The organism is Escherichia sp. MOD1-EC6098 (assembly GCF_002965865.1).
Classification (GTDB): domain Bacteria; phylum Pseudomonadota; class Gammaproteobacteria; order Enterobacterales; family Enterobacteriaceae; genus Escherichia; species Escherichia marmotae.
The window spans coordinates 1-53,931 of sequence record NZ_PTSN01000027.1 but is presented as its reverse complement, the minus strand read 5'-3'; the positions used below and the strand labels follow the sequence as shown (position 1 = coordinate 53,931).

General features: G+C 48.8%; 48 protein-coding genes, 1 tRNA gene and 4 pseudogenes. 19 read left to right on the top strand and 34 right to left on the bottom strand.

Translation table 11 applies throughout. The features are described from left to right. From C0K55_RS22220 to rfaQ, 4 genes are all read right to left on the bottom strand, one after another. A partial coding sequence (locus C0K55_RS22220) for a lipopolysaccharide biosynthesis protein (RefSeq protein WP_105283439.1) occupies window positions 1–719 on the bottom strand: 719 nt, incomplete at its 3' end. A gap of 35 nt (window positions 720–754) precedes the next feature. Continuing rightward, window positions 755–1,552, bottom strand: a complete 798-nt coding sequence (gene rfaP, locus C0K55_RS22215; RefSeq protein WP_061090976.1) for a lipopolysaccharide core heptose(I) kinase RfaP — start codon at window positions 1,550–1,552, stop codon at window positions 755–757. Next, complete coding sequence (gene rfaG / locus C0K55_RS22210; protein ID WP_061090977.1) at window positions 1,545–2,669, bottom strand: lipopolysaccharide glucosyltransferase I; 1,125 nt, start codon at window positions 2,667–2,669, stop codon at window positions 1,545–1,547. Before rfaG ends, rfaP begins: the two co-directional genes overlap by 8 nt. Next, window positions 2,666–3,736, bottom strand: a complete 1,071-nt coding sequence (rfaQ, locus tag C0K55_RS22205; RefSeq protein WP_105266699.1) for a lipopolysaccharide core heptosyltransferase RfaQ — start codon at window positions 3,734–3,736, stop codon at window positions 2,666–2,668. Before rfaQ ends, rfaG begins: the two co-directional genes overlap by 4 nt. Before the next feature lie 406 nt (window positions 3,737–4,142). Between rfaQ and waaA the strand changes: the two genes are divergently transcribed. Both waaA and coaD read left to right on the top strand, forming a co-directional pair. Then, the gene (gene waaA / locus C0K55_RS22200) at window positions 4,143–5,420 is read left to right on the top strand and encodes a lipid IV(A) 3-deoxy-D-manno-octulosonic acid transferase (protein WP_000891578.1); all 1,278 of its coding nucleotides are present in this window, start codon (window positions 4,143–4,145) and stop codon (window positions 5,418–5,420) included. Between the two features lie 7 nt (window positions 5,421–5,427). Continuing rightward, window positions 5,428–5,907, top strand: a complete 480-nt coding sequence (gene coaD, locus C0K55_RS22195) for a pantetheine-phosphate adenylyltransferase (RefSeq protein ID WP_001171877.1) — start codon at window positions 5,428–5,430, stop codon at window positions 5,905–5,907. Window positions 5,908–5,945: 38 nt separating this feature from the next. On the opposite strand, the gene mutM is transcribed toward coaD, so the two are convergent. The 4 genes from mutM to radC all read right to left on the bottom strand — a co-directional run bounded on the left by mutM (window position 5,946) and on the right by radC (window position 8,161). Continuing rightward, a complete protein-coding gene (gene mutM / locus C0K55_RS22190) occupies window positions 5,946–6,755 on the bottom strand; it encodes a bifunctional DNA-formamidopyrimidine glycosylase/DNA-(apurinic or apyrimidinic site) lyase (RefSeq protein WP_001114550.1) in 810 nt (269 codons plus the stop codon). 96 nt (window positions 6,756–6,851) lie between these two features. After that, on the bottom strand, window positions 6,852–7,019 hold the full coding sequence (rpmG, locus tag C0K55_RS22185; protein ID WP_001051798.1) for a 50S ribosomal protein L33: 168 nt from the start codon (window positions 7,017–7,019) through the stop codon (window positions 6,852–6,854). A 20-nt stretch (window positions 7,020–7,039) separates the two neighbouring features. Further along, entirely contained in the window at window positions 7,040–7,276 is a 237-nt protein-coding gene (gene rpmB / locus C0K55_RS22180) for a 50S ribosomal protein L28 (protein ID WP_000091955.1), read from the bottom strand. Between the two features lie 216 nt (window positions 7,277–7,492). After that, a complete protein-coding gene (gene radC / locus C0K55_RS22175; RefSeq protein ID WP_001517452.1) occupies window positions 7,493–8,161 on the bottom strand; it encodes a RadC family protein in 669 nt (222 codons plus the stop codon). A 171-nt stretch (window positions 8,162–8,332) separates the two neighbouring features. Between radC and coaBC the strand changes: the two genes are divergently transcribed. From coaBC to slmA, 3 genes are all read left to right on the top strand, one after another. Next, window positions 8,333–9,553 carry a bifunctional phosphopantothenoylcysteine decarboxylase/phosphopantothenate--cysteine ligase CoaBC gene (coaBC, locus tag C0K55_RS22170; RefSeq protein WP_000050132.1) on the top strand — a complete coding sequence of 407 codons (1,221 nt, stop codon included), beginning with the start codon at window positions 8,333–8,335 and terminating at the stop codon, window positions 9,551–9,553. Then, window positions 9,531–9,989 (top strand): dUTP diphosphatase, encoded by a 459-nt coding sequence (dut, locus tag C0K55_RS22165; RefSeq protein WP_000976070.1) that lies wholly within the window; start codon window positions 9,531–9,533, stop codon window positions 9,987–9,989. The genes coaBC and dut overlap by 23 nt, the downstream gene beginning before the upstream one ends. Window positions 9,990–10,095: 106 nt before the next feature. Further along, complete coding sequence (gene slmA, locus C0K55_RS22160) at window positions 10,096–10,692, top strand: nucleoid occlusion factor SlmA (RefSeq protein WP_000818603.1); 597 nt, start codon at window positions 10,096–10,098, stop codon at window positions 10,690–10,692. Between the two features lie 36 nt (window positions 10,693–10,728). Here the strand turns inward: slmA and pyrE are convergent, their stop codons facing one another. Then, complete coding sequence (pyrE, locus tag C0K55_RS22155) at window positions 10,729–11,370, bottom strand: orotate phosphoribosyltransferase (protein ID WP_105266700.1); 642 nt, start codon at window positions 11,368–11,370, stop codon at window positions 10,729–10,731. A gap of 65 nt (window positions 11,371–11,435) precedes the next feature. Continuing rightward, complete coding sequence (rph, locus tag C0K55_RS22150; protein WP_001247086.1) at window positions 11,436–12,152, bottom strand: ribonuclease PH; 717 nt, start codon at window positions 12,150–12,152, stop codon at window positions 11,436–11,438. Between the two features lie 126 nt (window positions 12,153–12,278). On the opposite strand from rph, the gene C0K55_RS22145 reads away from it, so the two are divergent. Next, complete coding sequence (locus C0K55_RS22145; protein WP_000621334.1) at window positions 12,279–13,142, top strand: YicC/YloC family endoribonuclease; 864 nt, start codon at window positions 12,279–12,281, stop codon at window positions 13,140–13,142. 253 nt (window positions 13,143–13,395) lie between these two features. Further along, window positions 13,396–14,013: a trimeric intracellular cation channel family protein gene (locus C0K55_RS22140; RefSeq protein ID WP_001517449.1), complete on the top strand. Its 618-nt coding sequence runs from the start codon at window positions 13,396–13,398 to the stop codon at window positions 14,011–14,013. Here the strand turns inward: C0K55_RS22140 and ligB are convergent. After that, complete coding sequence (ligB, locus tag C0K55_RS22135; protein WP_038355031.1) at window positions 14,010–15,695, bottom strand: NAD-dependent DNA ligase LigB; 1,686 nt, start codon at window positions 15,693–15,695, stop codon at window positions 14,010–14,012. The genes C0K55_RS22140 and ligB overlap by 4 nt on opposite strands. Window positions 15,696–15,952: 257 nt before the next feature. Here ligB and gmk point away from each other — a divergent pair, with 257 nt between their 5' ends. From gmk to recG, 5 genes are read left to right on the top strand one after another with little or no spacing between them, the layout of a single operon-like run. Then, window positions 15,953–16,576 (top strand): guanylate kinase, encoded by a 624-nt coding sequence (gene gmk / locus C0K55_RS22125; protein ID WP_001517448.1) that lies wholly within the window; start codon window positions 15,953–15,955, stop codon window positions 16,574–16,576. A gap of 54 nt (window positions 16,577–16,630) precedes the next feature. Further along, window positions 16,631–16,906 (top strand): DNA-directed RNA polymerase subunit omega, encoded by a 276-nt coding sequence (gene rpoZ, locus C0K55_RS22120; protein ID WP_000135058.1) that lies wholly within the window; start codon window positions 16,631–16,633, stop codon window positions 16,904–16,906. A gap of 18 nt (window positions 16,907–16,924) precedes the next feature. After that, on the top strand, window positions 16,925–19,033 hold the full coding sequence (spoT, locus tag C0K55_RS22115; RefSeq protein ID WP_000280466.1) for a bifunctional GTP diphosphokinase/guanosine-3',5'-bis pyrophosphate 3'-pyrophosphohydrolase: 2,109 nt from the start codon (window positions 16,925–16,927) through the stop codon (window positions 19,031–19,033). A gap of 6 nt (window positions 19,034–19,039) precedes the next feature. After that, on the top strand, window positions 19,040–19,729 hold the full coding sequence (trmH, locus tag C0K55_RS22110; RefSeq protein ID WP_001070171.1) for a tRNA (guanosine(18)-2'-O)-methyltransferase TrmH: 690 nt from the start codon (window positions 19,040–19,042) through the stop codon (window positions 19,727–19,729). Between the two features lie 5 nt (window positions 19,730–19,734). Further along, a complete protein-coding gene (gene recG, locus C0K55_RS22105) occupies window positions 19,735–21,816 on the top strand; it encodes an ATP-dependent DNA helicase RecG (protein ID WP_001517447.1) in 2,082 nt (693 codons plus the stop codon). 33 nt (window positions 21,817–21,849) lie between these two features. Here recG and gltS read toward each other — a convergent pair whose 3' ends face one another. Continuing rightward, entirely contained in the window at window positions 21,850–23,055 is a 1,206-nt protein-coding gene (gltS, locus tag C0K55_RS22100; protein WP_000468834.1) for a sodium/glutamate symporter, read from the bottom strand. Between the two features lie 278 nt (window positions 23,056–23,333). On the opposite strand from gltS, the gene xanP reads away from it, so the two are divergent. Next, the gene (xanP, locus tag C0K55_RS22095) at window positions 23,334–24,725 is read left to right on the top strand and encodes a xanthine/proton symporter XanP (protein ID WP_001517446.1); all 1,392 of its coding nucleotides are present in this window, start codon (window positions 23,334–23,336) and stop codon (window positions 24,723–24,725) included. A gap of 120 nt (window positions 24,726–24,845) precedes the next feature. Continuing rightward, window positions 24,846–26,555, top strand: coding sequence for an AsmA family protein (locus C0K55_RS22090; protein ID WP_016262718.1), 1,710 nt, complete (start codon window positions 24,846–24,848; stop codon window positions 26,553–26,555). A gap of 51 nt (window positions 26,556–26,606) precedes the next feature. Here the strand turns inward: C0K55_RS22090 and yicI are convergent, their stop codons facing one another. Together yicI and C0K55_RS22080 are read right to left on the bottom strand one after the other, a co-directional pair. Then, window positions 26,607–28,925, bottom strand: a complete 2,319-nt coding sequence (yicI, locus tag C0K55_RS22085) for an alpha-xylosidase (RefSeq protein ID WP_105266702.1) — start codon at window positions 28,923–28,925, stop codon at window positions 26,607–26,609. A 9-nt stretch (window positions 28,926–28,934) separates the two neighbouring features. Next, window positions 28,935–30,317, bottom strand: coding sequence for a glycoside-pentoside-hexuronide family transporter (locus C0K55_RS22080; protein WP_000834449.1), 1,383 nt, complete (start codon window positions 30,315–30,317; stop codon window positions 28,935–28,937). A 291-nt stretch (window positions 30,318–30,608) separates the two neighbouring features. On the opposite strand from C0K55_RS22080, the gene C0K55_RS22075 reads away from it, so the two are divergent. From C0K55_RS22075 to C0K55_RS26750, 5 genes and pseudogenes are all read left to right on the top strand, one after another. Then, window positions 30,609–30,703 (top strand) — tRNA-Sec (locus tag C0K55_RS22075). 571 nt (window positions 30,704–31,274) lie between these two features. Then, the gene (locus C0K55_RS22070) at window positions 31,275–32,456 is read left to right on the top strand and encodes a tyrosine-type recombinase/integrase (RefSeq protein WP_105266703.1); all 1,182 of its coding nucleotides are present in this window, start codon (window positions 31,275–31,277) and stop codon (window positions 32,454–32,456) included. A gap of 114 nt (window positions 32,457–32,570) precedes the next feature. Continuing rightward, a pseudogene (locus tag C0K55_RS26760) lies at window positions 32,571–33,013 on the top strand (tyrosine-type recombinase/integrase); the annotation flags it as partial. A gap of 248 nt (window positions 33,014–33,261) precedes the next feature. After that, entirely contained in the window at window positions 33,262–33,558 is a 297-nt protein-coding gene (locus C0K55_RS26755) for a hypothetical protein (protein WP_236942244.1), read from the top strand. Window positions 33,559–33,581: 23 nt separating this feature from the next. After that, window positions 33,582–33,803: an ImmA/IrrE family metallo-endopeptidase gene (locus C0K55_RS26750; RefSeq protein WP_236942243.1), complete on the top strand. Its 222-nt coding sequence runs from the start codon at window positions 33,582–33,584 to the stop codon at window positions 33,801–33,803. Window positions 33,804–34,262: 459 nt separating this feature from the next. Here C0K55_RS26750 and C0K55_RS22055 read toward each other — a convergent pair. The 20 genes and pseudogenes from C0K55_RS22055 to C0K55_RS21950 form a co-directional block, all read right to left on the bottom strand. Next, window positions 34,263–35,303, bottom strand: a pseudogene (locus C0K55_RS22055) (IS481 family transposase). A 195-nt stretch (window positions 35,304–35,498) separates the two neighbouring features. Beyond that, window positions 35,499–37,289, bottom strand: a complete 1,791-nt coding sequence (locus C0K55_RS22050; protein ID WP_236942242.1) for a hypothetical protein — start codon at window positions 37,287–37,289, stop codon at window positions 35,499–35,501. 353 nt (window positions 37,290–37,642) lie between these two features. Beyond that, window positions 37,643–37,741, bottom strand: a pseudogene (locus tag C0K55_RS26745) (hypothetical protein); the annotation flags it as partial. A gap of 93 nt (window positions 37,742–37,834) precedes the next feature. After that, a pseudogene (locus tag C0K55_RS26380) lies at window positions 37,835–38,457 on the bottom strand (DNA-binding protein). Between the two features lie 459 nt (window positions 38,458–38,916). Next, a complete protein-coding gene (gspM, locus tag C0K55_RS22035; RefSeq protein WP_105266868.1) occupies window positions 38,917–39,453 on the bottom strand; it encodes a type II secretion system protein GspM in 537 nt (178 codons plus the stop codon). Window position 39,454: 1 nt separating this feature from the next. Beyond that, window positions 39,455–40,633, bottom strand: coding sequence for a type II secretion system protein GspL (gene gspL / locus C0K55_RS22030; RefSeq protein ID WP_105266869.1), 1,179 nt, complete (start codon window positions 40,631–40,633; stop codon window positions 39,455–39,457). Next, window positions 40,630–41,592: a type II secretion system minor pseudopilin GspK gene (gene gspK / locus C0K55_RS22025; RefSeq protein ID WP_105266870.1), complete on the bottom strand. Its 963-nt coding sequence runs from the start codon at window positions 41,590–41,592 to the stop codon at window positions 40,630–40,632. The genes gspL and gspK overlap by 4 nt, the downstream gene beginning before the upstream one ends. Continuing rightward, window positions 41,589–42,194 (bottom strand): type II secretion system minor pseudopilin GspJ, encoded by a 606-nt coding sequence (gspJ, locus tag C0K55_RS22020; RefSeq protein ID WP_105266871.1) that lies wholly within the window; start codon window positions 42,192–42,194, stop codon window positions 41,589–41,591. Before gspJ ends, gspK begins: the two co-directional genes overlap by 4 nt. Then, window positions 42,191–42,562: a type II secretion system minor pseudopilin GspI gene (gspI, locus tag C0K55_RS22015; RefSeq protein WP_105266872.1), complete on the bottom strand. Its 372-nt coding sequence runs from the start codon at window positions 42,560–42,562 to the stop codon at window positions 42,191–42,193. The genes gspJ and gspI overlap by 4 nt, the downstream gene beginning before the upstream one ends. Next, the gene (gene gspH, locus C0K55_RS22010) at window positions 42,559–43,122 is read right to left on the bottom strand and encodes a type II secretion system minor pseudopilin GspH (protein WP_105266873.1); all 564 of its coding nucleotides are present in this window, start codon (window positions 43,120–43,122) and stop codon (window positions 42,559–42,561) included. Before gspH ends, gspI begins: the two co-directional genes overlap by 4 nt. A gap of 3 nt (window positions 43,123–43,125) precedes the next feature. Next, window positions 43,126–43,581: a type II secretion system major pseudopilin GspG gene (gspG, locus tag C0K55_RS22005; protein WP_123058158.1), complete on the bottom strand. Its 456-nt coding sequence runs from the start codon at window positions 43,579–43,581 to the stop codon at window positions 43,126–43,128. Between the two features lie 16 nt (window positions 43,582–43,597). Beyond that, window positions 43,598–44,821: a type II secretion system inner membrane protein GspF gene (gene gspF, locus C0K55_RS22000; protein ID WP_105266875.1), complete on the bottom strand. Its 1,224-nt coding sequence runs from the start codon at window positions 44,819–44,821 to the stop codon at window positions 43,598–43,600. After that, the gene (gene gspE / locus C0K55_RS21995) at window positions 44,821–46,314 is read right to left on the bottom strand and encodes a type II secretion system ATPase GspE (protein WP_105266876.1); all 1,494 of its coding nucleotides are present in this window, start codon (window positions 46,312–46,314) and stop codon (window positions 44,821–44,823) included. The genes gspF and gspE overlap by 1 nt, the downstream gene beginning before the upstream one ends. Then, on the bottom strand, window positions 46,314–48,371 hold the full coding sequence (gspD, locus tag C0K55_RS21990; protein WP_105266881.1) for a type II secretion system secretin GspD: 2,058 nt from the start codon (window positions 48,369–48,371) through the stop codon (window positions 46,314–46,316). The genes gspE and gspD overlap by 1 nt, the downstream gene beginning before the upstream one ends. A gap of 59 nt (window positions 48,372–48,430) precedes the next feature. Next, window positions 48,431–49,294 (bottom strand): type II secretion system protein GspC, encoded by an 864-nt coding sequence (gene gspC / locus C0K55_RS21985; RefSeq protein ID WP_105266877.1) that lies wholly within the window; start codon window positions 49,292–49,294, stop codon window positions 48,431–48,433. A gap of 99 nt (window positions 49,295–49,393) precedes the next feature. Further along, the gene (gene gspS2, locus C0K55_RS21980; protein WP_105266878.1) at window positions 49,394–49,804 is read right to left on the bottom strand and encodes a type II secretion system pilot lipoprotein GspS-beta; all 411 of its coding nucleotides are present in this window, start codon (window positions 49,802–49,804) and stop codon (window positions 49,394–49,396) included. 40 nt (window positions 49,805–49,844) lie between these two features. Then, complete coding sequence (locus C0K55_RS21975) at window positions 49,845–50,627, bottom strand: prepilin peptidase (RefSeq protein ID WP_194309585.1); 783 nt, start codon at window positions 50,625–50,627, stop codon at window positions 49,845–49,847. 85 nt (window positions 50,628–50,712) lie between these two features. Beyond that, window positions 50,713–52,581, bottom strand: coding sequence for a ricin-type beta-trefoil lectin domain protein (locus C0K55_RS21970; RefSeq protein WP_105266879.1), 1,869 nt, complete (start codon window positions 52,579–52,581; stop codon window positions 50,713–50,715). Window positions 52,582–53,086: 505 nt separating this feature from the next. Further along, a complete protein-coding gene (locus C0K55_RS21960; protein ID WP_236942241.1) occupies window positions 53,087–53,293 on the bottom strand; it encodes a hypothetical protein in 207 nt (68 codons plus the stop codon). Window positions 53,294–53,699: 406 nt separating this feature from the next. Further along, on the bottom strand, window positions 53,700–53,931 hold a 232-nt coding region (locus C0K55_RS21950; RefSeq protein WP_236942616.1), incomplete at its 5' end, for an EAL domain-containing protein.

The following is a 53,931-nucleotide window of genomic DNA, read 5'->3' as shown; positions in this document are numbered from 1 at the left end:
GCTTCAAGTATACGAAGTGTCCAACCAGATTGGTTTTCTTTAGTTATATCAACAATTATATTAGCGTTTAATGTTTTTCTAATATTCTCTTCATACGGTATTTGCTTTTCAAGCAAATACTTTGAATTCAGAGACGATGTTTTATCTTTAACAACATTAAAATCCACCTTACATCCTAATGTTGTTAGTCTGTCGGCTAATTCATTAATTATTTGAAGACGCCCTTTATCACGACCAAGAAAAAAACATATAGGCTGGCTGTTATTATTTTCAGATAAACTATATTTTGAAATATCTTCCATCCCTACAGGAAAAAACTGATCTATTGCTTTGACCTTTTTATTCCCTATAAATCTATGCTCAAAATCATATATAACATCGAAATAATTAGCATTATCAGAAATAAAATCGTCACTAACAGTATTTCTTAGAAGTAGAACTTTATGACAGTTGATATTTTTTAAGATTTGTTTGTTGATACCTTTATTAATCACACTGTCATTAAAGATAATGATATCATCTTTTTTAACATCACTGAGGTAATGTTTTATGAATAATCGTCCCAGCCATGCATTATCCATCCCTATTTTCAAGATCTTCTTGTTAATCCAGTTATATTTCTTTGGTGTTGTTATATTTTTTATCTTGTGCTTTCTTTTCAGATACTGGATCATTTTTAATTCATAATCTGCAACCCAGTTTATAAAATAAATAGTCATAATAAAGTTAGTTCCAGTACATACTGATAAATATTTTATAAACCTTTTCGTTGTGTTCGCTCTTTAATACGTTCGGCCTTAATGCTTGCCATGTTTAATAAATTTCGTTCAAGAGAGAATATTGTACGTAAAGGCATTCCAAAATAAACCTTCATAAATCGCCATATATCTCTCTGCGTCAGACCAATATTCATTGATGAGAAATATAAGCCAATCAAGTCTTTATCGCGCCAACGGCGCGGTACTTTTGAGCGTATCTGCGCCCGATGTAGATCGATAACCGAAATTTTTAATTCATCTTCCCGGCCAGTAAATGGCAAATGAAGCAAAAAGTGGCAAATGTAACAGTCACGGTGATTTATCCCTGCTGCGTGCATTTTACGCACCATGGTTGCCACTCGCGTGATCAACATACGTTTAATACGCACATCAGGTGGGTTGACTGCCCAATCTGCACAATAATCTTCAAGGCTAATCGTGGGAGTGAGATCTTCGGTAATAATAAATGATGTACGGGTTAATGGATTTAAACCTTTTTCACCAAACCCAATGCCATTCATCGTATCAACACCGACATCACTCAGGCGATGAATAGCATGCCACTCTCTGTCTGCACCCAAAACGGGCATCCGCAATGAGAGCAGATTTTTTATAATCTCTTTTAATGTTGTCCCCTTGTGCCATTTAAGAAAATAGCTTTTCCCGGACAGTTCAAAGCGTAATGTGCGACGTGTCTCCAGTTCGCGGAAGACCTCGCCATTCAGTTCCTTAACTTCGGCAAAAGCATCTTTACCACGCCAAAGTGTGGCAAGCGGCTCTTTTAATTCAACCATCTAAACCACCTGTAATGATATCCGCGGCTTTCTCTGGCAAGCTATACAAATCCTGAGTATCGGCATAATGGCGAGCATTCTCCGCCCAGGCCATTCGCAATGAAGATTGTGTTAATGATTTACGTAAAACTTCATTTAATTGTTCCTGGGAGAAAGGTTCAGCGATAACCGTTCCACAATTGGCATCGGCAATATAATGCGCGTAACCGCATACCGCTGTTGTCAAAACAGGTAATCCAGCAGTGATCGCTTCAAGGAGAACGATACCAGCAGCTTCCTGATAAGCGGGATGCAATAATAAATCGGCTGCAGCCATTAATTCTGACACATCATTGCGACCGGAAAAGAAATGCACGTTGCTCCGCACGCCGAGTTTTTCTGCCAGCACTTCGAATTTTCGCGGTTTATCCTGGCCAACAACAAACAAAAGCGTATTGTGGCGTAATGATTCCGGTAACGCTGCCAAAGCTTCAATTGAGCGATCCACACCTTTACGAACAAAATCTGATCCAACTTGTAGCAATAAGTTTTGTTGCTCTTTTATGCCATTTTTCTGGCGATAAATTTCACGGCTATTTGGGATTTGCTCGCTGTATTTTCTGTCCGGATAGATGCCGGGGGGAAGAATTTTAAAACGTTCAGGTTCAGTTTGATAATGCTTCTGGAAATCGGTGATTTGCTTATCAGTCAACATCATGAGTTTCGTCGATTTACCATGCTCGAAAGTCGCTCGCTCAAATGCGGCATAATGACGATAACGTGATGTTAGACGATATAAAAAACCTTTTTCTTGCGCAACTTTCTCGGCGTAACAAACATCAGCGGCAAAATAAACATCCAACCCAGGCATCTTATTAAACCCAACAACGCGATCAGCGGGATGCACTTTGAGATGATTTTGTACCCAGGCATAATATTCTGCATTGCGTCCATGGTTGGTATGGGACTTAACTGGCACATGAATAAGCTCAAATGTTTTTGGGCACTCGCCTTCCCACGACTGCGTATAGACCCGAACATGGTGGCCTCGTGCGGCAACGGTTGATGCAATACGCATAAAATCACGTTGAAGCCCACCAAAAGGAAAATATTTATATAAACAAAACGCCACGATCATAATTGTGCATTCCTGTCAACTGAAGGGGCATCTTCTGGCAGCAGCTTTTCCGTAGCGGCGATAACATCTTCCGCGGGGATAACAGAAAGATATTTTTTATTGCGGTCAAGTTCATGTCGGCTCGGCATTTGCTGATAATTCCCCGCCCAGAATTGAATAATATTCTCAGTCCAGGGACGCCAGAATATGTGATCAGTTGCACCAAATAAACTAATTATTGGCGTTTTCACTGCCGCTGCAATATGTCCTGGTGCAGAATCCACACCAATAAAGAGTACGGCATGATCAATTAAAGCACCCAGTTCAGTAAACCGTGTTTTACCCGCAAGGCCAGCGACAGGTTTTGTTTGGCAGCCTTGCACTATTTCATCGATACAGGCGAGATCATCTGCCGAAGGCCCGCAGGTCAGCACAACCTGATACCCACGCTGTTGCAACGCATCGATAACCTTAGAAAATTTATCGTTATCCCAGCACTTAAATATCTGACGAGCAGTCGGCTGGATAACAACATAATGCTCTTTCACGCCCAGAGCATCTAATTCCTGGTGCATCTTCTTCCAGCAATCTTCGGCGTAACTCATTGTTGTATCAGTGTAGAAATCGGTAATACCTAATGGCTCAAGGACCGATAAATTACGCTCAACAATATGTGTGCCGTGTATTGGCGCTAAGTGTGTAAAGCTTTTTTTCCAGATGCTATGCTGCCGATGACCATAAAGTTGCGATATTTTCACCTGTGCGGGTAAACAACGTACCAACAGTGCCACCATCCACTGATCCGTAAGATTAATGACCAGGTCGTAATTATTCGCACGCAGAGTTTTTATCAATGAAAGCACATTTTTAATTTTATCGAATGTTCCTGCACTTTTATTGCTTATACCGTAGAGCGCATTAATTTCCGGGTTTTCAGACAAAATAGGGATGGTGTCCTGATAAAGCAGCATATCGATTTTTGCATCAGGATAATTCTGCTTGAGCGTACTGATGACAGGAGTGGTTAATAACATATCTCCATGATATCGCATCTTTATGACCAGGATTTTTCGAAATGGCTTTTCCACTAGCGACTCTTTTGTATGATTGTCTGGTTAAGTTAAGCAGAAAAAAAGCACGCTACCGCCCCAGGCTCAACAGCTACCTGAATACTGATAACGCACTTACTTTGACGTGCTAGTGTAGCATTTCTTTCGCAGCAATCCGACCCGAATGATTTTTATACACAAAATATGTTTTAATCATAAAAATCATATAGATAAGAAAAAGCGCGCAGATAATACCGGTATAGCCGATGTAGAGTTGAAAATAGGGTCGAGTTTCAATAAATCGCATAAAAATACAAAAAAACTGGAGATGTAGCGGCAGTTCAGGCCAAACAGAAGCTATTTAAGTCAAAAACGGGAAAAGTAATGGTAAAGCCCCAGCTAAATACATAGAATCCCCAGCACATCCATAAGTCAGCTATTTATTATGCTTGAATTGCTTTACACCGCCCTTCTCTACCTTATTCAGCCGTTGATCTGGATACGGCTTTGGGTGCGCGGACGTAAGGCTCCGGCCTATCGAAAACGCTGGGGTGAACGTTACGGTTTTTACCGCCATCCGCTGAAACAAGGCGGCATCATGCTGCACTCCGTCTCCGTCGGTGAAACCCTGGCGGCGATCCCGTTGGTGCGCGCACTGCGTCATCGCTATCCTGATTTGCCAATTACCGTCACGACTATGACGCCGACCGGCTCGGAACGCGTGCAATCTGCTTTCGGTAAAGATGTTCAGCACGTCTATCTGCCTTACGATCTACCCGATGCGCTCAACCGTTTTCTTAATAAAGTCGATCCTAAACTGGTGTTGATTATGGAAACGGAGCTGTGGCCTAACCTGATTGCGGCACTACATAAGCGCAAGATCCCGCTGGTTATCGCCAACGCGCGACTTTCTGCACGCTCTGCGGCGGGGTACGCCAAACTGGGCAAATTTGTTCGTCGCTTGTTGCGTCGTATTACACTAATCGCCGCGCAAAACGAAGAAGATGGCGCGCGTTTTGTAGCGTTGGGCGCAAAAAATAATCAGGTGACTGTGACTGGTAGCCTGAAATTCGATATCTCGGTAACTCCGCAGCTAGCCGCTAAAGCAGTAACACTGCGCCGCCAGTGGGCTCCTCATCGTCCGGTATGGATTGCCACCAGCACTCACGATGGCGAAGAGAGTGTGGTGATTGCCGCACATCAGGCGCTGTTGCAGCAGTTCCCTAATTTATTGCTCATTCTTGTTCCACGTCATCCGGAACGCTTCCCGGATGCGATTAACCTTGTCCGCCAGGCTGGGCTAAGCTATATCACACGCTCTTCCGGAGAAATCCCTTCCGCCAGTACACAAGTGGTAATTGGCGATACGATGGGCGAGCTGATGCTGCTGTATGGCATTGCCGATCTCGCTTTTGTTGGCGGTTCATTGGTCGAACGCGGTGGGCATAATCCGCTGGAAGCCGCCGCACACGCTATTCCGGTACTGATGGGGCCGCATACTTTTAACTTTAAAGACATTTGCGCACGGCTGGAGCAGGCAAGCGGGCTGATTACCGTCACCGATGCCGCGTCACTGGCAAAAGAGGTTTCCTCTTTGCTCACTGACGCCGATTACCGTAGTTTCTATGGCCGTCATGCCGTTGAAGTGCTGTATCAAAACCAGGGCGCGCTGCAGCGTCTGCTTCAACTGCTGGAACCTTACCTGCCACCGAAAACGCATTGAGGTTGTTATGCAAAAACGGGCGATTTATCCGGGGACTTTCGATCCCATTACCAATGGTCATATCGATATCGTGACGCGCGCTACGCAGATGTTCGATCACGTTATTCTGGCGATTGCCGCCAGCCCCAGTAAAAAACCAATGTTTACCCTGGGAGAGCGTGTGGCGCTGGCTCAGCAGGCAACTGCACATCTGGATAACGTTGAAGTGGTCGGTTTTAGTGATTTGATGGCGAACTTCGCCCGTAATCAACAAGCCACGGTACTGATTCGTGGCCTGCGTGCGGTAGCAGATTTTGAATATGAAATGCAACTGGCGCATATGAATCGCCACTTAATGCCGGAGCTGGAAAGCGTCTTCTTGATGCCTTCGAAAGAGTGGTCGTTTATTTCTTCATCGTTGGTGAAAGAAGTTGCGCGCCATCAGGGTGATGTCACCCATTTCCTGCCGAAGAATGTCCATCAGGCGCTGATGGCGAAGTTAGCGTAGCTTTTATGCCGGATGGAATGCCATCCGGCTCGCATGAATTACTTCTGGCACTGTCGGCAATAAAATGTCGCCCGCTGCGCATGTTTAGTCGCCACAATCGGCGTACCACAAACCCGACACGGTTCGCCTTTACGCCCGTAAACCTGTAATTCCTGCGCGAAATAACCTGGTTTTCCGTCGCTTTGCAGAAAATCTTTCAGCGTCGTGCCGCCCTGCTCAATAGAACGCAGTAACACTGCTTTAATCACCCGTGCCAGCAGTTCGCACTCCGCCAGCGACAGCGATGACGCCAGCCGATCCGGATGGATCCCCGCAGCAAACAGTGACTCGCTGGCATAGATATTCCCCACGCCCACCACCAGCTTGTTATCCATCAGCCAGGGTTTAATCGCTGTCTTTTTCTTCGCGCATTTCTGATGCAGGTATTCGCCGTTGAAATCATCGCTAAGCGGCTCCGGTCCAAGATGTGCCAACACATTGTGTCCTTCCAGCTCTTTGGTCCACAACCAGGCACCAAAGCGACGAGGATCGGTATATCGCAGCACTTTGCCGTTGCTCATCACCAAATCAACATGGTCATGCTTTTCAGGAGGACGTTCTTCCGTAAGTATGCGCAGACTGCCAGACATACCCAGATGAATGATGATCCAGCCTTCCGGCAATTCCAGCAGCAGATATTTAGCGCGGCGCTGCACACTAAGCACCGGCTGGTCACTTAGACGGTAGATTTCTTCCGAGACTGGCCAGCGCAAACGCCCGTTGCGGACCACCGCATGAAGAATGGTCGCGCCAACGAGATGCGGTTCAATGCCGCGGCGGCTGGTTTCAACTTCTGGTAATTCAGGCATAGCATCTCCTGGAATGAACAGATGCAGTCAATATGGGGGCAAGCAGATAACAAAAAACCCCGCCGGAGCGAGGTTTTTATTACATCAAAGCGAGAATTATTTGATTTTCGCTTCTTTGTAGATCACGTGCTGGCGTACAACTGGATCGAATTTTTTCAGTTCCAGTTTTTCCGGCTTAGTACGTTTGTTCTTCGTAGTGGTATAGAAGTGACCAGTACCAGCAGAAGAAACCAGCTTGATTTTCTCACGAATACCTTTAGCCATGATTTATTTCCTCTAAGTACTTAGTACTTTTCGCCACGGGCACGCAGTTCAGCCAGAACTGTATCGATGCCTTTTTTATCGATTACACGCATACCTTTAGCAGATACGCGCAGGGTGACAAAACGCTTCTCGCTCTCAACCCAGAAACGGTGAGAGTGCAGGTTAGGCAGGAAACGGCGTTTAGTCGCGTTCAGTGCGTGGGAACGGTTGTTACCGGTCACCGGACGCTTGCCAGTAACTTGGCAGACTCGGGACATGTCTATTCTCCAAAAATCAAATTAGCTCGAGCTTCGTATGGGGTATTGGCGCCTCGTCAGGCTTTACAGCCCGGTCATCGCAGTTCTATGTGAACTCTCGATTGCCAGGCCCAAATGCCAAACCCGAGATTCTCAAAGGTGGCGTAGTATACGCTGACTCAGCGATGTGCTCAAGTCCCGAACAGACAAAGATCCCGAAGGATCGCGCATAGCGGGTTAAATCCAGCCGCGTTCGGCAAAAGAAACATACTCTCCACGCCCAATCACGATATGGTCGAGCACGCGTAAATCCATGAACTGACAACTTTTTATTATCCGTTCGGTGATGAGTTTATCCGCTTTACTGGGTTCAGCACAACCCGAAGGGTGATTATGGGCAAGGATCAGTGCCGCCGCGTTTATTTTTATCGCTTCCCGAACAATCTCACGCGGATGGACTTCCACATGGTTTAGTGTGCCGGAAAACAATCGGCTGTGAGTAAGTACCCGGTGTTGAGTGTCGAGAAAGATCACCATAAAGATCTCGCGCTCTTCGCCCGTAAGCTGGCTTTGTAAAAACTCGCGCGTCATCTCCGGGCTAAGTAACGGGCTTTCTTCGCGTATCCGCACGTTGTAGTAACGCCGGGCCAGTTCGGCAATCCCCTTTAACTGGGCGAATTTCGCCACACCTATTCCATGAACGCCTCTAACTTGTTCATATTCAGAGGATAACAAGCCGTAAAGAGAGCCGAAATTCTCCAGCATCTCTTTTGCCAGGGTTAGCACATCTTTTCCGTGCGTTCCTGTACGCAGAAACAGCGCCAGCAGTTCAATATCCGTTAACGCGCTAATACCCAACTTCAGCATTTTTTCACGTGGCATCAACAAGTCAGCATTGCTTTTCACCTTCACCTCCTTTGTGGAGGGCGCATCCTGTCATAGTCGTTTGGTTAAATCGACGGTCAGTTTTCAATCCTGGAAAGCGCCTCGCAAAGTGATTCTCAGGTGAAAGCACGACAACAAAAGTATTGTGATAAAATCGCCAACTTCTGGTGTCACCCAACAGGAAAAATCATCATGAGCCTGGCCGGTAAAAAAATCGTTCTTGGCGTCAGCGGCGGTATTGCTGCCTATAAAACCCCTGAACTGGTGCGTCGTTTGCGCGATCGCGGGGCCGACGTCCGTGTAGCCATGACCGAAGCGGCAAAAGCCTTTATCACTCCACTTAGCTTGCAGGCAGTCTCTGGTTATCCCGTTTCCGACAGTCTGCTGGACCCGGCTGCCGAAGCGGCAATGGGCCATATTGAGCTGGGAAAATGGGCTGACTTAGTGATTCTTGCTCCAGCGACAGCGGATTTGATTGCCCGCGTTGCTGCCGGTATGGCGAATGATCTGGTATCAACGATTTGCCTTGCGACGCCTGCGCCTGTTGCCGTGCTGCCAGCAATGAACCAGCAGATGTATCGGGCTGCAGCTACTCAGCATAATTTAGAGGTACTTGCCTCGCGAGGTTTGTTGATCTGGGGGCCAGATAGCGGCAGCCAGGCCTGTGGTGATATCGGCCCTGGGCGAATGCTCGATCCGTTAACCATTGTTGATATGGCGGTGGCCCATTTCTCCCCCGTCAACGACCTGAAACATCTGAATATTATGATTACCGCGGGTCCGACACGTGAACCACTCGATCCGGTGCGTTACATCTCTAATCACAGCTCCGGCAAGATGGGATTCGCCATTGCCGCAGCAGCAGCACGTAGAGGAGCAAACGTCACGCTGGTTTCTGGCCCGGTTTCGCTACCGACGCCACCGTTTGTGAAACGTATTGACGTGATAACCGCACTGGAGATGGAAGCGGCCGTGAAGGCTTCTGTACAACAGCAAAATATATTTATCGGTTGCGCTGCCGTTGCGGATTATCGCGCAGCTACCGTTGCCCGCGAAAAAATCAAAAAGCAGGCCACGCCGGGCGATGAATTAACAATAAAAATGGTTAAAAACCCCGATATCGTCGCCGGTGTTGCCGCATTAAAAGACCATCGGCCTTATGTTGTTGGATTTGCGGCCGAAACAAATAATGTGGAAGAATACGCCCGACAAAAACGTATCCGTAAAAACCTTGATCTGATCTGCGCGAACGATGTTTCCCAGCCAACTCAAGGCTTTAATAGCGACAAAAACGCATTACACCTTTTCTGGCAAGATGGCGATAAAATCTTACCGCTTGAGCGAAAAGAGCTCCTTGGCCAATTATTACTCGACGAGATTGTGACCCGTTATGATGAAGAAAATCGACGTTAAGATTCTGGACCCGCGCGTTGGGAAGGAATTTCCACTCCCGACTTATGCCACTTCTGGTTCTGCCGGACTTGACCTGCGCGCTTGTCTCGACGACGCCGTAGAATTGGCACCGGGCGACACGACACTTGTGCCGACCGGACTGGCGATTCATATTGCCGATCCTTCACTGGCGGCGATGATGCTGCCGCGCTCCGGGCTGGGCCATAAGCACGGTATCGTGCTCGGCAACCTGGTGGGATTGATCGATTCCGACTATCAGGGCCAATTGATGATCTCTGTATGGAACCGTGGTCAGGACAGCTTCACCATTCAACCTGGTGAACGTATCGCACAGATGATTTTTGTTCCGGTGGTACAGGCTGAATTTAATCTGGTGGAAGATTTTGACGCTACTGACCGCGGTGAAGGCGGCTTTGGTCACTCTGGTCGTCAGTAACACATACGCATCCAAATAACGTCATAACATCGCCGCAAACATTTTGTTTGCGGTCATAGCGTGGGTGCCGCCTGGCAAGTGCTTATTTTCAGGGGTATTTTGTAACATGGCAGAAAAACAAACTGCGAAAAGGAACCGTCGCGAAGAAATACTTCAGTCTCTGGCGCTGATGCTGGAATCCAGCGATGGAAGCCAACGTATCACGACGGCGAAACTGGCCGCCTCTGTCGGCGTTTCCGAAGCGGCTCTGTATCGCCACTTCCCCAGTAAGACCCGCATGTTCGATAGCCTGATTGAGTTTATCGAAGATAGCCTGATTACTCGCATTAATCTGATTCTGAAAGATGAGAAGGACACCACTGCGCGTCTGCGTCTGATTGTGTTGCTACTTCTCGGTTTTGGCGAGCGTAATCCAGGCCTGACCCGTATCCTCACCGGCCATGCGCTAATGTTCGAACAAGACCGCCTGCAAGGGCGCATCAACCAACTGTTCGAGCGTATTGAAGCGCAACTGCGTCAGGTATTGCGTGAAAAGAGAATGCGTGAGGGTGAAGGTTACACCACCGATGAAACGTTGCTGGCAAGCCAACTTCTGGCATTTTGTGAAGGGATGCTGTCTCGTTTTGTCCGCAGCGAGTTTAAATACCGCCCGACGGATGACTTTGACGCTCGCTGGCCGTTGATTGCCGCGCAGTTGCAGTAAAATGACGCCGGATGACTTACCATCCGGCGTTTTTTATCAAACCCCGTACTCTTCGCGATAAGCCTTAACGGCTGCCAGATGTTCCGCCATGTCCGGCTTCTCTTCCAGATAAGCAATCAGGTCTTTCAGGGTGATGATAGAGATCACTTTGCAGTTGTAATCACGCTCAACTTCCTGAATCGCTGATATCTCGCCACGACCACGTTCCTGACGATCGAGCGAAATCAGCACGCCAGCAAGCGTCGCGCCATTGGCCTGAATAATTTCCATCGACTCACGAATCGCCGTTCCGGCGGTGATCACATCATCCACCAGCATTACTCGTCCTTGTAACGAGCTACCAACCAGATTGCCACCTTCGCCGTGGTCTTTTGCTTCTTTGCGGTTAAAGCAGTATGGCAGGTCAAGGTCATGATGCTCCGCCAGTGCCACAGCGGTTGTGGTCGCGATCGGAATACCTTTGTAAGCGGGGCCAAACAGCAGATCGAACTCAATGCCAGAATCCACTAACGCTTCAGCGTAAAAACGGCCTAACAGTGCCAGGTCGCGCCCGGTATTAAATAGTCCGGCGTTGAAGAAATAGGGGCTTTTACGCCCGGATTTCAGCGTAAACTCACCAAACTTTAATACCTGTTTGCCAAGCGCAAACTCAATAAACTGGCGCTGATATGGTTTCATGCCTTCGCTCCTCATCTTACTTTTCTACAGACAAAAAAAAGGCGACTCATCAGTCGCCTTAAAAATCAGTTTGCCAGCGCCGCCTTCTGCGTCGCTACAATGGATTCGATTCCCCCTCGGGCCAGCGCCAACAAGGTGAGGAGTTCTTCGTGGGTGAATGGTTCGCCTTCTGCCGTTCCCTGAACCTCAATGATCCGCCCATCTTCGGTCATCACCACGTTCATGTCCGTTTCTGCGGCAGAGTCTTCAACATATTCCAGATCGCAAATCGCTTCGCCATTAACGATACCCACCGAAACCGCAGCTACCATGCCTTTCATCGGGTTGGTTTTCAGTTTGCCATTCTCAACCAGCTTATTCAGCGCATCTGCCAGCGCCACGCAAGCACCGGTGATCGAAGCAGTGCGCGTGCCGCCATCGGCCTGAAGTACGTCGCAGTCCAGCGTAATGGTGAACTCACCCAACGCTTTCAAATCAACCGCTGCACGCAATGCACGGGCGATCAGACGCTGGATTTCCATCGTGCGTCCGCCCTGCTTACCTTTTGCCGCTTCGCGGGCGTTACGGGTGTGGGTGGAGCGCGGCAACATACCGTATTCTGCGGTGATCCAGCCCTGCCCCTGACCTTTCAGGAAGCGCGGCACGCCTTCTTCAATAGAGGCAGTACACAACACTTTGGTATCGCCAAATTCGACCAGCACCGAGCCTTCTGCATGTTTTGTATAGTTACGAGTCAGGGTAACGGGACGCACCTGATTATTGCTACGGCCTGCTGGACGCATATTGAAATCTCCGGCTTGAAACAAATGTGGCTGCGCATTATACGGACTTCCGGCGGTTATTCCTATCCTGACAAGGCATCGATGGCTATAATCCTTCCACCTCTCCTTTCAAAAACAGGAACGTCTATGATCCGCAGTATGACCGCCTACGCCCGGCGTGAAATCAAGGGTGAATGGGGGAGCGCAACCTGGGAAATGCGCTCGGTAAACCAGCGTTATCTGGAAACTTACTTTCGTCTGCCGGAGCAGTTCCGTAGCCTTGAACCTGTCGTTCGCGAGCGTATTCGTTCTCGCCTGACGCGCGGTAAAGTGGAATGCACCCTGCGCTATGAGCCAGATGTTAGCGCACAAGGCGAGCTGATTCTCAACGAAAAGCTGGCTAAACAGCTCGTAACTGCCGCTAACTGGGTAAAAATGCAGAGCGACGAAGGGGAAATCAACCCGGTTGATATCCTGCGCTGGCCGGGTGTGATGGCAGCTCAGGAGCAGGATCTCGACGCCATTGCCGCTGAAATTCTCGCTGCGCTGGATGGTACTCTTGACGACTTTATTGTCGCGCGCGAAACCGAAGGTCAGGCGCTGAAAGCGTTGATCGAGCAGCGTCTGGAAGGTGTCACCGCCGAAGTGGCTAAAGTTCGTGCCCATATGCCGGAAATCCTGCAATGGCAGCGTGAACGTCTGGTAGCGAAACTGGAAGATGCTCAGGTACAGTTGGAAAACAATCGCCTGGAGCAAGAGTTAGTGCTGCTGGCGCAACGAATTGACGTTGCCGAAGAGCTGGACCGCCTCGAAGCGCATGTCAAAGAGACCTACAACATTCTGAAGAAAAAAGAAGCGGTTGGCCGTCGTCTGGACTTTATGATGCAAGAGTTTAATCGCGAGTCGAACACCCTGGCCTCGAAGTCTATCAATGCCGAAGTAACTAATTCAGCTATTGAACTGAAAGTACTGATCGAACAAATGCGCGAACAGATTCAGAATATCGAGTAACCCTCATAATTCCGTAGGCCGTTGTTAAATTACAGCGGCGCTACGTATACAGACTTCTTATTTACTTTAAAACACGCCCTAATATTTCTAATGCATTTTTCTCCTGACAATCTAAGAGAAACGCATTAAAACTACAGAAAACACCAATTTCACATAACTAAATATTATCAATAACCTCTCACCTTAAAAAATCTCAATCGTGACGATGCGTACAAATCGCTACCCTGCCAGACAGATTTTTAGGGAGAGAACCATGCTGTTACACATTTTGTATTTGGTTGGCATTACTGCCGAAGCCATGACGGGAGCGCTGGCGGCCGGACGGCGGCGCATGGATACATTTGGCGTAATTATTATTGCGACCGCCACTGCAATCGGCGGCGGTTCAGTACGGGATATACTTTTGGGCCACTATCCGCTCGGCTGGGTCAAACATCCGGAATATGTGATTATCGTCGCCACCGCCGCGGTACTCACCACTATTGTTGCTCCCGTAATGCCTTACCTGCGCAAAGTCTTTCTGGTGTTAGATGCGCTCGGACTGGTGGTCTTTTCTATCATTGGCGCACAGGTCGCGCTGGATATGGGCCACGGCCCGGTCATTGCCGTTGTCGCTGCGGTGACAACCGGCGTATTTGGCGGTGTTTTGCGCGATATGTTCTGTAAACGCATCCCGCTGGTCTTTCAGAAAGAACTGTATGCCGGGGTTTCATTTGCTTCCGCCGTGCTGTATATCGCACTGCAACACTATGTTTCCAACCATGATGTGGTGATTATCTCCACCCTGGTGTTTGGCTTTTTTGCTCGCTTGCTGGCACTGCGTCTTAAACTGGGATTACCCGTTTTTTACTACAGCCACGAAGGTCATTAAGGTACAAAACCTGCGATCTGCTGGGTAGCCAACCAGCTACCTAGCGTCTTGATTTGCACATTATTCTTCCATTCAATAATCTGGCTGGCGCGACGAGATCCGGTTCCCGGCAGATGCTGCCAATGTTGTTCACTTCTCTGCAAAAGTTGCGTCCAGGACCGTTCATCACCGGCATTAAGCGCCCCCCGGGTTAACGGTATTCCCATTGCCATCACCCAGCGGGTAAAAGGCTGCTTACGAGCCAGATTAAACTGATGCCATAACTGCCCGCTTTTACTTTTCGCTATCCCTGGCGTGTTCTGTAATTGCTCTGGCGTTAATGAAAGCCAGGAAAAGATATGCTCAAAGCGATGCGTCTGATGCAGTGCGCGCCAGCCAGCTTCGCCAATGCCATCCAGCCCCAAAACCTGTTTTGACCCCAACCAGACTAAGCGTGATATGAATTGCTCCAGACAAACATCAGAAGCAAAGTAACAGGTCAACGAGTTAAAGCGGTTTTCTGGCGGTGTCGGCTTTCTGCGTTCCGCAGTCCGCCACACCACATCATCAATACGTGGAATACCCTGACCGGCAAGACTTATGAGGATTTGATCGCCTGGCGCTATGTCCCACTCCTGCCAGCGTCTGACGGAACCAATATTCACCCGCTGAACTTTTTTATCATCCAGCATGACTGGTGCGAGTGACGCCACCACCGATATTTTTCCGCTTTTGCCCACTGCAAACTGAATCGAACTCACTTCAGCAACCTGTGCCACAGGTTGATATTTCCACGCCACCAGCCAGTCCGCCTGCCCCGGTAGCCAATGGCGGGATTCGGGTTCCTTAGCCGCTCGCACAACCACGCCATCGGTGACGAAGGGCAATTTCGCTTTCCACCACTCATTACGTGCTCGCTCAACCTCATCAGCATTTTTCACCGTGTGAGTGTACGCTTGCGTCAGACTAAATCCCGCGCTTGCAAGCTGCTGCAATCGCTCGGCCATTAACTGCGGTCCATCCGGCCACGCCCAGATAAAAACGCCCAGCGAATTTAGCGTGTCGTTATTGTCCTGGCGCATCAACATACCTGCAACTTTTGCACGCGCATTCATTCCGCCCATTTGCTGCTGGATATGGCCTTCGCTCCGGAGAAATATTTCTCCTTGCAGTGTGCTATTGGCTAAAGGTTCGCTGACGGATTGCGGTACAGAAGGAATCGAGCGCACTTTCTGCGTCCAGTCTTCACCTTTCAGGCCATTGCCACGGCTGATCGCCTTAATCAGTTTTCCGTCACGATAGACCAGAGTTACCGCGACACCATCAACTTTTGGCTGCACCCAAAGATCGCTGCGTTCACGCATCCAAAGGCTCAATGCATTTTTATCCGCCAGCTTACGCACTCCAGTATGAGCAACTGGATGCATTACGGTTCCAATTAAAGGCAGTATCATGGCTTCACGAGTTGCCTCTTCACCAAAACAACGTTGCCACTGTGCAAGGCGGGCGCTGAGTTGATCATAAACGCCGTCTTCAACAGCACTTTTTCCCTTTTTCCAGTAATCCTCATCCCACTGTTTTATTTGCTGTTGCAGGCGGGAAATTTCTTCATGCGCTCTGGCTGGCGACCAGACTGGGCAGACTCCCTGCGCCGATGATTGCCAGCATAAAACACTCATTAACACTGCAATCCATACTTTCATCGTCACCTCCACTGTTGTCAGCCTGGCAGGTATACAACGAGGTGAATGCAAAGCCGAGAGGCAAAACTGAAGTGTGCGATGATGCTTCCAGAGAATCGTCCTGATTGCAGTAAATGACAGGGAATAGCGGAAACAGCTACGCAAAACGCAACAACTTTGCGCAAAAAGTGTGAGCAAGGGCTACGTCACATGGCCACGCCGTGTATAATAAGCTCGTATGTAGGCTTTATTTCGCTAATCACATACGAAAGATACTCATGGCTCAAGGCACGCTTTATATTGTTTCTGCCCCCAGTGGCGCGGGTAAATCCAGCCTGATTCAGGCTTTATTAAAAACCCAACCGTTGTATGACACCCAGGTTTCTGTTTCACACACCACGCGCGCACCGCGTCCTGGTGAAGTACACGGTGAGCATTACTTTTTTGTTAATCATGATGAATTTAAAGAAATGATTAGCAGAGATGCATTCCTTGAGCACGCGGAAGTGTTCGGTAATTACTACGGCACTTCGCGCGAGGCCATTGAGCAAGTACTGGCAAGCGGTGTGGATGTTTTTCTTGATATCGACTGGCAGGGTGCGCAGCAAATTCGCCAGAAGATGCCGCATGCGCGTAGTATCTTTATTTTACCGCCGTCCAAAATCGAGCTGGACCGCCGTCTACGCGGTCGCGGTCAGGACAGCGAAGAGGTCATTGCAAAGCGTATGGCGCAAGCAGTTGCAGAAATGAGCCATTACGCCGAATATGATTATTTGATTGTGAATGATGACTTCGATACCGCATTGACCGATTTGAAGACCATTATTCGCGCCGAACGCTTGCGCATGAGTCGCCAAAAGCAACGTCATGACGCTTTAATCAGCAAATTGTTGGCAGACTGAACCTTCTTTCAGTATCATGCCCAGTCATTTCTTCACCTGTGGAGCTTTTTAAGTATGGCACGCGTAACTGTTCAGGACGCTGTAGAGAAAATTGGTAACCGTTTTGACCTGGTACTGGTCGCCGCGCGTCGCGCTCGTCAGATGCAGGTAGGCGGAAAGGATCCGCTAGTACCGGAAGAAAACGATAAAACTACAGTAATCGCGCTGCGCGAAATCGAAGAAGGTCTGATCAACAACCAGATCCTCGACGTTCGCGAACGCCAGGAACAGCAAGAGCAGGAAGCCGCTGAATTACAAGCCGTTACCGCTATTGCTGAAGGTCGTCGTTAATCACAAAGCGGGTCGCCCTTGTATCTGTTTGAAAGCCTGAATCAACTGATTCAAAACTACCTGCCGGAAGACCAAATTAAGCGTCTGCGGCAGGCGTATCTCGTTGCACGTGATGCTCACGAGGGGCAAACACGTTCAAGCGGTGAACCCTATATCACGCACCCGGTAGCGGTTGCCTGCATTCTGGCCGAGATGAAACTCGACTATGAAACGCTGATGGCGGCGCTACTTCATGACGTGATTGAAGATACTCCCGCCACCTACCAGGACATGGAACAGCTTTTTGGCAAAAGCGTAGCCGAACTGGTAGAGGGGGTGTCAAAACTTGATAAACTCAAGTTCCGCGATAAGAAAGAGGCGCAGGCCGAAAACTTTCGCAAGATGATTATGGCGATGGTGCAAGATATCCGCGTCATTCTCATCAAACTCGCAGACCGTACCCACAACATGCGCACGCTGGGCTCACTCCGCCCGGACAAACGTCGCCGCATCGCCCGTGAAACCCTTGAAATATACAGTCCGCTGGCACACCGTTTGGGTATCCACCACATTAAAACCGAACTCGAAGAGCTGGGTTTTGAAGCGCTGTACCCCAACCGCTACCGCGTGATTAAAGAAGTGGTGAAAGCTGCACGCGGCAACCGTAAAGAGATGATCCAAAAAATCCTCTCTGAAATCGAAGGGCGTTTGCAGGAAGCGGGAATACCATGCCGTGTCAGTGGTCGCGAGAAACATCTTTATTCGATTTACTGCAAAATGGTGCTCAAAGAGCAGCGTTTTCACTCGATCATGGACATCTATGCTTTTCGCGTAATCGTCCATGATGCCGATACCTGTTATCGCGTGCTCGGTCAGATGCACAGCCTGTACAAGCCGCGTCCGGGGCGCGTGAAAGACTACATCGCTATCCCAAAAGCGAACGGCTATCAGTCTTTACACACCTCAATGATTGGCCCGCACGGCGTTCCGGTTGAAGTCCAGATTCGTACCGAAGATATGGACCAGATGGCGGAGATGGGTGTTGCCGCGCACTGGGCGTATAAAGAGCACGGCGAAACCAGCACTACTGCACAAATCCGCGCCCAGCGTTGGATGCAGAGCCTGTTGGAGCTGCAGCAAAGCGCCGGCAGCTCGTTCGAATTTATCGAGAGCGTTAAATCCGATCTCTTCCCGGATGAGATTTACGTTTTCACACCGGAAGGGCGCATTGTCGAGTTGCCTGCCGGTGCCACACCTGTCGACTTCGCATACGCAGTGCATACCGATATCGGTCACGCCTGCGTGGGCGCGCGCGTCGACCGCCAGCCGTACCCGCTATCGCAGCCGCTCTCCAGTGGTCAAACCGTTGAAATCATTACCGCACCGGGCGCTCGCCCGAATGCCGCATGGCTGAACTTTGTCGTCAGCTCGAAAGCGCGCGCCAAAATTCGCCAGTTGCTGAAAAACCTCAAGCGTGATGATTCCGTAAGCCTCGGTCGCCGTCTGCTCAACCATGCATTAGGTGGCAGCCGCAAGCTGAATGAAATTCCGCAGGAGAATATCCAGCGCGAACTGGACCGCATGAAGCTGGCAACGCTTGACGATCTGCTGGCTGAAATTGGCCTTGGTAACGCAATGAGCGTGGTGGTCGCGAAAAATCTGCAACATGGTGACGCCTCTATTCCACCAGCGACCCAAAGTCACGGGCATCTGCCGATCAAAGGTGCCGATGGCGTGCTGATCACCTTTGCGAAATGCTGCCGCCCAATTCCTGGCGACCCGATTATCGCCCACGTCAGCCCCGGTAAGGGTCTGGTGATCCACCATGAATCCTGCCGTAACATCCGTGGCTATCAGAAAGAGCCAGAGAAGTTTATGGCTGTGGAATGGGATAAAGAGACGGCGCAGGAGTTCATCACCGAAATAAAAGTTGAGATGTTCAACCATCAGGGCGCACTGGCAAACCTGACAGCGGCGATCAACACCACTAATTCCAATATTCAAAGTCTGAATACAGAAGAGAAAGATGGTCGCGTCTACAGTGCCTTTATTCGTCTGACCGCACGTGACCGCGTACATCTGGCAAATATCATGCGCAAAATCCGCGTGATGCCAGACGTAATTAAAGTCACCCGAAACAGAAATTAATGTTTTATGAACCCAACACGTTATGCACGCATCTGCGAAATGCTCGCCAGGCGGCAGCCTGACCTGACCGTCTGCATGGAACAGGTTCACAAACCCCATAACGTTTCTGCGATCATTCGTACCGCAGATGCCGTTGGCGTACACGAAGTTCACGCTGTCTGGCCTGGTAGCCGGATGCGCACCATGGCTTCGGCTGCTGCTGGTAGTAACAGTTGGGTACAGGTGAAAACACACCGCACCATTGGCGATGCAGTCGCCCACCTGAAAGGTCAGGGTATGCAAATTCTGGCAACCCACCTTTCTGATAAAGCCGTCGATTTTCGCGAAATCGATTACACCCGCCCGACCTGTATTTTAATGGGACAGGAAAAAACGGGCATCACGCAGGAAGCATTAGAACTGGCAGATCAGGACATCATCATTCCGATGATCGGCATGGTGCAGTCGCTTAATGTCTCCGTCGCCTCCGCACTTATTCTTTACGAAGCCCAGCGTCAGCGGCAAAACGCGGGTATGTATCTGCGTGAAAACAGTATGTTGCCGGAAGCAGAGCAACAACGCCTGCTGTTTGAAGGTGGCTATCCGGTGCTGGCTAAAGTCGCGAAACGCAAAGGCCTGCCCTACCCCCACGTCAATCAACAAGGCGAGATTGAAGCCGATGCTGAGTGGTGGGCTACCATGCAGGCCGCAGGGTAAGCGCTATGAAAGGTCGCCTGTTAGATGCTGTCCCGCTCAGTTCCCTAACGGGCGTTGGCGCGGCGCAAAGTAACAAACTGGCGAAAATCAACCTGCATACCGTGCAGGATTTACTGTTACACCTTCCCCTGCGCTATGAAGATCGCACCCATCTCTATCCCATAGGTGAGCTGTTGCCGGGCATTTATGCCACGGTGGAAGGCGAAGTACTGAACTGCAATATCTCCTTCGGCGGTCGCCGGATGATGACCTGTCAGATTAGCGACGGTTCCGGCATTCTCACCATGCGCTTTTTCAACTTTAACGCCGCGATGAAAAATAGCCTGGCGACAGGTCGACGCGTATTGGCCTATGGCGAAGCAAAGCGCGGTAAATATGGTGCGGAGATGATCCACCCGGAATACCGCGTACAGGGCGATCTCAGTACTCCGGAGTTACAGGAAACCCTCACCCCGGTTTACCCAACAACGGAAGGTGTAAAACAGGCAACGCTGCGCAAACTGACCGATCAGGCGCTGGATCTGCTCGACACCTGCGCCATTGAAGAACTGCTGCCGCCGGAACTGTCACAAGGAATGATGACGCTGCCGGAAGCCTTGCGCACCCTGCATCGTCCACCGCCAACACTACAGCTCAGCGATCTGGAAACCGGGCGGCATCCGGCACAGCGTCGTCTTATTCTGGAAGAGCTGCTGGCGCACAACCTCAGCATGTTAGCGTTACGCGCCGGTGCCCAACGTTTTCATGCTCAGCCGCTTAGCGCCAGTGACGCGCTGAAGGACAAACTGCTCGCTGCCTTACCGTTCAAGCCAACGGGCGCGCAGGCGCGTGTGGTGGCGGAGATTGAGCGCGATATGGCGCTGGATGTGCCAATGATGCGTCTGGTACAGGGCGATGTAGGTTCCGGTAAAACACTGGTTGCCGCTCTCGCTGCGCTGCGTGCTATCGCTCACGGCAAACAAGTGGCACTGATGGCACCAACCGAATTGCTTGCCGAACAGCACGCCAATAATTTCCGCAACTGGTTTGAACCGCTCGGTATCGAAGTGGGCTGGCTGGCGGGCAAACAGAAGGGCAAAGCGCGGCTGGCACAGCAAGAAGCCATCGCCAGCGGTCAGGTGCAGATGATTGTCGGCACCCACGCTATCTTCCAGGAACAGGTACAGTTTAACGGTCTGGCGCTGGTGATTATCGACGAACAGCATCGTTTTGGCGTGCATCAACGCCTGGCGTTATGGGAGAAAGGCCAGCAGCAGGGCTTTCATCCTCATCAGTTGATCATGACCGCCACGCCGATTCCCCGCACTCTGGCGATGACCGCGTATGCCGATCTCGATACCTCGGTCATTGATGAACTACCGCCAGGACGTACCCCAGTGACGACAGTGGCGATCCCGGATACGCGTCGTAACGACATTATCGACCGCGTGCGCCACGCCTGCATAACGGAAGGCCGTCAGGCGTACTGGGTTTGTACATTGATTGAAGAATCGGAATTACTGGAAGCGCAGGCAGCCGAAGCAACGTGGGAAGAGTTAAAACTGGCGCTGCCGGAACTGAACGTCGGTCTGGTTCATGGGCGGATGAAACCTGCCGAAAAGCAAGCGGTAATGGCGTCGTTTAAACAAGGCGAGCTACACCTGCTGGTTGCGACGACTGTTATTGAAGTAGGCGTCGATGTCCCCAACGCCAGCCTGATGATTATCGAGAACCCGGAGCGTCTGGGTCTGGCGCAGTTACACCAGTTGCGCGGGCGCGTAGGTCGTGGCGCGGTGGCTTCTCACTGTGTTCTGCTTTACAAAACACCACTCTCCAAAACGGCGCAAGTCCGCCTGCAAGTGCTACGCGACAGCAACGACGGATTTGTGATTGCGCAAAAAGATTTAGAGATTCGCGGCCCTGGTGAACTGCTGGGCACGCGCCAGACAGGCAATGCAGAGTTTAAAGTGGCTGATTTGCTGCGCGATCAGGCCATGATCCCGGAAGTTCAGCGCCTGGCACGCCATATTCACGAACGTTATCCCCAGCAGGCAAAAGCCCTGATAGAACGCTGGATGCCGGAGACGGAACGCTATTCGAATGCGTAAAAAGCGGCGGCATTTGCACCGCCGCTTCATCAGTTAACCCGCAAAAATCGGCAACATCAGGTAGAGCTTAATCACCAGGGCATTGACAATATCGATAAAGAACGCACCGACCATCGGCACCACCAGGAAGGCCATATGTGAAGGGCCAAAACGTTCGGTGATCGCCTGCATGTTGGCGATTGCCGTGGGCGTTGCACCAAGGCCAAAACCACAGTGCCCCGCGGCCAGCACCGCCGCATCGTAGTTTTTCCCCATCATGCGCCAGGTGACAAAGATAGCGTACAACGCCATGAAGATGGTTTGCGCGACCAGAATCGCCAGCATCGGCAACGCCAGCGAAGCCAGCTCCCACAGTTTCAGCCCCATCAACGCCATCGCCAGGAACAGCGACAGGCTTACGTTACCAAGTACGGATACCGCGCGCTCAAAGACGCGGTAAAAGCCCAACATTGACAAGCCGTTGCTCAGAATCACGCCCACAAACAGCACGCAAACAAAGGTTGGCAATTCAAAAGCAGTGCCAGCCAAAAGTTGCGCAACGATTTTCCCTACCGTCAGACAGATAGCAATCAGCGCGATAGTTTCAATCAGTACCAGCGAGGTGATCATGCGCCCTACGTCGGGCTTTTCAAATGCGGTGGGGACTTCCTGGTCATCAGGTATGCCGTTCGGCGTGGTGGAGTGTTTCACCAGGTAACGCGCCACCGGGCCGCCAATCAGCCCACCCAGAACCAGACCAAACGTCGCACAGGCCATCGCCACTTCCGTCGCGTTGGTGAAGCCATAACGTTCAATGAACAATTTACTCCACGCTGCGCCGGTCCCGTGACCGCCAGAAAGCGTAATAGACCCCGCCAACAGCCCCATCAGCGGATCAAGCCCTAACAGGCTAGCCATGCCAATGCCGATGGCATTTTGCATCACCAACAGACCAACAACCACAATGAGGAAAATCCCCACTACGCGTCCACCGGCACGCAGGCTGGCAATATTGGCGTTCAGGCCAATGGTGGCGAAGAAAGCCAGCATTAATGGATCGCGCAAGGACATATCAAAATTAACTTCCCAGCCCATGCTTTTTTTCAACACCAGCAGAGCCAGTGCCACCAACAACCCTCCGGCAACCGGTTCTGGTATGGTGTATTTTTTCAGAAAGGAGACGGAATGGACCAACTTGCGCCCGAGCAGCAACGTCAGCGTTGCGGCAACAAGCGTTGCTAAAGTATCGAGATGAAACATAGTTACTCCTTTGTATCCGCACCACTCTTCATACTCGTCATACTTCATCGCGCAATCATAGTAAGACGAAATATGACGAGTATCGAGTCATGCTTTCCCGGTTCGAATTCTTAGCTGAAAATAAAAAAATGGCATGGATTTTAAGCAGAAAACAACCAAAAGTTATATAAAAAAGTGCATTTATCGCATTTAAATATTTAGAAGAATGATTGGCAAACGTTTGCTTTTGCCTTTCGGTCAGCTAAAATGCCCGCTTTGCTACCACGGGATTGTTTTCGATGTCTGTTTCCACCTTCGAGTCAGAAAATGCGCAACCGGTTGCGCAGACTCAAAACAGCGAACTGATTTACCGTCTTGAAGATCGTCCGCCGCTTGCTCAAACTCTGTTTGCCGCCTGTCAGCACCTGCTGGCGATGTTTGTCGCGGTAATCACGCCAGCATTGTTAATCTGCCAGGCGCTGGGTTTACCAGCACAGGACACGCAACACATTATTAGTATGTCGCTGTTTGCCTCTGGTGTGGCATCAATTATTCAAATTAAAGCCTGGGGTCCGGTTGGCTCCGGTTTGTTGTCTATTCAGGGCACCAGCTTTAACTTCGTTGCCCCGCTGATTATGGGCGGAACAGCGCTGAAGACCGGTGGTGCCGATGTTCCTACGATGATGGCGGCTCTGTTCGGCACACTGATGCTGGCAAGCTGCACCGAAATGGTTATCTCCCGCGTTCTGCATCTGGCGCGCCGCATTATTACGCCGCTGGTTTCCGGCGTCGTGGTGATGATTATTGGCCTGTCACTGATTCAGGTTGGGCTAACATCCATTGGTGGCGGTTATGCGGCCATGAGCGATAACACCTTTGGTGCACCGAAAAATCTGCTACTGGCGGGCGTGGTCTTAGCTTTAATCATCCTGCTTAATCGTCAACGTAACCCTTACTTACGCGTGGCCTCACTGGTCATTGCGATGGCGGCAGGATATGCACTGGCGTGGTTTATGGACATGTTGCCAGAAAGCAACGAGCCGATGACGCAAGAGCTGATTATGGTGCCAACGCCGCTCTATTACGGACTTGGTATTGAATGGAGCCTGCTGCTACCACTGATGCTGGTCTTTATGATCACCTCACTGGAAACTATTGGCGATATCACAGCCACCTCCGACGTTTCCGAACAACCGGTTTCTGGCCCACTGTACATGAAACGTCTGAAAGGCGGCGTGCTGGCAAACGGCCTGAACTCGTTTGTGTCGGCGGTGTTTAACACCTTCCCGAACTCCTGCTTCGGGCAGAACAACGGTGTGATCCAATTGACCGGTGTTGCCAGCCGTTATGTCGGTTTTGTCGTGGCGCTGATGTTGATCGTGCTGGGTCTGTTCCCTGCAGTGAGCGGTTTTGTCCAACACATTCCCGAACCTGTTCTGGGCGGCGCTACGCTGGTGATGTTTGGTACTATCGCCGCATCCGGTGTGCGTATCGTTTCTCGTGAGCCACTGAACCGTCGGGCGATTCTGATTATCGCGCTGTCGCTGGCGGTCGGTCTGGGTGTTTCTCAGCAGCCACTGATTTTGCAGTTTGCCCCTGACTGGCTGAAAAATCTGCTCTCCTCCGGGATTGCCGCTGGCGGTATCACTGCCATTGTACTGAATCTGATTTTCCCGCCAGAAAAGCAGTAATTTACTCGCGGCGGTAAAATTCTTTACCGCCGTAACCACTCTCTTTCTCCATTCCTGCCTTGAGGAATGCGCGTAAATCGTGCATAACTCCCTTATGTGCATTTCACGGGATGGAAGACCATGAAATTTATTGGGAAGCTGCTTCTCTACATTTTCATCACGCTGTTAGTGGCGATAGTTGGCCTCTATTTCCTTCTGCAAACCCGCTGGGGAGCAGAGCATATCAGCGCATGGATTTCCGAGAATAGCGACTATCATCTGGCCTTCGGGGCGATGGATCACCGTTTTTCCGCGCCGTCTCATATCTTGCTGGAGAACGTCACATTCGGTCGTGATGGTCAACCCGCCACTCTGGTTGCAAAAAGTGTCGATATCGCGCTAAGTAGTCGGCAACTGAGCGAGCCACGGCATGTCGATACTATCCTGCTGGAAAACGGGACGCTGAATCTCACCGACCAGACCGCGCCGCTACCGTTTAAAGCGGATCGTTTGCAACTGCGTGATATGGCATTTAACAGTCCCAATAGCGAGTGGAATCTTAGCGCACAGCGAGTCAATGGCGGCGTCGTTCCGTGGTCGCCGGAAGCCGGTAAAGTACTAGGCTCAAAAGCACAAATTCAGTTCAGTGCTGGCTCTCTGTCGCTCAATGATGTTCCTGCCACCAATGTGTTGATTGAAGGGAATATTGATAACGATCGCGTCACACTGACTAATCTGGGTGCCGACATCGCCCGCGGGACATTAACCGGAAATGCGCAGCGTAACGCCGACGGTAGCTGGCAGGTGGAAAATCTGCGCCTGGCGGATATCCGTCTGCAAAGCGAAAAATCGCTCACCGACTTCTTTGCGCCCTTGCGCTCTGTCCCGTCATTGCAGATTGGCCGCCTGGAAGTGATCGACGCCCGCCTGCAAGGCCCGGACTGGGCGGTGACCGATCTCGATCTCAGCTTGCGCAATATGACCTTTATTAAAGATGACTGGCAGACACAGGAAGGCAAGCTGTCAATGAACGCCAGCGAGTTTATTTATGGTTCGCTGCATTTATTTGACCCGATTATAAACGCGGAATTTTCCCCGCAAGGCGTAGCACTGCGCCAGTTCACCAGCCGCTGGGAAGGGGGGATGGTCAGAACGTCAGGAAACTGGCAGCGCGATGGAAAAACGCTGATCCTCGACGATGCAGCGATTGTTGGACTGGAATATACCTTACCTAAAAACTGGCAACAGTTGTGGATGCAGCAAACTCCCGCCTGGTTAAACACTCTGCAACTGAAGAGATTCAGCGCCAGCCGCAATCTAATCATTGATATTGACCCAGCCTTCCCGTGGCAGCTCACAGCGCTGGATGGATACGGCGCGAATCTGACACTGGTAGCCGATCATAAGTGGGGCGTCTGGAGTGGCACGGCAAATCTGAATGCTGCCGCTGCAACATTCAATCGTGTTGATGTGCGCCGCCCGTCGCTGGCGCTAACCGCCAACAGCAGCACGGTGAATATCAGCGAACTTAGCGCGTTTACCGAGAAAGGCATTCTGGAAGCCACTGCCAGCGTCTCACAAACGCCGCAGCGCCAGACCCATATCAGCCTGAACGGACGCGGTGTGCCGGTGAATATTCTGCAACAGTGGGGATGGCCAGAGTTACCGATTACGGGCGATGGCAATATTCAGCTCACCGCCAGCGGCGATATTCAGGCCGATGCACCGCTAAAACCCACGGTTAACGGACAGCTCCACGCCGTAAATGCTGAAAAACAACAAGTGACCCAAACCATGAATGCTGGCGTGGTTTCCAGTGGTGAAGTTACATCGACGGAGCCGGTACAGTAAAATCAATCTCGCCGGGTACGACACAGACGTACCCGGTATTTCTTCAACAAATTACAGCGTAATTGTCAGCTCATTCCCTTGCGGGGTCACCACCACACCCAACTCACTTTCAGCCTGCGAACCACCTTGCAGACCATTTACTTTAGCGATATTGCGCAAGCACAGCGTCCAGTTCTTCGCTTCTCCCGTACCAGTCACAGTAATGATGTTGCCAGTACGTGCCGCTTTCAGGATGAAGATCACCGAACCATCAGCGGCTGGGACTTCGCAGACGGCTTCACGCCCGTCTTGCAGATTAAAGAGCTGGAAAGCCGTGCCTTCGTGCCACGCATAATCGGGGCGTTGTTCATTGTTGCCCAGCCCCAGTAGGGTGTTATCACGCACATATACCGGCAGACTCTGAAAGCCGTGTTGTTGTTTATGCCAGCGGCTGCCGTCTATTTCATCGTTATGCCACAGGTGCGTCCAGCGACCTTCAGGCAAGTAGAATTGCACATCGCCAGCTTCAGTGAACACCGGCACGACCATCACGCTGCCGCCCAACATGTATTGGCGATCAAGGTAATCACAGGCCGGATCGTCCGGAAACTCCATCACCATTGCGCGCATCATCGGCGTACCCAGCGCGTTCGCACGAGCAGCTTCACGATAAAGATACGGCATCATGCGGCATTTCAGTTGCGTGAAGAAGCGCACCACGTCACAGGACTCATCATCGTAGGCCCACGGCACACGATAAGATTTGCTGCCATGTAAACGGCTATGGCTGGAGAGCAAACCAAACGCGCACCAGCGTTTGTAAACGTGCGCCGGAGCGGTATTCTCAAAGCCGCCGATATCGTGGCTCCAGAAGCCAAAACCAGAAAGGCCAATAGACAAACCTCCGCGCAGGCTTTCCGCCATTGATTCGTAATTGGCGTAGCAATCACCGCCCCAGTGCACCGGAAATTTCTGCGCACCTACGGAAGCCGAGCGGGCAAACAAGACGGCTTCTTCCTCGCCAACGGTTTCCTTCAGCACGTTCCATACCAGTTCGTTGTAGATGTATGCATAATGGTTATGCATTTTCTGTGGATCACAACCGTTAAACCACTGAACGTCTGTTGGAATACGTTCGCCAAAGTCGGTCTTAAAACAATCGACACCCATCGCGATCAGACCTTTCAGTTTATCGGCGTACCATTTGCAGGCATCCGGATTAGTAAAGTCATAAATCGCCAGCCCTGGCTGCCATTTATCCCATTGCCATAGCGAGCCGTCCGGGCGTTTGAGTAAATAGCCTTTCTCTTGTAACTCCTTAAAGACTGGAGATTTCTGCCCAATATAGGGGTTAATCCAGACGCAGATTTTCAGCCCTTTTGCTTTCAGGCGGCGGATCATGCCTTCCGGGTCCGGAAAGGTCAGCGGATCCCACTCAAAATCGCACCATTGGAAGGCTTTCATCCAGAAACAGTCAAAGTGGAAAACATGCAGCGGCAGATTGCGTTCCGCCATACCATCGATAAAACAGTTAACCGTCGCTTCGTCGTAGTTAGTGGTAAATGAAGTGGTTAACCACAGACCGAAGGACCACGCGGGCGGCAGCGCCGGACGGCCGGTAAAACGGGTATAACGATCAAGTACCGCTTTCGGCGTCGGGCCGTCGATAACAAAGTATTCGAGGTATTCACTCTCCACGCTGAACTGCACTTTGGAGACTTTCTCCGATCCCACTTCAAAAGAGACGCATTGGGGATGATTGACCAGTACACCATAACCACGGTTAGTCATGTAGAACGGGATATTTTTATACGCCTGTTCAGTACTTGTGCCGCCATCCCGGTTCCAGGTTTCTACCGTCTGACCATTGCGCACCAGGGCAGTAAAACGCTCTCCCAGCCCGTAAACCGTTTCACCGACGCCAAGATCCAGCCGCTCAAACATATAATTTCGTTGATTATTAGTGTCCTGCACATAGCCATTATTTTTCACCTGGCTACCGGTAATACGTTCGCCATTACGCAGAAAATCCAGTGACCAGAACTCACCTTTACTGACACGCGCGCTTAAGTTGCCACTTTTAAACTCAGCGTAACTTTCTGTGTTTTCGATTGTGACATTCGCGTCCTGCAAAATATTGAGCGGATAATGAGGGCCGTTATCCAGCGCCCCCTGAAAATGCTCAATCCGTACACCGACAATACCTTCCTGTGGGGAGAAAAAACGCAGCGTAAATAAAGGCGTGTCAAGCTGCCAGGTACGTTCACGCACATCACGGGGGGCAGCATAGACCACCATTTCATCACCCTGCTGTTCAACCTCGAACACCTGAAGCGGGTGAATCAAATTGAGGCCAGGTTGAATCAACCAGTTTCCGTCGCTAATTTTCATTGCCGTTCCTTAGTTCTGCACTTCTTGAGAGGTGAATTGCTGCTGGCAACGGCGTTTGCCCTGAGCCAACTGTTCCATAACGGTTTTCAGATTGTGCGTTGTGAGAGAGTAGTAGCGTTTAGCGACAATCGCGCTCAGCAAATAACAGATCGCCGGAACAATCGTGAATAGCGCGATAATGATGCTAATTGTGGCGCTGTTCTGCGCTTTTTCTGCTGCATCATATCCACCGTAAGCCAGCATCCATCCGATAAGTGCGCCTCCGAAGGCCAACCCCAGTTTGAGCACAAACAGCGTGCCAGCAAAACTGATCCCGGTGAGTCGTTTACCATTACACCACTCGCCGTAGTCAACGGTATCGGACATCATTACCCACTGGATAGGTGTCACCAGTTGATGCAACACACCAATCACGAAGATGAAGACAAACATGGTGATGCTGGCCTGCATGGGAACGAAGAACATCGCGAGGCTAATCACGGCCAGCAGGGCGTTCGTCCACCAGAAGACAGAGACTTTACATTTCCAGTCGGTCAGTGGTTTTGCCAGTGCGGAACCAATCAGGTTACCCACGCAATAAGTGGTGAGAAAAGCGACAAACACTTCCGGCGTACCCAGAATCCACGTGACGTAATACATCATCGCCCCACCACGTACACACACCGCCAGAATATTAAAAATGGTGAGAATACCGACAATACGCCACTGGTCGTTTTGCCAGATATCACGTAAATCTTCCCGCATAGGCGTCGTCGTAGGTGGCGCTTCAACGCGTTCTTTAGTGGTGAAGAAACAGAAAGCCAGCATCATAAATGCCACCACGGAAAGCACCGCGATGCCGCCCTGGAAACCGAGTGGTTTATTATCACCACCAATTAAATTAACCAGCGGCATCATCAGCACAGTGGAGAGCATGCCTCCCGCGGTCGCCAGCACAAAACGCCAGGATTGCAGCGAGATACGCTGAGTCGGGTCATTGGTAATTACACCACCCAATGCGCAGTAAGGGATATTGACGACGGTATAAAGTAAGGTAAGTAGGGTATAAGTAATTGCTGCATAGATCATTTTACCGTTCATACTGAGATCTGGCGTGCTATATGCCAGTACACAGACCACACCAAATGGCAGTGCGCCAAACAGTACCCACGGTCGAAATTTACCCCAGCGAGAGCGCGTTCGATCGGCCAGCAACCCCATGCAAGGATCGGAAATCGCATCCAGTGCACGAGCGACCAAAAACATGGTTCCGACAAATCCGGCAGGAATACCAAAAATATCGGTGTAAAAGAACATCATATATAACATTACGTTATCGAAGATAATGTGGCTGGCGGCATCTCCCATGCCATAACCAATTTTCTCTTTAACGGACAACACTTCACTCTTCATCTGCTTTTCCTTGATGCTACGGGGTGCTGAGACCGATAAAGAGTTTTGTAAACCATCCCTGCCAGAGTGAATATTCCGATATCTGGTTATTAATTTATGATTCTTGTTTTATGTGATCGTGGTAGCGATAAACCTACCCATATATCATTGGAATATATGATATTTATGTTAATTATAATGGGTTAGTGATAAAGCTTTGCGCATATTGCCCGGAAAAAAATGAACCAGGGGATGTAGAAACTCAAGGAAGTAGCTATAATGCGCCCCGCCTCCATGTAGCAATCGAGGCGCGGAAGATCGTCGTCTCCGGTGAGGCGGCTGGACTTCAAATCCAGTTGGGGCCGCCAGCGGTCCCGGGCAGGTTCGACTCCTGTGATCTTCCGCCAAAATGCCTCTTCTGAACTCTCCCGACGTCAACCCCCCCTTCTAATCCCTTATATATCAGGCTTTCTTTGTATCCTGAGGTCAACAGGAGTCAACATACTTCAATATACCTTTGGGGGCATAATTGGGGGAACTAAATATTGAAAGGAAAACTCATGCCACCAAAATAATAAAAAAAACTTTATAATCAAATAATAACATCATCTGATACCCATAGTAGACCTTGCAAATTTTCTATCGGCAGAAAGCCTTCTGCTCATAAATTCAACAGGCCCAGAATACTTGTCGAATAGACGGGAAAGGGTAAAAACATCTCGTTCCGCGACATACATCGAATGTGATGTTTAATCAAGGCCATCAAATTAAGAGAGGATGCACAAAAAAATCAAGAATGGTTACGATCGGGCGCATATAACACTCTAGAAAGAGAGCAATGTTACTAAGGACAGCCCCCTCAACTGAGTCTATCAGAACATAATAACTTAACTGTCAAAATGACCAAGTTGCCCCTTTCCCTTACATATAAACAAACTCTGGTTACCAAAACATTCTTGCATTAAGGAGGAAACAAAGATGCCGTTAACTGATGCAAAAGTACGCGCATTAAAACCCAGAGAAAAAGCATATCGCATAAGCGACGCAGGCGGATTATACGTTGAAGTTGCTCCCAATGGCTCACGCTACTGGCGCATGAAATATCGCATTGCGGGTAAAGAAAAACGCCTCGCTTTTGGCGTCTACCCCGATGTTTCTCTTGCTGACGCCCGTGAAAAACGTGATGCGGCTAAGAAGATTCTGGCGGCAGGTGGAGATCCTGGAGAAACTAAAAAAGCCGAGAAACTTGCACAGAAACTGAATACAGAAAACACCTTTGAAGTCATTGCTCGCGAGTGGCATCAGTCTAAAGCAGATCGCTGGTCCCTACGCTACCGTGCAGAAATCATTGACACCTTTGAAAAAGACATCTTCCCCTATATTGGCAAACGTCCCATCGCAGATATTAAACCAATGGAGCTACTAGAAACTTTACGTAAAATGGAGAAACGTGGAGCGTTGGAGAAAATGCGTAAAGTTCGTCAACGCTGTGGAGAAGTATTCCGTTTTGCAATCATTACTGGTAGAGCGAGTTACAACCCCGCCCCCGATCTTGCCGGTGCGTTAGCTACACCAAAGAAAGTGCATTTCCCATTCCTTACTGCTAATGAGCTTCCTTACTTCCTTAACGATCTAGCAGGTTATACCGGCAGTATCATCACAAAAACAGCGACTCAGATCATCATGTTAACTGGCGTACGTACGCAAGAATTGCGCTTTGCTCGCTGGGAGGATATCAATTTTGAAACAAAGTTGTGGGAAATTCCAGCAGAAATGATGAAGATGAAACGTCCTCATATTGTGCCGCTTTCAGAACAAGTCATTACTCTATTTAAGCTGCTTGAGCCAATATCAAAACATCATTCGTTGGTGTTTATCGGCAGGAACGATCCTCGCAAGCCTATAAGCAAGGAAAGTATTAATCAGGTTATTGAGTTACTGGGATATAAAGGTAGGCTAACCGGACATGGCTTCCGCCACACCATGAGTACCATTTTACACGAACAGGGTTTTAATTCCGCGTGGATCGAAACACAGTTAGCCCATGTAGATAAAAATGCTATCAGGGGAACTTATAACCATGCTCAGTATCTCGATGGCCGCCGTGAAATGATGCAATGGTACGCTGACTACATAGATTCACTTTCTGAGCAAACCTGATGAATGAAAGTTCAGTGACAAAAAAATAATGAATAACCATCCTGCACCGACAGCAGGATGGCTTTATTTATGTTTCCTTTTTTATTTTCTCACACTGCCTGAACCCACATCGGGGGAGCCAAGATGTGGACTCCACATCTTGTACCACTCAACAAACAGGCTGTAGCCATACTGGCAGAACTTCAGACATGAGCAAATGAAAATGGTCTGATATTTACGGGAGCACATGACCCACGTAAAGCAATCAGTGAAAACACCGTAAATAACCCCCTCAGGGTGATGGGGTATGGTATGACACAACCCAAAAAATCTGTGGTCATGGATTCCGGGCGATGGCGTGCAGTGCATTGAATCAGGTTTGTGGTCCCGCGATGCAGTGGAACGTCAGATGAAGCCATCAGGAGCATAATGGCGTACGTGCTGCGTATATCTATAAAGCAGAACATCTGGAAAAACATCGACTGATGCTACAGTGGTGAGCAGATTTTCTGGATGCGAACAGAAAACAATGTATCAGCCCGTTTGAATATACAAAGATTAACAATCCATTAAAATAGTAGTAATTCCCGAACAATATGCCCGGGGTACTTTGAATGACTATTTTTCTTTGGGAATAATTAAGAAGTAACCGAGGGAGCTAAACCCAGCTTTAACAATAGAGCGACTTAAACAACTTGCATCCCTAATTCAAAATATCAGGGATGATGTGATTGATTTACATAATGAAGAGCTTAGTGATGCTGTTTGCGTAACCCGACAAAGTATACATCAGTAATAAAATGACGTTCGAGCACCCGCTGATGATGTGCGGAATGCACTGGCAGAGTTTCTTCAGGTTTCCACCGACTTTTTCGGGATACCTCTTTCTGGTGACATTAAGCCAGAGCAATGCCATTTTCGTAAAAGTCAGACAACGCCTGCTAATGTTAAAGAGCGGGTTCAGACATACAGTACTATTCTTGAGCAGCTCGTTGCTGAGTTACATGAACACCTGGATATGCCAGAGAACGGTTTTAATTTGATTGATAATAGTAAGATTGTAGAATTAACACCGCAATTGATAGAAAAGATTGCTGAGGGGCTCGTATTCGTTGGGGGTTAACACCTGATGATCCTATAGATAATATGGTTAATGTTGTTGAGAATCAGGGGGCAATTGTTACCTGTTTTGATGGCGTGTCTGAAAAAGTCGATGCTTTATCTGTTAATAGAAAATTTCCTACAATAATTCGCAATATCGCGAAAGAAAGCGCCTGCCGAATGCGTTTTGACTTGGCTCATGAATGTGGTCATTTAATAATGTATGATGGTATTGAGACTGGATGTAAAAAGACAGAGAGAGGCTGATGCTTTTGCTAGTGCTTTCTTATTTCCTCGAAAGCCTTTTGCCAGAGAATTTCCAGTCGGCTTAGACATTGGGGAGTGATTGACTGGAAAAAAGAGTATGCTTTAAAAGCTCGATGGAAAGTTAGTGCTAAAGCAATTATTTATAGGACACATTTCTTGGGTTTATTAACTCCCAGCAATATAGAAGTGCTATTGTTTGGTTCAATCAAACACGACAAACAAAAAAGGAAAATTGGACGATCAAATTCCATTAGAAGAGTCTCATGTTCTTGAGAAAAGTTTAACCATTTTAAAAGAACATCTGGGTATATCTTTCGACATGTTAGCTGAAAGGATTAAGATCAAACCAGAATTATTGGCCGATATATCAGGTGTAAAATACGTACCTGATATAGATGATGTGTATTAGCTCAGACCTGATCTGACAGTTACCGGTTATTTATACAGGTATCTGTCAGATTACATCTGGCTTAAATTTTTCTCGGCCCAGATGCGCTTTCCATCAAGTAACGTTTCCATTGGCGTCCGCCCATTGCACATTTTTCCCTGATGGGTTCGCTCATTATTATAGTGAGCCAGCCATTCATCAAGATCCGACTGTAATGTATCAAGATCGCCGTACAGTTTTTTACGGAACGTTACCTGATAAAATTCGTTCAGGATTGTTTTATGGAACCGCTCGCAGATGCCGTTGGTCTGCGGGGACATCGCCTTTGTTTTCGTGTGTTCTATATCGTTTATTGCCAGATAAAGCTGATAATCATGCTGCTCTACTTTGCCACAGTACTCCGTGCCTCTGTCGGTCAGTATTCTCAGTATTCGGCAGGCCCTGAGACGCATAAAACGGCAGTACACGATCATTCAGTAAGTCAGCCGCGGTAATCGGTGTTTTGGTGAAGTAAAGCTTACAGTGAGCCACTTTCGAGTACGTATCAACGAACGTCTGCTGATAAATACGCCCGACACCTTTCAGGTTGCCTACATAGAACGTGTCCTGCGAACCCAGATATCCCGGATGAGCCGTTTCGATTTCGCCACAGGCCTCGTCATCACTGGCTTTACGCTCCAGTGCTGCGATCTGGCTGTCAGTTAGCTCAATGCCATCACGGGCTACTTTTTCTTCCAGTGCTTTCAGACGTTTTTTGAAATTCTCAAGGTTATGGCGTAACCAGACAGAATGGACACCACTGCCGGAGATAAAAACGCCCTGTTTACGCAGCTCGTTGCTGGTCCGATGCTGACCGTGTGCAGGGAAAGCGACGGCGTAATCAACAACAGCCTGTTCAGTTGCCTCATCGGTACGGTTCTTAAGGTTAGGAGCACGGCGACTACGATTAATCAGCGCATCCACACCGCCTTCATCGGCCAGTTCGCGGTAACGATAAAACATATCACGCGAAACGCCCATGATTTTACAGGCTTTTGATACGTTGCTGAGTTCTTCAGCCAGATTGAGCAAACCTGCTTTGTGTTTGATAACGGGATTGTAGTATGAAGCATGAGAGTTACCTCGTGTTTTGTATAAGGATTCGACACCCATATCAAAACCGGTAACTCTCAACCTTTCAAGGCTCAGTGTCAGATCAAGTCGCGACTAATACAGATGATGTTTATGACGATATTGTTGTTCCTTTTAAATTTTGACGTTTTTTGTCCTGTATGGCCCTTAATGTTTAAGGGTCTAAGATTGCTTTCTTATTTTGAACAGTAGATAATTGGAATTGCGTTTACTTCTTTTACTGCATGAGAAAACGAAGATAATATCCATAGCAATTGTGTAATATGACCATTCACCTTCTCTCCTCTGGATATCTTATCAAACTCACCCTTTATTTCATTCTTTGATACAAAGGAACAACTCAAAATGCATTTTCTATGCAACTTAAAATCCTTTAATAGATTAGAAAGATATTTATCCAGACCATTTAAATTTCCTTTTCTGGTCCGGTTTATATTTGTCTCACCTTTTGTTGAGTTATATTTTCCTACAAATTTAGCATCGATTTTTTTCATAAAATCCGCTTTGTTAAAATTCATGTATCCTAAGTTCTTGACAGCTTGACCAACAACATCATGCAAGTTACTAGCGGAAGTACTAACTGGTCCATGCTTTGAATGAATGAAATTGATACATGAGTCATTTTTATTAAAGGTTATATGATCAGCCCATTCATTGCCTAAATCATCACAAAAAATATAGTCATCATTTTTATGTATCTTCTCAACTAGATTAAACATTGAATTTTTCGAAAACTGGACACTATTTTTCCTAAAACTACCTTTTTCGCTAGTTACGGAATCCATCTTTTCCACGGGTCTTAGCATATCTAGTATGCTATTTATTTCTGCAATACCTGAGTCATCTTGAAAACAGTTGCCAATAAAATACATATAACGGGGATCATCAAAAGTAATACTATAAAATCCATTTTTTATTATATAACTTTGTAGCGTAACATTACTTCCTGATACATTTACTTTAAATGACCTCAAGAATGATGAGTCGAAGGTTAAAGTTTTATTATTTACTCTAATTAATGCTCGACCAAATTTAGTTTTTATTTTTCCTTCTGGATCTATTGGATAAACTCTTTCGAGATGCTTTATCAATCGCTCTAATTCATCTGTTTTTAGTTCAATTTCTATTCCTTTTTTATTTTTATATCTAATGTCAATATCATCTTCGATTAGTTGGTCATATAAAGATGAGCTTTCAATTAAAATTGCATTTGGTTTTGTATGTTCAAGCACTTCATGAAGTTTCTTCTGCTTCGCGAATGCATCTAAAAAATCCTTTTCGCCTCCACCATCTTTTATTAGAGAAAGTTGATTGCAAACCCAGAGAGCTAAGTTATCAAAGTTAATTCTATTAGATGACTCGACTAAACGCCCAGTTCCTGAAATAGTTCTTACAGTTGATCCTTGCCTAAATTTCAAGAATAGCGGTATTGATCTTCCGGCAGCATGAGTAGAAAACGTGCCCTTTAAATCCGGAGCTTCATAGGTTCGCTGTCTTATCGCCTTGTCCGATACCGTCATGTTTCTTAAGGATATTCTTTGGAAAGAAACATCAGAATCATTGAAAGTCTCAGCTATCATTGTGTTAGTTATTAGATCAAAATTTTTCTCAATTTTTTCAGATATATTAGAACAGCTTTTTTTGATAATACTAATGCAATTTTCAAATTCAAAAATAATAATAAACGCATGAATTCTATCATATAGGCCAACCTCACCTTCATCTTTTCCAATGAAGTAAACTGGTCTAATTGTAGGGAATATTCTGACAGAATATAAATAAGGTATATTTTTATCAATTAAATTACTTTTAACTCTAAATTCATTTAGTATATATAAAGCATCAGGTTCTATATTATCATCAGAAGCGTTCAATATATCAAGAATAAATGCGTCTTTTATTGGTTTATTTCCCTTTGAAATATAAAACTGTGCATTTTTGGTTAATTCTAATTTCTCAAGCATCATAATATCCTTAAAGATAACAACACAGAATATATTAGAGAATATAGTATAATAAAGATAATCTACTTTATTAATAAGAATTAATCAATTCATTATATGTATTCTTGAGATCAACGTAACCGTTTTCACTAATATTCATAACAATGTCAAAATAATCTCTTTGCCACTAAATGATGTACGTGGCTGTCTGTGAGCACTATCACAACTGGCGATAAACGCCATGCTCAACTCCTTCTAGTTCAGATTAGAATTCACGTCCAACAAGGTAAATCGCATCCACCAGCAGCGTATGCCGCTTCAGCTCTGAATAACATCCCTTCCAAGCTGTCAAACAAGAACAACTGGTTGGAATCCGTTCGGATATCCGCCTGTCCGACATAACCTCTCTCTGCCAGCCACTCATTCATTTCATGTTCCAGAGACAGATTGATGAAATCGTAATCAAGCCTTGTCATTTCCGTTTTCTTTGCACATATTTTCAGGCACGGGGTAAAGTATAAAAAAGTCGCCCTGCCACTGCCAGAGCAATATTCCCCCTGATGGCCGTATCAGAGATGGTATGCTGGTACTTTACGGGTTGTTCCCGTCAGTTTATCGTGCACCTTCACGGTCGTAGTCACCACCGACATTCCGGCTTTTCTCAGCCTCAGGACATCAGCCGCAATACGCTGATTACCAAACCAGAACAGGTCGTCCAGAGCAGTCACCAGTACCCCACCTCCAGCGCATACTTCTGCCGTTCACGGGGCGCTTTCACTTCCCGGGCAACCTGCTGATATGGCGATGATGTGTTTTCATTCGCAACCACGCGACGAAGACGATGAGACAGATGATCCCGGTATGTATCCGGCACACCGGAAAGACTGGCCTTCAGGCTGTATACGCAGCCAAAACATTTATCGTTGAATACCATATTTTTCTGGCTGATGTCCCATTCTTCACGCACGCGGCAATCAGTTGTGGTGTCCGGGTAAGCAACAAGCGAAAAGGCAGTTCAAAACTGATGACGTAATCCACATTCAATAGAGCAATACGTAGTCGCTCTTCTGGCCCGGCCTCTGCCTGCCGACACTCCTCCAGAACATCCTGCCACTGCCGGCGAAGATGGGGGGGATTCATTCAGCTCTGTAAAAAAGTATTTATCCGCCAGATAATCAATTCGTATACGCACGCTGAAAAGATTCCGTATAAAGATTCAGCTGACAAAACTTTATAAGCCCTTAAGAATCAACGGAAGCACTGATGGTTCTGTCTGGTAATTACCGGGCAATTGTTGCCATAACCGATGGCATAAAAGAATTGGCTGAATATGTTTAATAGTGTCCCCTGTTTTAAATACTCCGGATGGGGCTACTTCAACGATGAAAACGGCTTCAACACTGATTTTCCTGAGTTAGCGCTCAAGCGTCTGATATTTTTAGGCGTCTTGATTCGTGCCCCACTCATTAATGAATCTGCTATTATTTATCGACCATAATTCAACCTTCATTTGACGATGGGTTGAATATATCAAAATCATATGATTATACCGTTCTGTGTACTGGTCCAGAACTACTGTCAGATAAAAAGAAAATATAACATCTGCCATGTGTGTTCCGGTACTCTGTTTTACTGCCTGATGTTATTGTTATCAACGCCTTGTCAGTTCTAACCTCTGTATATTAACCATTCCTGATGATTCTGCCCGTTTCACATCAAGTTGTGCAACATCAAGTGCATATTTATTTCTCAACTCATTTAACCACTCCAGCAAATCGTTAAAAACTACCGCTCCGGTCCGGACCTGAATATACTCTCCTCGTGCATCCATCCATGTAATCGCAATCCCGCGAGATAACGCACTGTCACAGATGATCTGCGATATCTGTGCAGGCGTTGTTGTGGTGGATTTTCGCGCCGCAATAATGTCCGGCGCGGCGCTCTTCAGTCGCGCGTTCATCTCCACCAGCTGTTGCAGCATCGTCTTCTGTTGCTCAATCCGTTCGCTCAAAGGCTGCCAGATGAGGACGTAATATCCGGCGCTAAACAGAAACACCGCCGCTGCCAGTAACATGCCCTTTTCACGCGGCGAACGCCCCGCCAGGTGTTGAGCCAGCCAGTGTTCGCCACGGCTTAACTGGCGCTCACGCCATTGCTGAAAATAGTGAATAAATTTATCGCGTAACATGTTATTTCCTCCGCAACGTTACGCCGCCGGAAACTGCATCACCCTCTTTCTGTAACGCGTCCTGTTGCACAACAAAATCTGCTGCCAGCGCGGTACGCAGTTTGTCAAAGCTGGCAAAATTCGCGACCCGCAGCTGAAAATGAAGCGTCTGGCGTTTTTGATCAAAGGTGAAACCACACATCTCAATGTCGGAAAGTGACGCTGATTTCAGGGTGCCGGCGATCGCTGACAACTCAGCGAGCAGATCGGTATCATCAGTTTGTGGGCGATATTTTTTCAGCACCATCGCCAACTGAGAGCGCAGATTCACAATCCGCTTCTGCTCCGGGAATAGAGTTAAGAACTGTTTCTCCACCTTGGCACGGCTTTGCGCCACCTGCTCGCTGACGCTCCATAATGTCACGCCCCGCTCCATTGCAAGCGCAACCAGAATCAGCAATATCGGCAGAACCATCACCCGCCAGCGCGCCCACTGTTTTCGGTAGCTGGCGCAGGGTTGCCACGTTCCTGTCAGCAGATTCCCTGCGGGTTCTCCGGATGTGGCAATGGCTGGCAGGGCCGTCACTGTCAGGCGTTCAGCGTCTGCACCCGCCCATGCAGATAGTTCTTCCGGTGCAATGCCGACTACGGTTAGGGAAAGCGGTAAATCCTGCTCATTGAGCTGTGCGCGGAACATGACTGGAGCCAGCGCCAGCCCGGCGCTCCATCCCCGGCATTCATCGATGCGGCAGATAACCCGTTGCGCATCGCCAGCCATATAACCACAGGGAATGGACATCCAGTCCGGCGCGACGATCGCGCGGGTGATGCCGTTTTCCTGCAACCACTGCGCAATGTTACGCATATGCTGCTGGTGAATCACTGCCACGGTTGCCCGTTGCTGGTCGATTTTCAACGGGGCGAAATGCAGTTCGTCGATATCCTGATTCAGATCTTCTTCCAGTAAGGCGGGCAGAATTGTCGGTATCTGCCTGCGGGGGATATCAGGCAGTTCAGCCTGCCAGACGCTGATCCATTCGCCGGGAATGTAGAGCCGAATCGCATCAGTTTGCAGCCATTGCTGAAGCTGTTCGTTGCCGACGTCAGACCAGATACCGTGCTCCGCGTCGGCAGTACGGCGTTGCCAGCGGACAGGATCGGAGACGCAAAGCGGGAAAAAAATCTCAGGCATGGAGCTCACTCACTTTCTCCTGTCTGATGCCAGAGAACAGAAAAGTATTGCGGCCCCGTGCGGGCAATTAACGAGTTCATCGTCAGTTCAGTCTCATTCACGGTGATATCTGAACGCAACCAGAAATAACGGCTGCTCACAGTCAGAAACTCCCCGGCCTGCTTTCTGACATTCTCGTCAACCCGTTTAAGGTATGGACTGGCAAGAAAGTGTCCGACATTGCGCCATCCTTTTCCCGGACGCTGTTGCAGTAATGCCCGTGCCTGAGCTGGGCTTAATCCCGGACCGAACAGTGCCTCAAGAATTACACTTTGTGAGAGATCAAGCGAATTGATATTAATTCGCTGCCTGTTCATCGGTAGCACGCAGACCAGTGGTTTTATTTTCTGATAGAGCGCGGCATCCATTCCCTGTATAACACGTAGTTCGCTGATATCCGTCAGCGGCTGCTTTGCCGGCCAGAAAGGCACGGGGTGGGAAAGATATTCACTGTCCTGCTGCGTCTGCCCGTCACGATCTCCTCCGATAAAGGCCTGAAGACTTTCAGTAATCTGCGCAGCCCGCCGGGCAGGCACATCAAGGCGGGAAATCAGAGTAATAAGTTGTCCTTCGACCTCCCCTGACACCTTCGACGGCTGAACGAGGGCATTCAGGTTAAAGCAGGCCTGTGCATCGCGTAGCGTGACGGCTATTTTCCCCTGTGACAGTGGAAATAAATGTGACCCGATACTCCACGAATATATCGGTGTATTTTCTTCATTTTTCAGATTTTCATTTAATATGCTCAGCGCCAGGCTTTCTGCGCTGACGGCATACCATGTTGCCTGTTGATAATCCTGCAGGCTACGCATTCTGTCTGTCTGCCACGATATACGGTGAGAGAGGCCGGTACACACTGATGCCATCACTGCCAGTAACAGCAGCACCATCACCAGCGCCATACCACGCCCGGGAAGAAAGCCATTCATGATGACAGAGCCCCATGTAACAACCAGATTCGTTCAATATCACCCCATTGTGGCGAATGCAGGATCATACGTACTGCTGCAGGGATCGTCTGCTGTGACGACCAGTCCTCCAGCCAGCGCGTGCCGTCGTGGAACTGCAAACGGAGCAAATCCGCCGGGAAAAGTTTTTGTATTGTCGGCTCCACACTGTCCGCTGCGTCCGTCAGCGGCCACACAAGACGTTCAAGATAACCATTGCGAATACGGTAACCCACGGTAAGCAGATTACTGCGCGGCAGACGCATCAACGGATTGACCACGCCGCCGCGCACAAAACGTACTCCTTCACTCTCAGACGCCAGCACGCCAGCGCCTGCCAGCAACGCAGGTTCCCGCTGCCCCTGCTCGCCTCTTACCGGTCGCGGCATCATTTGTGTCAGATCGTGGGTCAGAAAACTCATCGTCTGCTGCACGATGCGTAGTTTTTTATCATGTCCCGCGACGACGCTGTTCGCATGCGTGATGCCGCTTGTCACCTGCTGTGTCATTAATGCCAGTGAGGAAAAAATGGCTATCGCAATCAGCATTTCCAGTAACGTAAAACCAGCGCGAGTCCTTTTCACTGCTGGCCTCCCACGGCGCTGAACCAGGCGCGTCGTGACTGAATCACCGACGAAAAGTCTTCGTGACGACTGACTTCAATATCCACCGCCTGTAACAGTGTGTTGTCTGTTTTCTGTGGGATCGTTCGCCAGTACCAGCGGCTTCCAGCCATATCGCTCTCGCCCTGATGCCCGACCGCCCGCTGCTCGCGGGTCATCAGGTAGAGCAGTGCGGTCTGGTTTTCAGCCACCCAGCCTGCTACCGTTTTCTCCTCAAGCACCTGCTGATTACTCAGCGTGCCGCTGGCAATCTGTAACACCGCCATGACAGCCAGCGCAAAAATCACCAGTGCAATCATCACTTCCAGTAACGTAAATCCGTGCTTCATTGCATCCTCTCATCACACGAACCGGGCAATAATGTGCCATCATGCACCAGTTTCACCGCCTGGCATTCGCTTTGCTCTGCAGAATAAAAGCGCAGCGTAAATGGCGTGGCCGGCTCAAAGGGAAAAAAACGGATCTGCGGCGTCTTCTTTTTCGCCTCTTTTTGCAGCTCCAGTTCAATATCGTGCAGCGTCAGGCGACGACGCTGCAGCTCCAGCGCATACTCCTTCTGCCAGATATCACTGCCGGGTTGTAACAGCATCTGCACCTGTTCTGGCACCGTAACCTGTGCCGATAACCGGGTCGCGGAAACAGGCAACCACTGCCCGTGACGACGCTGCATAAACTGGTAGCCGGACGGCTCGATTAACACACCGACAGCCAGCCCTTCAGTCACCGCTTTATCTTTCAGTTGTTCAAACCGGCTCAGGAAATCCTGCGCTGCTTTTTTCGCGGGCGATTCGTAAGGGGTCGCCAGCGTCTGTACCATGCCCGCACTGGCAAGGCCGATAAGGAAAATCACCAGCATGATTTCCAGAAGTGTGAATCCGCGTTCAGGCACTTGCTACTGAAGCTCCTGTAAATTCCAGTTACCGATATCTGCCGCAGCACCTTCCCCGCTTTCCTGACCGTCCGCCCCTAAGGTGTAAACATCAAACACTCCTTTTTCACCCGGACTGAGATACTGATAATCATTGCCCCACGGATCCTTTGGCAGTCGTTTGATGTATCCACCGGTACGGTAGTTGCGGGCGTCCGCCATATTGGCCGGTTGCTGGATCAGCGCCTCCAGCCCCTGCTCGGTGGTCGGATAACGCCCGTTATCCAGTCGGTACATATCCAGCGCATTCTCCAGTGCCACGATATCGCTGATGGCTTTTTGCCTGTCCGCTTTCTCTTTGTTGCCCAACAGGTTAGGCACCACCAGACTTGCCAGAACGCCAAGAATAACAATCACCACCATCACTTCCAGCAGGGTAAAACCTGCCCGTGGCTTTTGTGTGCGGGATAACGAATTCATGTGATAACTCCGTAAATTACATTCCAACCATATTGTTCAGTTGCAGCATCGGCTCGAGGATGGCGATGACGATAAACAGCACCACGCCCGCCATCACCACCACCAGCGCAGGCTCAAACAGCCCCAACGCCAGCCCCACCTGGGTATCAAATTCCCGTTCCTGGTTAACTGCGGCCTGCTCAAGCATGGTTTCCAGTTCGCCGCTCTGTTCGCCGGAGGCGATCATGTACAGCATCATCGGCGGGAACAGGCGCAACTCCGCCAGCGCGGCGCGCAGACTGCTTCCTTCGCGGACGCGATCTGCCGCCAGCAGTAGTTGTTGTTCGACATAGCGATTTGCCGACACGGCGGCAGCGGTCTGAATGCCTTCCAGTAGCGGAACACTGCTGGCGGTGAGAATGCTTAATGTGCGGGAAAACCGCGCCGTATTCAGCCCGCGCGCAACACGCCCCGTCACAGGCAGGCGCAGCAAGGTTTTATCCCAGCGCAGGCGCATCGCAGGATTTTTGAGTAGCCGTTGCCCCAACACCAGAAGCGCCAGCAATCCCGCCAGCCAGTAAACGCCGCTGGCCTGTAACGCGTCACTCATGGCGATAAGCGCGCGGGTGGTGGCGGGCAGCGCGTGTCCGAGGTGATCGAACTGTTCGATGATTTTCGGCACCACTGCCGTCAGCAAAATAGTGACCACGCCCGTTGCCACCACCAGCAGTACCAGCGGATAGAGCATGGCCTGCAGCAGGCGTGATTTCAGGCGCTGGCGTTGTTCGGTGTAATCCGCCAGGCGATTGAGCACCATGTCGAGATGCCCGGATTTTTCTCCGGCAGCCACCATCGAACAAAACAGGGAATCAAAGACGCGGGGATGTTCGCGCAGGCTGTCCGACAGGGTGTAACCTTCCTGAATCCGGCTGCGTAGCGCCATTCCGAGGCTTTTTACATGCAGTTTTTCGCTTTGCTCACTAACCGCCTGTAAGCAGGTTTCCAGCGGCATTGCTGCCTGTACTAACGTTGCCAGTTGGCGAGTAAACAGCGCCAGATCTGCCGCCGCCACGCGACGATGTGCGTGCCGCCGACGCTGCAATATTCCCCCTGACGAAGCATTCATCCGGGCTTCAATGTTCACAGGGATAAGCTCTTTAGCGCGCAACAACTGACGGGCATGACGCGCGGAATCCGCCTCAATCATGCCTTTGTTTTTGCGACCATTACGCTCCAGCGCCTGATAGTAAAACAGTGCCATTACGCCTCCATCGTGACCCGCAGCACTTCATCGAGAGAGGTTTCTCCGGCGAGCACTTTCTCAATGCCGTTGCTGCGGATGCCCGCAGAGTGTTGCCGGACATAACGTTCCAGCTCCAGTTCCCCGGCCTGACGGTGGATCAAATCACGCAATGTGGCATCCACCACGATCAGCTCATGAATGGCAGTACGTCCGCGGAAACCTTTGTGATTACAGGCGGGGCAGCCCTGCGGATGGAACAGAGTGACGGTACGGGCGTCGGTAATTCCCAGCAGGCGTTTTTCTTCGTCAGTGGCAGGCGCGGCCTGGCGGCAGTCGGTGCACAGCGTGCGGACCAGCCGCTGCGCCATCACGCCCGTCAGACTGGAAGAGAGCAGGAAAGGCTCTACCCCCATATCCTGCAAACGCGTGATCGCCCCCACCGCCGTGTTGGTATGCAGCGTGGAAAGTACCAGGTGCCCGGTAAGCGACGCCTGAACAGCGATTTCTGCAGTTTCGGTATCGCGGATTTCACCGACCATCACCACATCCGGGTCCTGACGCAAAATCGCGCGCAGGCCACGGGCGAAGGTCATGCCGACGCGGGTGTTAACCTGTGTCTGACCGATCCCTTCAATCATGTATTCGATGGGGTCTTCAACCGTGAGAATGTTACGCGAATGGTTGTTCAGCTCCTGCAATCCGGCGTACAGCGTGGTGCTTTTGCCGGAACCCGTCGGCCCCGTCACCAGAAAGATGCCGTGCGGTTTGTGCAGTAGCTGGCGCAACTGCGCGGTCAGTTCGTGGCTCAGTCCCAGACGTTCCAGCGTCAGGCGGGCCTGGTTTTTGTCCAGCAGTCGCAGCACCACGCGCTCACCCCAGGCAGAAGGCATGGTGGAGACACGCACATCAATCGCCCGACCGCCCAGCAGCAGCGCAATACGTCCATCCTGCGGTACGCGCTTTTCGGCGATATCCAGCCGCGCCATCACCTTAATACGCGATACCAGCAGCGAGGCCAGTTTGCGCCCAGGGCGCAGCATTTCATGTAATGTGCCGTCAACGCGAAAACGGATCACCAGACTCTTTTCAAACGTCTCGATGTGGATATCCGAAGCGCCTTCTTTGATTGCCTCTGCCAGCATGGCGTTGATCAGTTTGATGATCGGCGCATCGTCGTCACTTTCCAGCAGATCTTCCGTTTCCGGCAGTTCTTCTGCGAGGGTAAAAAAGTCCTCAGCAGAACCGAGATCTTCCATCAGCTGGCGAGCCTCGGAAGAGTCCCGCTGCCAGACCGCATTCAGCCGCTGTTCAAATTCGGCCTCGTCGATTTGCCGCAGCGTAAAGGGCGCGTTCAGCCCCCGCTGTAGCTCCTGCAAAACAGAGAGCGACAACGGATGAACATGGAGGATCTCCAGCGACGCTTCGCACCATGCCACCAGGCTAAACCGACGGCTGAAACTGTAGGGCAGACGCACGGTGTTGGCGGTGGTTTCCTGTGCTACAGGCACCATTAACGCGTTCTCCCGGCATTAAGGAACGCACGGACTTCCGGCGGTAAGGCCTGGTTTTGCGCTGGCAGTACCGGCTGCGCGGTGTGCGGCATCAGGCTTAAGCCTTGCTCATCACGATAGATCTGTTCGGCGCGCATATAGTTATATTTGCGCTGCGACACGCCGTCTGCCGCCATACCGTCACGCAGAATGGTCGGACGGATAAACACCATCAGGTTACGTTTTTCTTTTTTATCCGCCGTCGATTTAAACAGGTTACCAATCAACGGGATATCACCCAGCAATGGCACTTTCGCCACGCTTTCTCCCGCCTGGTCGTCCATCAGACCGCCAAGCACGATCAGCTCGCCATCGTTAGCCAGCACGGTGGTTTTCAGTTTGCGCTCACCAAACACGACGTCGAGGCTGGTCTGTCCTTCCACCTTCGAGACTTCCTGCTCAATCACCATCTGTACCGCGTTACCTTCGTTAATCTGCGGCGTGACTTTCAGCATGATGCCGACTTTTTTCCTCTCTACCGTGTTGAAAGGATTACTGTTATTTTCACCCACCGCAGATCCGGTTAATACCGGAACATCCTGCCCCACCATGAAGAAGGCTTCCTGGTTGTCCAGCGTGGTGATACTCGGCATGGAGAGCACATTGGTACCGGAGTCGTTTTTAACTGCCTGGACCAGCGCGGCCCAGTCGCCCTTCACCACCCCAACGGCCGTGCCACTAAAACCAGAAAGTAACTGAGACAATCTGGAAAGATCACCTTCCGTATCAGGGTTTATGGTGGTGGCACCATTTTCGCTGATCACCGTGGAGCCTTTCTGCGGCTTTGCCTGAGAAACTGCCATGCTCAGGGAACCAATCGGGATCTGCGTACCATTAGCAAACTGCATAAACCCGGTATCTTTTGACATCCACTGCACACCGAAGTTGATATTACTGCCTTCAGCGACTTCCGCGATTAACGCCTCGACATGCACCTGAGCACGACGAATATCCAGTTGTTCAATCACGCTTTGCAAAGACTGCATGACGTCCTGTGGCGCGGTGACAATCAGGGCATTACTGTGTTTGCTGGCAGCGATGGAAACAACATCACGCCCGCTACCGACCGTGCCTTCCGCCTCTTCTTTAGCCGCCGTGAGCGTGCCGCTGACCTGTTTCAGCACATCGACCAGATCTTCGGCTTTGCTGTATTTGAGATAGAACACCTGGCTGTTGCCACTGCGCTCCATTTCTGAGTCCAGGCGACGGATCAGACGGCGTATTTTGTCCCGTGTGGCGGGATCTGCACTGACGATAACACTGTTCGTTCGCTCATCAGCGACAATCTGTGATTTCAGCGTTGCAGGCTGATTTTCACTGCTGTTTCTGGTCAGACTTTCCAGCACACGGACGATTTCTGAAGCCGACGCATTACCCAGCGGGATCACCTCCTCGGTACGGTTCCCTTCACGATCAATTCGTTGTATTACCTCAGTCAGACGTTTCACCACCGAGGCTCGCCCGGTCAGCATAATCACATTGGAGGGCTCGTAATTGACAATACTGCCGGATCCGTCCAGGTCAGTCATTTGCTGTAAAACAGGAGCCAGCTCACGTACGGAAACATTACGTACCGGCACAATCCGGGTAACCATTTCATCACCGACATAATTTTCATGGCCTTCTCCGGTCAGGGGTAATGGTTCTGTTTTCGCCGCACCGGATTTAACAACTTTAAGTACGTTATTCTCCACGGGTACGACGGCATACCCCTGGGCTTCCAGCAAATTAAGGAACAACTGATAATACTGACGTTCATTGAGTGGTGTTATCGTTCGAATACTCACCTTTCCCTGAACATCTGGTCCCATCACGATAGTTTTATTAAGATTAGCACCGACGGTTTCGATGAATGATTTCAAATCTGTATCTTTAAAGCTGGCAGTAAAGGTATTTTCTTCAGCCCGGGAGGACGGACTACACAATGCAGCCATCAGTATCAGAGAAAGTAAATATTTTTTCTTTTTAATGCCGGTTATTTTTTTTTGCCTGTCATCTTCACGCAGGGCACGCAGCATAATTTCACACCGGAACATAATTAAACCGTTCTCCTGAATTAAAAACAGACAGGGAATTATCAACGCAATGCAACAGATATGTTGTGGCGCTCCCCGTTTCGTAAAATGGTCAGCCTGACAATACTCATTGAATAAATTTGTTGCATAAAGATGCTTGTTGCTCCCGGCTGCGTAAAATCCTGTCCGTTCAGGGCAACCGCAATATCACCAGCTTTCAGACCACTGATATCAAAAAGGGAGCGATCCCCCCCGGGCATCACAGCGTAACCGGCAACACCGTCCTTATATACGGGGGTAAAGCGGATATATTCGAAAAATTTTTGAGGATCAATGGCCAGTGCCTGCTGAACTGCGAGTGGCAAACGGGAAAAAGTATCAGCAACAGCAGATGTTTCCGGCGGAGAAGATATTTCTGGCTGCTCATATTTTTTCTCTGGCTCAGGGGCACCTTCTTCATCGGTCAGAGTGAGGTAAATAACGTTATCCAGGTAACGCAACATCACCTGCTCAGGAAAAATACGTTCAATCACAGCATCCCCGGATGAGAGTCTCTCTCCCTGCAAATAAAACTGCTGCCTCCCTTTCTCCTCAAGCACCACACTAGGCCTTGCTCCCGACGCAACCCCACGGAGCACAATATCGGGCAGTTTTTCTTTCACCATCAATGTCAACGGGCTGTGCTCCGGCACAGTAACGGGGTGATACTCACCAAACCAGTTTTGCTGGCTAATTAACTGGCAGCACTCACTCCCCGTCATTCCGGCGTTCTGTTGTCTTTCTTTATGCTGTACCGGGGAATGTTTCACCTGCACAACTGAAAAAGTGGCATAATGCCAGGCTGAAATGATGATTTTTATAAAAATAAAAAACAGCATTATACAGAAAATATAATGTATGAATTTTAACAACCACTTCTTAAGCATATAAGCAACAACACCCGGAAACCCACAACTCTGTCCTGAAACTTAATAACATGAATACCTGCATTATCAATAATATGTCTTATTATTGCATATCTGATATTATGTTTTTTTTATTCCACAGGCGGCACGGTCAAGTTTTCGTTGATACTGATTACCTGTACGCATTTCATTAATTTTTATTATATAATAAACGCCTTTATTCATCATCGCCTTCATTGCCGGATCCGTGCATATCTGGTACTGAAACTGCGTTAAGAAAACATCCGGATTCAGAGTGAGTTGTCCGGTGCCTTCGCTGATAACAACCATTTTTATCAGCGCTCCACTGTTCTGCGCTGATATCAGTGTATAATTCGCCGATTTAACCGGCAGATTCCTGCTGATATTGCGTGCCTGTTCTTTTGCCAGCATGTCCGCTTCACTCTGGTATCCCGCACATCCACTTAAGGATGCAACAATACTCAGCAGTACCGGAATAACGCTTTTCCCAGGTATCTGTTTTTCTGACATAACGAGCGCCCCTCCACATGCTCAGTAAATAAAATAACGCTTAAAGCATTACATCAATGCCTGTATATAACGTCACCATTCCTCCCAGACTCAGAAAGGGGCCGAAAGGCACTGTACTTGCATATTTCCCTGTCGTGATGGCATATATCAGAGCACAGAATGACGCCACGAGCGCCACATCCGGCAGTAACAAAGGACCGGTCCAGCTCCCCAGGCCGGCAAACAACAAAACGTCGCCCATACCCAGCGCTTCCCTGCGCAGGACAACACCGGCCAGCCACCGGAGAGTATAAAAAGACACAAACCCCGCCAGCCCCCCGCTAACAGCATCATGCAGGGGCAAAGGACTCAGTCCCCCCCATGCCACAATAAGCCCGGTCCACAACACGCCCTGAGTGAAAATATCAGGTAACCACTGATGCTCAAGATCAATAAAGCTTGCGGCAATCAGCCAGGCAGATAATATCATGACAGCCACACCCCACCCGCTGTCCGGCCAGACAATGCCTGCCAGTAAAAATGATAGTGCCGTCAATAATTCAACCACCGGGTAACGCAGACTGATTTTTCCATGGCAGTCTCGGCATCGCCCTTTAAGTATCAGCCAGGAAACCAGCGGTATGTTGTCACGAATGCGGATACTCTTCCGGCAATATGGGCAGTGCGAACGTGGGCGTATCAGGTTTATACCGGGTTGCACATTCTGCGTTTCGCCCTGAAATTCAGCTATCTGTTGCCGGAGCATAACAGGATAGCGTCGGATCACAACATTCAGAAAACTGCCGGCAATAAGACCTATCACAACACAAATATAAGGAAACAATGTTCAATATCTCATAAAAAATAATATTTATTACAGGTCCCTGCACCGGCAGGAACCTGTAAATATAAATAAAGATAGTCCCTTATCAGCGACAACTAACCTGTTTCCAGGCAGAGTTCAGCGTGGTTCCCCAGGTGGAAAAACAGGCATCATTCCTGATATTATTGACTCTGAATATTCTTCTCTGGGGTTCCCAGACCAGCCCGGTATTATTTCTTGCTTCCAGATATTCAATCGTCGAACCACCAGGAACATTGTATTCCCAGGAGTTACCGGCAAGTAATTTACCGGAATTAATTTTTTTCTGTTGCCCGTCTTTGGTTCTGTATACCAGAGAAACAAAAGCCTCATAACCGCCGGACGTCTTGACGCGAAGATAAACCGGCCCCGGAGGCGGAGGTGTGATGTTCCCTTTCGGTGGCTCCAGAGAAATGGTTTCAATCAGTTCAGGTGTGGCTGTATTATTCACACCCTTATAAACTTTTGCGGTCTTTTTACTGGTATCAACATCCACTTTAAGGTAGGTACCTAAAGCACTCGAACCAGAAAGTCGAAAGTCGCCTTTTTTTTCCCCAATCCAGTTATGATGATGCCCGGCAAAACGCAACTGCACATTATATTTATCAAGTAATTTCTTCAGATTCCCGGCATCAGCATCAAAGCGATGCTGGTTAACGATGACCACCTGATTATTCTTATATGCGGAGTAGAGCTGTCGTTCAAGCCATGAATATTCTGCATCCTGATACCTGTCTATTTCGTGTCGCATGGCTCCCCCGCCCCAGGCACCAGAAGTATATTGATTTATTTTTAATGGATTTTTCCCTTTCTCATAATCATTGAGCTGAATGAGCAATACATTTCCGAAATCGACAGAATATGACAAAGATCCTTTTATCGTTTCTTTAACTTCCGGGAATACATACCCGTGCGTATAATTCACATCAAAATCAGAGATATTGTCTTTGCTATTTACATGATGAAACAACTTAGTAACACTTCGAATCACACAATTATTCTCCCAGCAATCATTATAATTATTATATATATCATGATTGCCCAGACCGTAATAATAAGGAATTTTTAGTCTGCTGACAATTGACTCAAAATCCCCCCACTGCCCGGCATGACCAAATTCCGTCAAATCACCATTAATGATAACGGCATCAGCATCAGGGTATTGTTCATTAAACATCTCATACTGTACTCTGATGTTTCTTTTTGATGTGTCAGCAGAAATATTATTACAGTTTTTCTCACAAACCAACTGCGGATCGGAAGTAATTAAAAATGTTTTTTCAGATGAAATTTTAAGACTTGATACTTTATCATTAAACCCTTTTTTCACATCATCGATAAAAGGAATATTTTTATCAAATCTTACTTTACCCCCTTTAAAATCACGATGTTCAAACATCGAGCCAGAAGAATTAACAACGCTTAAAGAAGATAACGTATCATTATCCTTTACCATAGGAATATCACTGTCAGCACACTCCGTCATATTCCTGTAATAAGCATCTTTATATGTACACACTTTCGGAATATCGAATCTTTGCTGCGGAGAAGATACGCATTGTTCAGATTTCAAAAATCCTTCTGATTTTACGGTAATACACTCATTCGCTCTGTCCCTTGGCCTTATTGTTCCATCTGTAATGGTAAATTTCTGATTGTCTCCGCCATTACACGTCCACAGGATTATGCTGTTCTCCTTATAATTCGGGTTTCTGCTTACATCCACACAATAGTTCTGATTTGATGCTAGCTTAATATTTCCATTTTCATAAATGAAATTCTGATTATCTCCACCATGTGGTGAGTACATGATAATATCAGTACCTTCAGATACATCGCTTTTCCTGACATCCATTACCATATCCCCTTGCTTAAAGGGATGGGCCATCAATATGCCAGGAACAAAAAAAAAGCTTAAAAAATAGCGTCTTTTCATAAAAATCCCATAGAGCAAATGTATAAACCGAATATAAATAAACCTTCAAAAAATAAATTTTTACACACCTCCTCATTTAAAACAAAAATGCTCAGCATAGCTATAAAAACCAATATTAAAAAGATTCACCAGATGTGAGATCAATATATCTAAAATAATGGATAAGCAACAGCAGAACAGTGAAATAAAAAGAGCAGTAGATACGGAAAACTGCTGTCTGAATTATGTAGACAAAATCCGCAATTATTTTATCTGATGACTTCCTGTTTCCAGTACTAAAATACGCTACCGCCCGTACCGTGATCAGCGTACGGCCATAGCGAAATAACAAAGAAAGCAACGATTTCATTATTCTGATGGCATGCCACCGGCACCATGTATTATGGTGCTTCATTCACTATACATCCGGAAATTCCGCCCACAGCCTGCAATCAAAGCAGGTCATAAGAAACCGCAGAAGGAGACAGCTTCCAGACTCTCTCAGCAAAAATACCAGTGATAACGGTTATAATAAAAAGCTATACCACCCTGGTATTCCCACTGTCGTGGAAAGTGTGTCATCATAAGGCGTGATGATCCCCCCGAACTCCACAGTTCCCTGAAAATCTCCGCCGGACTGCCATCCGGTAGCAGCGGAAACTTTTCCGCAAATTAATAAAGAAAGAGAAAAGACAATAATAAGTAAAATATCAATTACAGCATTCTGACGCACGTCCACTCCCCTCTGAGACACCTTCACCTGCATTATTCACTCGTGATGGAATTTCTTTTATCTTTCCGTAAACCTCACTGAAGTCATCTTCCACCATCACATGACCTTCAATTCCCCTGATATGAAGTTCACAAAAAACACCCTTCTGAAGAACGAAACTGATGTCTTTTATATTCACCAGAAGATTTCGCCCCTGCCTGCTGACAAAGTGAACAAACACGCCTGCCTCTCAATGTAAATATGAATAAAAGAATAAAAACAAAAAGGCGTTAAAGTTAAGAAGAAAAACACTGCCGGAGTCTGAAAAATGCGATACCGGCACATCATCTATCAGAAATAAAATGAAATTACTTAAATGTATTTAATTTTATTTTTCAGGAGTGACTTACTGATTACACAGCTGGCGTTACCTGTACTCACAACAAAATGTATCCACTTTTTCCGGTCTGCCGAAATAAAACCCCTGCAGATAATCCACTCCCAGAGAGCACAGACAGTTCACCTGCGCCTGTGTTTCCACACCTTCTGCCACCGTATCAATACCCAGCTTTCCTGCCAGCCCGACAACACTTTCCACGATATGCCGGGATGTCTTTTCACTCAGAATGTCCTGTGTGAAGCTCCTGTCCATTTTTATA

Coding starts and splice junctions, on each gene's coding strand:
- gspM (WP_105266868.1), bottom strand. CDS start 39,453: ATGTTACGCGATAAATTTATTCACTATTTTCAGCAATGGCGTGAGCGC.
- rfaG (WP_061090977.1), bottom strand. CDS start 2,669: ATGATCGTGGCGTTTTGTTTATATAAATATTTTCCTTTTGGTGGGCTT.
- gspF (WP_105266875.1), bottom strand. CDS start 44,821: ATGGCACTGTTTTACTATCAGGCGCTGGAGCGTAATGGTCGCAAAAAC.
- ligB (WP_038355031.1), bottom strand. CDS start 15,695: ATGAAAGTATGGATTGCAGTGTTAATGAGTGTTTTATGCTGGCAATCA.
- rph (WP_001247086.1), bottom strand. CDS start 12,152: ATGCGTCCAGCAGGCCGTAGCAATAATCAGGTGCGTCCCGTTACCCTG.
- C0K55_RS22070 (WP_105266703.1), top strand. CDS start 31,275: ATGCCGTTAACTGATGCAAAAGTACGCGCATTAAAACCCAGAGAAAAA.
- coaD (WP_001171877.1), top strand. CDS start 5,428: ATGCAAAAACGGGCGATTTATCCGGGGACTTTCGATCCCATTACCAAT.
- gspI (WP_105266872.1), bottom strand. CDS start 42,562: ATGAAGCACGGATTTACGTTACTGGAAGTGATGATTGCACTGGTGATT.
- waaA (WP_000891578.1), top strand. CDS start 4,143: ATGCTTGAATTGCTTTACACCGCCCTTCTCTACCTTATTCAGCCGTTG.
- dut (WP_000976070.1), top strand. CDS start 9,531: ATGATGAAGAAAATCGACGTTAAGATTCTGGACCCGCGCGTTGGGAAG.
- mutM (WP_001114550.1), bottom strand. CDS start 6,755: ATGCCTGAATTACCAGAAGTTGAAACCAGCCGCCGCGGCATTGAACCG.
- rpmG (WP_001051798.1), bottom strand. CDS start 7,019: ATGGCTAAAGGTATTCGTGAGAAAATCAAGCTGGTTTCTTCTGCTGGT.
- rfaP (WP_061090976.1), bottom strand. CDS start 1,552: ATGGTTGAATTAAAAGAGCCGCTTGCCACACTTTGGCGTGGTAAAGAT.
- gmk (WP_001517448.1), top strand. CDS start 15,953: ATGGCTCAAGGCACGCTTTATATTGTTTCTGCCCCCAGTGGCGCGGGT.
- gspK (WP_105266870.1), bottom strand. CDS start 41,592: ATGAATGGCTTTCTTCCCGGGCGTGGTATGGCGCTGGTGATGGTGCTG.
- gltS (WP_000468834.1), bottom strand. CDS start 23,055: ATGTTTCATCTCGATACTTTAGCAACGCTTGTTGCCGCAACGCTGACG.
- yicI (WP_105266702.1), bottom strand. CDS start 28,925: ATGAAAATTAGCGACGGAAACTGGTTGATTCAACCTGGCCTCAATTTG.
- C0K55_RS22050 (WP_236942242.1), bottom strand. CDS start 37,289: ATGATGCTTGAGAAATTAGAATTAACCAAAAATGCACAGTTTTATATT.
- gspC (WP_105266877.1), bottom strand. CDS start 49,294: ATGCTTAAGAAGTGGTTGTTAAAATTCATACATTATATTTTCTGTATA.
- gspE (WP_105266876.1), bottom strand. CDS start 46,314: ATGGTGCCTGTAGCACAGGAAACCACCGCCAACACCGTGCGTCTGCCC.
- C0K55_RS21970 (WP_105266879.1), bottom strand. CDS start 52,581: ATGAAAAGACGCTATTTTTTAAGCTTTTTTTTTGTTCCTGGCATATTG.
- gspG (WP_123058158.1), bottom strand. CDS start 43,581: ATGAATTCGTTATCCCGCACACAAAAGCCACGGGCAGGTTTTACCCTG.
- xanP (WP_001517446.1), top strand. CDS start 23,334: ATGTCTGTTTCCACCTTCGAGTCAGAAAATGCGCAACCGGTTGCGCAG.
- C0K55_RS22090 (WP_016262718.1), top strand. CDS start 24,846: ATGAAATTTATTGGGAAGCTGCTTCTCTACATTTTCATCACGCTGTTA.
- recG (WP_001517447.1), top strand. CDS start 19,735: ATGAAAGGTCGCCTGTTAGATGCTGTCCCGCTCAGTTCCCTAACGGGC.
- C0K55_RS26750 (WP_236942243.1), top strand. CDS start 33,582: ATGGTTAATGTTGTTGAGAATCAGGGGGCAATTGTTACCTGTTTTGAT.
- C0K55_RS22080 (WP_000834449.1), bottom strand. CDS start 30,317: ATGAAGAGTGAAGTGTTGTCCGTTAAAGAGAAAATTGGTTATGGCATG.
- C0K55_RS22140 (WP_001517449.1), top strand. CDS start 13,396: ATGCTGTTACACATTTTGTATTTGGTTGGCATTACTGCCGAAGCCATG.
- pyrE (WP_105266700.1), bottom strand. CDS start 11,370: ATGAAACCATATCAGCGCCAGTTTATTGAGTTTGCGCTTGGCAAACAG.
- rpoZ (WP_000135058.1), top strand. CDS start 16,631: ATGGCACGCGTAACTGTTCAGGACGCTGTAGAGAAAATTGGTAACCGT.
- gspS2 (WP_105266878.1), bottom strand. CDS start 49,804: ATGTCAGAAAAACAGATACCTGGGAAAAGCGTTATTCCGGTACTGCTG.
- coaBC (WP_000050132.1), top strand. CDS start 8,333: ATGAGCCTGGCCGGTAAAAAAATCGTTCTTGGCGTCAGCGGCGGTATT.
- trmH (WP_001070171.1), top strand. CDS start 19,040: ATGAACCCAACACGTTATGCACGCATCTGCGAAATGCTCGCCAGGCGG.
- gspD (WP_105266881.1), bottom strand. CDS start 48,371: ATGCTGCGTGCCCTGCGTGAAGATGACAGGCAAAAAAAAATAACCGGC.
- slmA (WP_000818603.1), top strand. CDS start 10,096: ATGGCAGAAAAACAAACTGCGAAAAGGAACCGTCGCGAAGAAATACTT.
- rpmB (WP_000091955.1), bottom strand. CDS start 7,276: ATGTCCCGAGTCTGCCAAGTTACTGGCAAGCGTCCGGTGACCGGTAAC.
- C0K55_RS22145 (WP_000621334.1), top strand. CDS start 12,279: ATGATCCGCAGTATGACCGCCTACGCCCGGCGTGAAATCAAGGGTGAA.